Annotated in this window: 51 protein-coding genes and 1 pseudogene; 23 read left to right on the forward strand and 29 right to left on the reverse strand. The window is 41.6% G+C overall.

The genetic code is table 11. The features are described 5' to 3' along the window. Positions 1–80 precede the first annotated feature (80 nt). From V7783_RS19140 to V7783_RS19150, 3 genes are read right to left on the reverse strand one after another with little or no spacing between them, the layout of a single operon-like run. A complete protein-coding gene (locus V7783_RS19140) occupies positions 81–1070 on the reverse strand; it encodes a COX15/CtaA family protein (RefSeq protein ID WP_335680094.1) in 990 nt (329 codons plus the stop codon). 17 nt (positions 1071–1087) lie between these two features. Next, complete coding sequence (locus V7783_RS19145) at positions 1088–1582, reverse strand: transmembrane cytochrome oxidase associated protein (protein ID WP_335680095.1); 495 nt, start codon at positions 1580–1582, stop codon at positions 1088–1090. A gap of 1 nt (position 1583) precedes the next feature. Then, entirely contained in the window at positions 1584–2324 is a 741-nt protein-coding gene (locus tag V7783_RS19150; protein WP_335680096.1) for an SURF1 family protein, read from the reverse strand. Here V7783_RS19150 and V7783_RS19155 point away from each other — a divergent pair. Further along, positions 2278–2640 carry a DUF2909 domain-containing protein gene (locus V7783_RS19155; protein ID WP_335680097.1) on the forward strand — a complete coding sequence of 121 codons (363 nt, stop codon included), beginning with the start codon at positions 2278–2280 and terminating at the stop codon, positions 2638–2640. The genes V7783_RS19150 and V7783_RS19155 overlap by 47 nt on opposite strands. Here V7783_RS19155 and V7783_RS19160 read toward each other — a convergent pair. From V7783_RS19160 to lexA, 5 genes are all read right to left on the reverse strand, one after another. Beyond that, positions 2540–3415 (reverse strand): cytochrome c oxidase subunit 3, encoded by an 876-nt coding sequence (locus tag V7783_RS19160; RefSeq protein ID WP_335680098.1) that lies wholly within the window; start codon positions 3413–3415, stop codon positions 2540–2542. The two genes, V7783_RS19155 and V7783_RS19160, sit on opposite strands and share 101 nt — an antisense overlap. Positions 3416–3426: 11 nt before the next feature. Then, positions 3427–3954: a cytochrome c oxidase assembly protein gene (locus tag V7783_RS19165; RefSeq protein WP_335680099.1), complete on the reverse strand. Its 528-nt coding sequence runs from the start codon at positions 3952–3954 to the stop codon at positions 3427–3429. Next, on the reverse strand, positions 3954–5555 hold the full coding sequence (ctaD, locus tag V7783_RS19170) for a cytochrome c oxidase subunit I (RefSeq protein WP_064667723.1): 1602 nt from the start codon (positions 5553–5555) through the stop codon (positions 3954–3956). The genes V7783_RS19165 and ctaD overlap by 1 nt, the downstream gene beginning before the upstream one ends. After that, positions 5555–6697: a cytochrome c oxidase subunit II gene (coxB, locus tag V7783_RS19175; protein WP_335680100.1), complete on the reverse strand. Its 1143-nt coding sequence runs from the start codon at positions 6695–6697 to the stop codon at positions 5555–5557. Before coxB ends, ctaD begins: the two co-directional genes overlap by 1 nt. Positions 6698–7112: 415 nt before the next feature. Beyond that, positions 7113–7730: a transcriptional repressor LexA gene (lexA, locus tag V7783_RS19180; RefSeq protein WP_064667721.1), complete on the reverse strand. Its 618-nt coding sequence runs from the start codon at positions 7728–7730 to the stop codon at positions 7113–7115. A 233-nt stretch (positions 7731–7963) separates the two neighbouring features. Here lexA and V7783_RS19185 point away from each other — a divergent pair, with 233 nt between their 5' ends. After that, the gene (locus V7783_RS19185) at positions 7964–9457 is read left to right on the forward strand and encodes a pre-peptidase C-terminal domain-containing protein (RefSeq protein WP_335680101.1); all 1494 of its coding nucleotides are present in this window, start codon (positions 7964–7966) and stop codon (positions 9455–9457) included. A gap of 50 nt (positions 9458–9507) precedes the next feature. On the opposite strand, the gene V7783_RS19190 is transcribed toward V7783_RS19185, so the two are convergent. Continuing rightward, positions 9508–10305: a hypothetical protein gene (locus tag V7783_RS19190; RefSeq protein ID WP_335680102.1), complete on the reverse strand. Its 798-nt coding sequence runs from the start codon at positions 10303–10305 to the stop codon at positions 9508–9510. Between the two features lie 121 nt (positions 10306–10426). Between V7783_RS19190 and V7783_RS19195 the strand changes: the two genes are divergently transcribed. Next, a complete protein-coding gene (locus V7783_RS19195) occupies positions 10427–10870 on the forward strand; it encodes a PaaI family thioesterase (protein ID WP_335680103.1) in 444 nt (147 codons plus the stop codon). Here V7783_RS19195 and V7783_RS19200 read toward each other — a convergent pair. Further along, on the reverse strand, positions 10867–11247 hold the full coding sequence (locus tag V7783_RS19200) for a hypothetical protein (protein ID WP_029216163.1): 381 nt from the start codon (positions 11245–11247) through the stop codon (positions 10867–10869). The genes V7783_RS19195 and V7783_RS19200 overlap by 4 nt on opposite strands. A 163-nt stretch (positions 11248–11410) precedes the next feature. On the opposite strand from V7783_RS19200, the gene V7783_RS19205 reads away from it, so the two are divergent. Both V7783_RS19205 and V7783_RS19210 read left to right on the forward strand, forming a co-directional pair. Beyond that, positions 11411–12112 carry a hypothetical protein gene (locus V7783_RS19205; protein WP_335680104.1) on the forward strand — a complete coding sequence of 234 codons (702 nt, stop codon included), beginning with the start codon at positions 11411–11413 and terminating at the stop codon, positions 12110–12112. 135 nt (positions 12113–12247) lie between these two features. After that, positions 12248–12901, forward strand: coding sequence for an endonuclease (locus V7783_RS19210; RefSeq protein ID WP_335680105.1), 654 nt, complete (start codon positions 12248–12250; stop codon positions 12899–12901). Positions 12902–12967: 66 nt separating this feature from the next. On the opposite strand, the gene hmpA is transcribed toward V7783_RS19210, so the two are convergent. Then, entirely contained in the window at positions 12968–14149 is a 1182-nt protein-coding gene (gene hmpA, locus V7783_RS19215) for an NO-inducible flavohemoprotein (RefSeq protein ID WP_335680106.1), read from the reverse strand. A 10-nt stretch (positions 14150–14159) separates the two neighbouring features. Then, a complete protein-coding gene (locus V7783_RS19220; protein WP_335680107.1) occupies positions 14160–15392 on the reverse strand; it encodes an NnrS family protein in 1233 nt (410 codons plus the stop codon). Between the two features lie 166 nt (positions 15393–15558). On the opposite strand from V7783_RS19220, the gene norR reads away from it, so the two are divergent. Together norR and rsgA are read left to right on the forward strand one after the other, a co-directional pair. Next, positions 15559–17142 carry a nitric oxide reductase transcriptional regulator NorR gene (gene norR, locus V7783_RS19225; protein ID WP_335680108.1) on the forward strand — a complete coding sequence of 528 codons (1584 nt, stop codon included), beginning with the start codon at positions 15559–15561 and terminating at the stop codon, positions 17140–17142. 221 nt (positions 17143–17363) lie between these two features. Beyond that, positions 17364–18413 carry a ribosome small subunit-dependent GTPase A gene (gene rsgA / locus V7783_RS19230; RefSeq protein WP_335680109.1) on the forward strand — a complete coding sequence of 350 codons (1050 nt, stop codon included), beginning with the start codon at positions 17364–17366 and terminating at the stop codon, positions 18411–18413. Here the strand turns inward: rsgA and V7783_RS19235 are convergent. Together V7783_RS19235 and V7783_RS19240 are read right to left on the reverse strand one after the other, a co-directional pair. Further along, a complete protein-coding gene (locus V7783_RS19235; RefSeq protein WP_335680110.1) occupies positions 18399–18596 on the reverse strand; it encodes a hypothetical protein in 198 nt (65 codons plus the stop codon). The genes rsgA and V7783_RS19235 overlap by 15 nt on opposite strands. 29 nt (positions 18597–18625) lie before the next feature. Beyond that, entirely contained in the window at positions 18626–19522 is an 897-nt protein-coding gene (locus tag V7783_RS19240) for a LysR family transcriptional regulator (protein ID WP_335680111.1), read from the reverse strand. Between the two features lie 126 nt (positions 19523–19648). Between V7783_RS19240 and V7783_RS19245 the strand changes: the two genes are divergently transcribed. Then, on the forward strand, positions 19649–20218 hold the full coding sequence (locus V7783_RS19245; RefSeq protein ID WP_335680112.1) for an NADPH-dependent FMN reductase: 570 nt from the start codon (positions 19649–19651) through the stop codon (positions 20216–20218). Between the two features lie 5 nt (positions 20219–20223). Here the strand turns inward: V7783_RS19245 and V7783_RS19250 are convergent, their stop codons facing one another. Next, positions 20224–20670 carry a tellurite resistance TerB family protein gene (locus V7783_RS19250; protein ID WP_335680113.1) on the reverse strand — a complete coding sequence of 149 codons (447 nt, stop codon included), beginning with the start codon at positions 20668–20670 and terminating at the stop codon, positions 20224–20226. 95 nt (positions 20671–20765) lie between these two features. Between V7783_RS19250 and V7783_RS19255 the strand changes: the two genes are divergently transcribed. After that, on the forward strand, positions 20766–21137 hold the full coding sequence (locus tag V7783_RS19255; RefSeq protein WP_442961397.1) for a hypothetical protein: 372 nt from the start codon (positions 20766–20768) through the stop codon (positions 21135–21137). Positions 21138–21148: 11 nt separating this feature from the next. Here the strand turns inward: V7783_RS19255 and V7783_RS19260 are convergent, their stop codons facing one another. The 7 genes from V7783_RS19260 to fabR form a co-directional block, all read right to left on the reverse strand. After that, the gene (locus tag V7783_RS19260; protein WP_335680114.1) at positions 21149–21742 is read right to left on the reverse strand and encodes a hypothetical protein; all 594 of its coding nucleotides are present in this window, start codon (positions 21740–21742) and stop codon (positions 21149–21151) included. Between the two features lie 124 nt (positions 21743–21866). Further along, positions 21867–22832 carry a hypothetical protein gene (locus tag V7783_RS19265; protein ID WP_335680115.1) on the reverse strand — a complete coding sequence of 322 codons (966 nt, stop codon included), beginning with the start codon at positions 22830–22832 and terminating at the stop codon, positions 21867–21869. A gap of 116 nt (positions 22833–22948) precedes the next feature. Further along, entirely contained in the window at positions 22949–23548 is a 600-nt protein-coding gene (gene leuD, locus V7783_RS19270) for a 3-isopropylmalate dehydratase small subunit (RefSeq protein ID WP_335680116.1), read from the reverse strand. Next, positions 23545–24948 (reverse strand): 3-isopropylmalate dehydratase large subunit, encoded by a 1404-nt coding sequence (gene leuC / locus V7783_RS19275; RefSeq protein ID WP_335680117.1) that lies wholly within the window; start codon positions 24946–24948, stop codon positions 23545–23547. The genes leuD and leuC overlap by 4 nt, the downstream gene beginning before the upstream one ends. Positions 24949–25022: 74 nt before the next feature. Continuing rightward, a complete protein-coding gene (leuB, locus tag V7783_RS19280; RefSeq protein ID WP_335680118.1) occupies positions 25023–26099 on the reverse strand; it encodes a 3-isopropylmalate dehydrogenase in 1077 nt (358 codons plus the stop codon). After that, on the reverse strand, positions 26096–27649 hold the full coding sequence (gene leuA / locus V7783_RS19285; RefSeq protein ID WP_335680119.1) for a 2-isopropylmalate synthase: 1554 nt from the start codon (positions 27647–27649) through the stop codon (positions 26096–26098). The genes leuB and leuA overlap by 4 nt, the downstream gene beginning before the upstream one ends. Before the next feature lie 384 nt (positions 27650–28033). After that, a complete protein-coding gene (gene fabR / locus V7783_RS19290) occupies positions 28034–28651 on the reverse strand; it encodes an HTH-type transcriptional repressor FabR (RefSeq protein ID WP_064667700.1) in 618 nt (205 codons plus the stop codon). 127 nt (positions 28652–28778) lie between these two features. On the opposite strand from fabR, the gene V7783_RS19295 reads away from it, so the two are divergent. Both V7783_RS19295 and sthA read left to right on the forward strand, forming a co-directional pair. Further along, on the forward strand, positions 28779–29912 hold the full coding sequence (locus V7783_RS19295) for an acyl-CoA desaturase (RefSeq protein WP_192540592.1): 1134 nt from the start codon (positions 28779–28781) through the stop codon (positions 29910–29912). A 13-nt stretch (positions 29913–29925) separates the two neighbouring features. Further along, the gene (gene sthA / locus V7783_RS19300) at positions 29926–31353 is read left to right on the forward strand and encodes a Si-specific NAD(P)(+) transhydrogenase (RefSeq protein WP_192540591.1); all 1428 of its coding nucleotides are present in this window, start codon (positions 29926–29928) and stop codon (positions 31351–31353) included. A gap of 90 nt (positions 31354–31443) precedes the next feature. Here the strand turns inward: sthA and hemE are convergent, their stop codons facing one another. Beyond that, positions 31444–32508, reverse strand: coding sequence for a uroporphyrinogen decarboxylase (hemE, locus tag V7783_RS19305; protein ID WP_064667697.1), 1065 nt, complete (start codon positions 32506–32508; stop codon positions 31444–31446). Positions 32509–32992: 484 nt separating this feature from the next. Between hemE and V7783_RS19310 the strand changes: the two genes are divergently transcribed. Then, positions 32993–33460 carry an Rsd/AlgQ family anti-sigma factor gene (locus V7783_RS19310; RefSeq protein WP_064667696.1) on the forward strand — a complete coding sequence of 156 codons (468 nt, stop codon included), beginning with the start codon at positions 32993–32995 and terminating at the stop codon, positions 33458–33460. Positions 33461–33624: 164 nt separating this feature from the next. Beyond that, a complete protein-coding gene (locus tag V7783_RS19315) occupies positions 33625–34674 on the forward strand; it encodes a S66 peptidase family protein (protein ID WP_192540590.1) in 1050 nt (349 codons plus the stop codon). Positions 34675–34729: 55 nt separating this feature from the next. Here V7783_RS19315 and fkpA read toward each other — a convergent pair whose 3' ends face one another. Continuing rightward, a complete protein-coding gene (gene fkpA, locus V7783_RS19320) occupies positions 34730–35482 on the reverse strand; it encodes an FKBP-type peptidyl-prolyl cis-trans isomerase (RefSeq protein ID WP_192540589.1) in 753 nt (250 codons plus the stop codon). Positions 35483–35683: 201 nt separating this feature from the next. Between fkpA and V7783_RS19325 the strand changes: the two genes are divergently transcribed. Both V7783_RS19325 and V7783_RS19330 read left to right on the forward strand, forming a co-directional pair. Then, a complete protein-coding gene (locus V7783_RS19325) occupies positions 35684–36682 on the forward strand; it encodes a WD40 repeat domain-containing protein (protein ID WP_335680120.1) in 999 nt (332 codons plus the stop codon). Next, complete coding sequence (locus V7783_RS19330; protein ID WP_064667692.1) at positions 36669–36884, forward strand: SlyX family protein; 216 nt, start codon at positions 36669–36671, stop codon at positions 36882–36884. The genes V7783_RS19325 and V7783_RS19330 overlap by 14 nt, the downstream gene beginning before the upstream one ends. A gap of 12 nt (positions 36885–36896) precedes the next feature. Here V7783_RS19330 and V7783_RS19335 read toward each other — a convergent pair whose 3' ends face one another. Further along, positions 36897–37100: a YheV family putative zinc ribbon protein gene (locus V7783_RS19335; RefSeq protein ID WP_029216159.1), complete on the reverse strand. Its 204-nt coding sequence runs from the start codon at positions 37098–37100 to the stop codon at positions 36897–36899. 143 nt (positions 37101–37243) lie between these two features. Between V7783_RS19335 and V7783_RS19340 the strand changes: the two genes are divergently transcribed. Beyond that, positions 37244–39166, forward strand: coding sequence for an ATP-binding cassette domain-containing protein (locus V7783_RS19340; RefSeq protein ID WP_335680121.1), 1923 nt, complete (start codon positions 37244–37246; stop codon positions 39164–39166). Further along, complete coding sequence (locus tag V7783_RS19345) at positions 39153–39566, forward strand: TIGR02444 family protein (RefSeq protein ID WP_335680122.1); 414 nt, start codon at positions 39153–39155, stop codon at positions 39564–39566. Before V7783_RS19340 ends, V7783_RS19345 begins: the two co-directional genes overlap by 14 nt. 413 nt (positions 39567–39979) lie before the next feature. Here V7783_RS19345 and V7783_RS19350 read toward each other — a convergent pair whose 3' ends face one another. From V7783_RS19350 to V7783_RS19360, 3 genes are all read right to left on the reverse strand, one after another. Further along, positions 39980–40327: a hypothetical protein gene (locus V7783_RS19350; RefSeq protein WP_335680123.1), complete on the reverse strand. Its 348-nt coding sequence runs from the start codon at positions 40325–40327 to the stop codon at positions 39980–39982. A gap of 450 nt (positions 40328–40777) precedes the next feature. Beyond that, the gene (locus V7783_RS19355) at positions 40778–40999 is read right to left on the reverse strand and encodes a helix-turn-helix transcriptional regulator (protein ID WP_335680132.1); all 222 of its coding nucleotides are present in this window, start codon (positions 40997–40999) and stop codon (positions 40778–40780) included. Next, positions 40992–41492, reverse strand: a complete 501-nt coding sequence (locus tag V7783_RS19360; protein WP_335680124.1) for a hypothetical protein — start codon at positions 41490–41492, stop codon at positions 40992–40994. The genes V7783_RS19355 and V7783_RS19360 overlap by 8 nt, the downstream gene beginning before the upstream one ends. Before the next feature lie 515 nt (positions 41493–42007). Here V7783_RS19360 and V7783_RS19365 point away from each other — a divergent pair. The 6 genes from V7783_RS19365 (at position 42008) to V7783_RS19390 (ending at position 47671) form a co-directional block, all read left to right on the forward strand. After that, positions 42008–42988 carry a hydrolase gene (locus V7783_RS19365; protein WP_335680125.1) on the forward strand — a complete coding sequence of 327 codons (981 nt, stop codon included), beginning with the start codon at positions 42008–42010 and terminating at the stop codon, positions 42986–42988. Next, positions 42985–43242 carry a YheU family protein gene (locus V7783_RS19370; protein WP_335680126.1) on the forward strand — a complete coding sequence of 86 codons (258 nt, stop codon included), beginning with the start codon at positions 42985–42987 and terminating at the stop codon, positions 43240–43242. Before V7783_RS19365 ends, V7783_RS19370 begins: the two co-directional genes overlap by 4 nt. A 59-nt stretch (positions 43243–43301) precedes the next feature. Continuing rightward, positions 43302–44495: a dipeptidase gene (locus tag V7783_RS19375; RefSeq protein WP_335680127.1), complete on the forward strand. Its 1194-nt coding sequence runs from the start codon at positions 43302–43304 to the stop codon at positions 44493–44495. Positions 44496–44639: 144 nt separating this feature from the next. Further along, positions 44640–45563 (forward strand): hypothetical protein, encoded by a 924-nt coding sequence (locus V7783_RS19380; RefSeq protein ID WP_335680128.1) that lies wholly within the window; start codon positions 44640–44642, stop codon positions 45561–45563. Between the two features lie 157 nt (positions 45564–45720). Continuing rightward, complete coding sequence (locus tag V7783_RS19385) at positions 45721–46623, forward strand: hypothetical protein (RefSeq protein ID WP_335680129.1); 903 nt, start codon at positions 45721–45723, stop codon at positions 46621–46623. Between the two features lie 124 nt (positions 46624–46747). Continuing rightward, complete coding sequence (locus V7783_RS19390) at positions 46748–47671, forward strand: alpha/beta fold hydrolase (protein WP_335680130.1); 924 nt, start codon at positions 46748–46750, stop codon at positions 47669–47671. Here the strand turns inward: V7783_RS19390 and V7783_RS19395 are convergent. Further along, positions 47625–47814: pseudogene (locus tag V7783_RS19395) on the reverse strand (hypothetical protein); the annotation flags it as partial. The gene V7783_RS19390 and the pseudogene V7783_RS19395 sit on opposite strands and share 47 nt — an antisense overlap.

Genomic DNA, 47814 nt, shown 5'->3' on the forward strand with positions numbered 1-47814 from the left:
CGTGACCAAGGTGATTATTATGCCTTGATCTGATCACTACATATTCTATAAGTTCAATTTATAATGATCTTGCCGTGCCCCTAAGTACGTGCTTTTAAGTAAAAACATAAACGAACTACCGTTAACAATAGTATGGCAGCCATTAAATTATGCGCCAGTGCTACGCCTAGCGGAAAATGCCAATGCACAACCGCTAAGCCTAAACAAATTTGGCACAGTAATGCCACCAATACTAAGACGCAGCACTGTTTAATTTTTCGTGAAATTGCGCGGCTATAAATACGCCACATGATCAGCGCTAACACCACACAAGTAACTAACGCCCAAATACGATGCAGTAAATGAATCGACATTCTGGCTTGTTGCGATAACACTCCATATTCATACGTGCTGTGCTCTAACGGCAATTGAAACACGCTGCTCAGTGAAAACGGCTGACCGTAGCTACACAGTGGTAATCCATTGCAATGTGGTGCCGCATAGTTAGCTGCAAGCCAACCTCCAAGCGCAATTTGCATCACCAATACTGCTAAAGCTACTAAGCTAAGTTTAAAATAGCGCCGCGCGGGGGCATCACCACTATAAATAGGTTTAGCCGTTAGCCGCAAATACAGTAATGTAATCAATGATAAAATACTGAACCCACCTAGTAAGTGGCCCATTACGATTAATGGCTGCAAGTTCATAGTGACCGTCCACATCCCTAGCGCAGCTTGAAAAATAACTAAGGCAAGTAACAAAAACGGTAATTTAACCGGCATTACTGGATGCTGACGCTTTATAAAAGCAAAAATAAATAGCGCCAGAATAAGTAAGCCGAGTGTGCCTGCGAAGTAGCGATGGATCATTTCTTTCCACGCTTTGGCAGTTTCAAACATCATATCGGGGTAACTTTGCTCTACATGAGCTAAATCAGCCGCATGTTTTGGTACGGTTAAAAATCCATAACAACCGGGCCAATCAGGACAGCCTAAGCCTGCATCACTTAAGCGCGTATAGGCGCCTAAGCCAACAACCAAAATCGATAACAGAAAAGTGGCTAAAACTAAGTGCTTATAATTTTTATACATAGTTAACACTCCTTTGATCAGCTAGAACGCGAATAGTTAAGTAATTTTTTTAAATCTTGCAGTAGACCTTTTTGCGTTAAGCGATTTTGTTGTGGCTCATCATGATAGGGGTATTGCAATACCACTAACCCCATATGGTCGATTAAATATAAGCTGGCAGGTGTTAGCTCTTCAATACTCGCTAGCTGCGGCCAAGCAGAAACTGTTTGTCCAGCGGCTCCTAAAATAACCATATCAACCTTGCCTTGGTTTTTACCAAGCGCAACATATAAGTTATCAAGCGCTTGCAACTGCTCAGCACATGCTTGTTGACATTGCTCAGGATGGTTTAAAGCAATAGTCCATTGCTTATGCTCGGTATTTTTCCAGTCTTTGATTTTTACTTCGGTTGTTAAAAATTCACCATTATTGGTGGCTGCAGAGGGTATCCAGTCTAACTTTAATGCTAAATAAGCCAGCACTAAAGGCACTAAACAGCAACCGATAAAAATGACCATGGGTTTATTTTTCATTTTAATTCCTTCTTTTACTAGCAAAAACAGCGACTACAACACATGCCAAGGCAATTAATAGCCATTGCACAGCATAGCCATAATGTTTTTGTGGACTCATCACCACAGCTTGATAATGCGGTATACCTAGCTCATCACCTGCACCTTGGCGGTAGCCAATAAAATCAATCATCGCTAGCTCTGTTTGGTGAGTGAATAACTGTAAATCGATGGTTTGCACCCGCTTGGGCCAACTGTCATCCTCGAGCTTGTTTAATGAGGTGTTATCTAGGGTGAAACCACTGAGTTTACCCTGCTTGAGTTGTACATCGATTGTAATGGGTTTATTCGGTAGTTCGATAGAAGGTAACTGCTCGCGTGAAATCGGAGCTTTAACCCAACCGAGATTAATTAACAGCGGTTTATTGCTGGTTGCAGGTTTAAACAGTGTTAACACATCGTAACCAACCTGCCCTTGATAAACTTGATTATCTAACAACCAGTAGTGATCAGTGTCTATCGTGCCCGTTAAAGTCGCCTGAACGCCGGTTTTATTCCAATCACTAGGCAGTGCCTGCACTTGCGGCCATTGCATTACACCTTGCGCTTGCACACTGGCGATATGGGCAAGTTGCTGTGTTTTAGCTTCAGCTCGTTGCACTTGCCAATAACCTAAACGTAAACACACCAATACCACAACAATCACCACGCAAACGATGAAAATTGAGCTAAGCTTTTGTTTACGCCATAAAATTAACTGCATAAAGGTGAACCCAGTGATTATTAAAATTATTATTGTACTGTTGTTAGTGTTTATACTTTTTAACTTATTTAGAGCATTATTTATTATGGTTTCAGGTCGAGATAATGGGCGGCCAATGTCACACTATTTAGGCCGCCGCGTGTTGTTTTCTGTAGTGGTGCTCGTTGTTGTTATTGCGGCGCTGAAGTTAGGATACATCTCCCCTAATGCCAACCCTACAACACATATACAAACACAAATAAACACAACCACACCACATCAACAAAGTGCCAATACCAAGCCGCTGCTTGAAAAGCAAAATGTTTATCAGGGCTAAAATGACCTTTTAAAATTCTAAAAAATACTACCAGTAAAATAATAGTACCGAGGGTCACGTGCATGCCGTGAAAACCAGTTAATAAGAAGAACGTATTGCCATAAACACCGGCATCTAAAGTCAATCCTAAGTCTTGATAGGCGTGAATATACTCAGCTACTTGCAACCCTAAAAATACAACGCCAAGTAAAATAGTGAAGCCTAAAAACACTTTTAGTGGGCCACGTTTATTGTTTTCCATTGCCACATGGGCAAAGTGCAACGTCACCGAGGAAGTAAGTAAAATTAATGTATTTATTAATGGTAACCCCTGCCAACCCATAGCTTGTGTCGTGCCACCAGCAGGTGTTGTTACTAGCGGCCACATTGCTTCAAAGGTTGGCCATAACACCTCATTGGTCATGGCGTTATTACCCGCGCCACCGAGCCAAGGCACCGAGATCATTCGTGCATAAAACAAGGCGCCAAAAAAGGCCATAAAAAACATCACCTCTGAAAAAATAAACCAGCTCATTCCTTGGCGAAACGAGCGGTCCATTTGTGCTGAGTACAAACCTTGATGTGATTCTTCAATAACATTCTTAAACCAGCTAAACAGCATATAGAGCAAAATTGCTATTCCGCCGTAGAGAATATAATGGCCATTGCCACCTTCAGAACTTGCCTGCATAACCGTTAGTGCAGCGCCTACGGCAATTAAAAACATCGCCACAGCACCGACAATAGGCCACGGGCTTTGTGCAGGTACATAGTATTTATCGTAATTTTGATTCATCTCACTTGCTCCTAATTACTAGCCACTAACTGACTACTAATATCAAACACGGTATACGATAAGGTGAGCTCTTCTACATCATCTGGCAATTCTGTATCGACGTAAAAAAGTAATTTGAACTCCACCTCTTCACCGGCTTTCAATGGCTGTTGATCAAAACAAAAACAGGCCATTTTATGTAAATATTTGGCTGCTTTTCCTGGCGATACCGAAGGTACCGCCTGCATTACTTTATCTTCATTACTGAGGTTTTTTGCTTTAAACAATACCTCGCGCATTGCACCTGGCTGCACTACAACACTGTATTCAGCAGATTGCACCGCAAATGGTGCACCACTTTGTGCATGTGTGGTAAAGCTTACATCCACCTCACGTGTTTCATTAATGCTGGTACTTTGCTTTGCTTGCTCTAGTGATGGTTTACCATTGAGTCCTGTTACATCACAAAAAACGTCATATAACGGCACCAAAGCGAAGGCAAAAGCAAACATACCTAGGCATATCAACACTAATCGCTTAAGCAGTGGTGCGTGACTCATTACTTGATCTCCGGCGGTGTTTCAAAGGTGTGATATGGCGCAGGCGAATCCACTTCCCACTCTAAACCTTCAGCTCCATCCCAAACCTTCGCGGGGACTTTGTCGCCACCTCTTGCGCACTTAAATACCACCACTACAAATAGTAATTGCGATAAGCCAAAGGCAAACCCGCCAAGACTAATAATGGCGTTAAAGTCAGCAAATTGTAGAGCGTAGTCAGGAATTCGTCGTGGCATACCAGCAAGGCCAACAAAGTGCATCGGAAAGAACAATACGTTCACACTCACTAACGACAACCAAAAATGCCATTTAGCTAAGGTGATATTAAACATATTCCCCGTCCATTTTGGCAGCCAATAATAGGCCCCAGCCATGATTGAGAATACCGCACCGGTGACTAATACATAATGAAAGTGCGCTACCACAAAGTAGGTATCGTGATACTGAAAATCAGCAGGGGTGATCGCCAACATCAAGCCGGAAAAGCCGCCCAAAGTAAACAGTACAATAAACGCAATACTGAATAACATCGGTACTTCAAAACTAATTGAACCGCGCCACATAGTGGCTACCCAGTTAAATACTTTTACCCCCGTTGGCACCGATATCAGCATAGTTGCGTACATAAAAAACAACTCAGCAGCTACAGGCATACCCGTAGTAAACATGTGATGCGCCCAAACAATAAAGCTGAGTAAAGCAATCGAGGAAGTGGCATATACCATGGAGGCATAACCAAATAATTTCTTCCGAGAAAAGGTCGGCACTATGGTTGAGATAATACCAAAGGCAGGCAAAATCATAATATATACTTCAGGATGACCAAAGAACCAAAAGATATGTTGGAACATCACTGGATCACCACCACCTGCAGCATCAAAAAAGCTAGTAGCAAAGTATTTATCTGTGAGCACCATAGTCACCGCACCAGCGAGCACCGGCATTACCGCAATTAATAAGAATGCGGTGATTAGCCAAGTCCAAACAAATAACGGCAGTTTCATCCACGTCATACCTGGTGCGCGCATATTCACTATGGTCACAATCACATTAATTGCGCCCATAATTGAGCTGATACCCATAATGTGCACAGCAAACACAAATAACGCAGTGTTATCATTACTGTAAGTGGTAGAAAGCGGAGCATAGAATGTCCAGCCAAATGCAGGACCGCCACCAGGCATAAACAATGATGCTAATAGAATTAAAAATGCGAACGGTAAAATCCAAAAGCTCCAATTATTCATTCGTGGCAATGCCATATCTGGCGCACCAATCATCAACGGCACCATCCAGTTAGCAAGCCCAGTAAAGGCCGGCATAACCGCACCAAACACCATTATTAAACCATGTACTGTGGTCATTTGATTAAAAAAGTGCGGGTCGACTAATTGCAGTCCTGGCTGGAACAATTCAGCACGGATCACCATGGCCATTGCACCACCAATTAAAAACATAGTGAGCGAAAAGATTAAATATAAACTACCTATGTCTTTATGGTTGGTTGTATACAACCAGCGCTTAAACCCCTTTGCTGGGTGATGATGCCCATCATCATGATGTGCAGCTGTATTATCATGTTGCTGTGTTACGCTACTCATTATTTAGCCTCCGATGTTGCATCAAGCTCAGCTTGGATCTGACTCGGTTGAATAACATCGCCGGTATCGTTACCCCACGCATTTCGTTTATAGGTAATAACTGCTGCTAATTGCTTAATTGATAATTGCTTAGCAAACGCCTGCATCGCAGTGCCTGGACGGCCATGTAGAACAACATCGATATGATCTTTAATATCTCCAAGCACTACCGGATTACCTTTAAGTGCAGGGAACACACCGGGTAACCCCATGCCTGTTGGTTGATGGCAAGCAGCACAACTTGCCATATAGACTTGCTCACCCAGCGTCATTAATTCTTCTTTGGGTAGTGTTTGATCGAGTAACGCGGCATCCGCAGCAGCGGCTTTTTGTTTTGCTTGTTTAGCATCAGCCAGCCATGTAGCAAACTCTTGCTCAGATTTAGCTTCCACCACCACTGGCATAAAGCCGTGATCTTTGCCACATAGCTCTGCACATTGGCCGCGATAAATCCCTTCTTCATTAATTTTTGTCCAAGTTTCATTAATAAAACCAGGATTGGCATCTTTTTTAACCGCAAAATCTGGTACCCACCAAGAGTGGATCACATCATCTGAGGTCATTAAAAAGCGGACTTTTTTATTGATCGGTAAAACTAAAGGTTTGTCTACTTCGAGTAGGTAAGTATTTGTTTTATCAGCTTGATTAGTTATTTGTTCTTGCGGGGTCGATAAAATCGAGTAAAAAGCAACATCTTCGCCCATATACTCATAGTGCCATTTCCATTGCGAGCCTGTAATTTTAATTGTCAGATCCGCTTTACTGGCATCCTCCATCGCAATGAGCGTTTTGGTCGCCGGCACAGCCATAGCAATAAGAATAACAAATGGAATAGCAGTCCAAAGTATTTCAACTTTAGTGCTTTCGTGGAATTGAGCTGGAACAGCCCCTTTTGATTTACGGTGATGTATTAATGCCCAAAACATAACGGCAAATACAATCACTCCAATCACACAACAAATAATGAATATAGTCATGTGCAGTTGATAAACATTATTACTTATATCAGTTACACCTTCGCGCATATTAAATTGGCTATTAGCCAACAATTGCTGCGGAAGCATTAGTAATATAAGCCACAAGGTAGAGCTCAGTTTACCCATGTGACGGCTCCTTTTGATGCTATTGCAAAACGCAAAGCGAAAAGGCGGCACTGCTTTTTTCACGCCAATTCGTTATTTTTTTATTGTAACTGGTAATTAACTCTGTCTCTGGAAAGTGTGTTTGCGCAAAACATCGCAACTTTTAAAGACAGTTGTTAACACAGTGTATTAACCAATTAGTTAAAAAACGAACAATTAGCAAGTTTTAGGAGTAATTTATTTCTCTTTTGGTGCATAAATAATAACTAAAAATCAGCGCGTTATTTTGTTATGAGCGGTAGTTTCGGTGCAGTGAAAGTAACGTAAAAGTAGAGTTTACGAGGGCTCGAGAGGCATAGCTAAGTATGAAATTTAGCCATTAAAGGGGTAAAAAAAATCAAAGCACCAAACTTCACCAGTTTGGTGCAAAATAGGTTTACATCCAGTCTGCGTTGCGGATCACCCCAACCGCCAACCCTTCAATATTGAAAGACTCATGCTCAAGATCGACTTCAATAGGTGCAAATTCATCATTTTCAGCATGTAAAAAAACTTTTTTACCTGCTTTTTCAAGGCGCTTTACTGTTACATCATCATCAACACGGGCAACAACCACTTGGCCATTTTCAGCAACTTGCGTGCTGTGTACTGCCAGTAAATCACCATCCATAATGCCAATATCTTTCATACTCATGCCTTGCACTCGTAATAAAAAGTCGGCTGCGGGTTTAAATAATAAGGGGTCAACTTGACAATGGCTCTCAACATGCTGCTCTGCCAAAATTGGCTCTCCAGCAGCAACCCGACCAATTAGCGGTAAACCAAGTTGCTCAGGCTCTTCTTCTTCAACCAATTGGATACCACGGCTAGCGCCAGGCTTCATTTTAATTACGCCTTTTTTAGCTAATGCTTTTAAATGTTCTTCCGCTGCATTAGCACTTTTAAAACCTAACGTTTGCGCAATCTCAGCACGGGTTGGCGGCATACCGGTATCTTTAATAAAAACTTTTATAAGTTCGAGAATTTGAGCTTGGCGATTCGTTAATGGGCGCATACAACTGGTTTTCCATACAGTACATTTAACTGTGAGTATATACAGTTATCTGAAAATCGCAAATATAAATACTGAAAAGTGAACCAGAATTATTAAGTCCATTTTTTCTTGTAATCACTCTGTGGCTAACACTTACAAAATTAAATGTCGGCTGTTAACTATTAGTGTTGATTACATAAATTCGTTTTTTGTAGTCAAGTTTTTACAAAACCAGTGCAATCGATGAGTTTTAAATGAAAAAAATGACGCCACTATTTATGAGTTTGTTGTTTAGCGGTTATAGCTATGCTCAGGTGCCCCTCTTTGAAGCGCAGCAAAGCAACTTTGTGCAATTAAAAAGCGCACAAGCAGTCGCCCAAACTCAATTCGGGCAACCACTTTTTGAACTTAACACTGATACCGCTAGCTTCTTTTTACCTGTGCAAGGCAACGATATCGAGTTTATTAAAAGCACTGCAAGCACATCATCAACGGGTAATCTGATCTGGGTTGGTAAAAGCTTAGATGGTGATGAGATCACCTTGATAAAATCAACAAAAGGCACCTCTGGCACAGTTAAGGTAGATTCTCGTGTATATAAATTACAACCTAACAAACGCGCCGGTCATAACTTCATTGAACTTGATCCTGCTAACCAGCCCGACGAACATGCACCAGGATATCAACCGTCAAGCCCAAGTTTGTCAGTGAGTGAGCAAATATTAACAGCACAAAACTATCAAACGGCACTGGCTACAAATGCACAAAGTAATATTACTCTATTAGTTTTGTACACCGCGGCAGCTGCACAAAAATCAGCGGATATTAATAGCTTAATAGACCTTGCGATCGTTGAAACCAATCAAGGCTACCAAAACTCTGACGTAAACGCTGTAGTGAGCTTAGCGCATGTCGCCCAAGTGAATTACACTGAGGCAGCAAACTCAGCAACGGACTTAAATCGTTTAGCCGCAAAAAATGATGGTTATATGGATGAAGCACATACTTTGCGCGATCAATATGGTGCTGACGTGGTTATCTTAGTCAATGATGTAAATGGCTATTGCGGTCAAGCAAATGCAATTGGTGCAAATGCAAGCACTGCATTTGCGATGGTCGATTATGACTGTGCAACAGGTTATTACTCTTTTGGTCATGAGATTGGTCATTTACAAGGTGCTCGCCATAATCCAGAGAACGATCCCTCAACCTCCCCTTATGCGTTTGGCCACGGTTATCAGCATCCGCAATCGCAGTGGCGCTCAGTTATGGCGTATAATTGCAATAGCAACTGCACACGTATAAATTATTGGTCAAACCCAAACAAATCATACAATGGCGCGGTGATGGGCACGGCATCGCAGCATGATAATGCTCGCGTATTGAACTTAACCAACCCAACCATCGCGAACTTCAGATCAGGAACTACCACCCCACCGCCAAGTGGTAATGAGCTACAAAATAATCAACCGGTCACTGTCAACGGTGCAAAAAATAGCGAGCAGCTATTTACCTTTACAGCGCCAAGCGGTACTCAGCAAGTGACGATTACAACCTCTGGTGGGACCGGCGATTTAGATTTATATGTGAAGTATAATGGTACAGCCTCAAGCAACGACTATGATTGTCGCCCTTATAGAAATGGCAATAGCGAAAGCTGTAGTGATAACCGCGCTGGTGACTATTCTATTATGGTGAAAGGTTACAGTGCTTTTAGTAATGTAAGCCTCACTGCTAGCTACCAGTAAGCTCACTTCAGGTAAGCACAGCTGTGCTTACCTGCTGCAGATTAGTTAGCTTATAAACGCATTGTTAATAACAAGCTCATACTATTTAAATCACTTCCAGAATCAAGCCCTGAGCCTAAACCAAATTTTAATGCAACATGTTGATTAAACCAATATTGAGTTTGCAGCTCATAGTTGTCACTGAGGTTATCAGTGTTACGAATATTGGCGATAAGGCCTACTGACCAAGCTTGATTTACATAATAAACTGCCCGTCCTTGCACATAGCGATAACGTCCGGCCAATTGTTTTAATTCCAAGTCCCAACCTTGGTTATTATCAATATCAGTCCAGCGTATATACGGCGCATAAGTCCACTCTACTGACACATGTTCAGTGCTGTGCTCCCCGTTAATATTACTGCTTTCAGCGCGACTGTAATAAGCGTTAAAACCAAGTTGGAGATTCTCATTCATCTGCTTACCAAGCGCTGCACTGGCTAAATAATTGGTATCTCGCCAGTATTTGTAATCATCGGAGATCCTTTGCAGGCTGGCCTGCATAACTAACCCTTCAGGGCCATAAACAGCAGCATCAATATTTAAATAGCTAAAATCACCATTTGAAAACCCGCCTGCAGCATAGTTATTTATGCGATTTAAGTGGGCTTTAAGTTCATACGGCCCATTTTTAGACTCAAGATCTTCAGCAAAGTAACGATAACGAGCTCCTAAAAATGACTCATCTAAACCACCAAGATCCGCAAAACCAATATCGAGTTGATGCTGTGTAGTAGCTACAACGGGAGCCGGAGCAAGTAAACTGACAAGCAAGAATACTGCACTAAACCCAAATACGCCTAACCTCATTCTGTTAGCCTATTAACAAATACATAATAAAGGTACATTTTAGCTATTTTTATGATCTTAACTGTAGAAAAATGTTTAAAAGTGTAGACTGATTTAAGAATTAATTTTATGAGGCACAGTAATGAGTATTTGGTATCAACCGATCACCCTAGCGCAGTGTAAAGCACTCGATGAAGGGATTAATGGGCAAGGCACATTAATGAAAACTATGGGCATTGAGATTAGTGAAATTGGCGATGACTATTTAGCAGCAACTATGCCTGCAATCCCAGCACACCATAATCCTATGGGCATGGTGCATGGCGGTGCAAATGTTGTGCTCGCAGAAACAGTAGCTAGCTATGCAGCAAACTTTGTAGTTGATTTTACGAAGTTTTATTGTGTTGGCCAGGAGATAAACGCGAATCATTTAAAAGCGTCACGCAACGGCACCTTAACGGCGATTGCAAGGCCACTGCACTTAGGCAAGCGAACGTCGGTATGGGAAGTAAAAATTACTAATAGTCGCGCAGAGCTGTGCTGCGTATCCAGAATGACCGCAGCTGTTGTCGAGCGTAAAGGCTAGCTTGCAAGTGGGTATATTGTAATTTCAATACCCGCACCAATCGCAGAAATACGCAATAACGTATCGGCACTGAGCGCTTGATTAAAGCATTTTGGCGAAGTGCCAGATTCAAAGCCAATATCAAAGGTACGTCTTGAGCATGATAACCACTGTTTTAAAGCATTACGCGAACAAGACTCGATCAGCTCACATAAATGGTTAATGGCTTTATCTGGCGAGGTAACGTCTTCTTTAGACTCAATACGTGCAAGTTGACGGTACTCATCTTTATCATAATGCAAAACTACAGCACTCTTTTTTAAGTCCGCAACTAGCAGACTAATATCTTGCTTTGATTCCAGTTCTAGATCTACATTTAAAAATTGAATTTCCGACATTGTTTCATTTTTACCCTGCGTTAATAACAACGCAAACTTTAACCTAATTTTACATTTATACCAAATCAACTGTGGATTTTATTATCTGCGACAATTTGCCACATTGGCAAACTCGATATAATTTATACAATAGCGCACTAATAATAATAAACAGGTAGTAGTAATGAATAAACGCATTTTCAAACATGCGCGTAAACTCCACAAGTGGCTAGGTTACCTACTAGCACTGCAAATTTTCGCATGGTTGCTTGGCGGCTTAGTCATGAGCGCAATACCACTTGAAAAAGTACACGGAAAGCATTTGGCTGCACGTCAATTAGATAATCCATTTAAACAACAAGACTACTCAGCTTCACTAGATAGCATTGTTGCGCAACTAAGTGATCCGGTGCAGATCAGCTATCGTCATTTTTTAACTACCCCAATTATTGTTGTGACTACAGCTCAAGGAGAGTCGAGCTATAATGGCCTCACAGGTCAGCTACTAGCTGCGCCAACACAGCAAAATATCATTGCTAATGCTAAAGCCCACCTGCTAATTGATGCAACTGTAATACACGTCATGCAACTTGACATTGGCCCCAGAGAAGTGGGCTACAAAGGAAATTTATGGCAAGTGCAATTTGATGATTTGTGGAGCACAACTTTGTATTTATCTGCACTTAATGGCCAAGTTATTACCGTCCGCAGCACTATATGGCGCATATTCGACTTTTTCTGGATGTTACATATTATGGATTACGATGAGCGTGAAGACTTTAACAATCCTTTACTGATCAGTTTTTCAGCGACTAGCGTACTGTTTTGCATCACTGGCATGCTACTTTTACTACAAAATGTACGCCTACGCCGCCGTAAGCTTTAAATTGTAGCCAGGCATTATAAGTGCCTTGCCTGTTGTATCATTGCATTTTTCTCAACATACTCCATTCAACTGATTTACCCGTTTGAATAATCACTCTAAAATAGCGCTTCCTGTAGTTCACTAAAGTGATTGGATATGCCGCATTTTCTTCTTGCGCTCGCTTTTTTTTGCCTGAGTTTTAACCTTTACGCAGAGCAATTTACGAGTTTCTCAAGCGCCAAAAAACATCTGATAAAAACCTTACCCAACGATGCTAAAAGTATTTACTGTGGTTGTGATATAAAACGCCAAGGTAAAAAGCTAATACCCGATCCAAATGCGTGCGGTTATATACCACGCAATGCCGTAACACGCTCAGGTAAACCCAATGCTCGTGCCGTTCGGATTGAATGGGAACACATAGTTCCAGCTTGGGAATTTGGCCACCAGCTGCAATGCTGGCAAAATGGAGGCCGTAAAAACTGCGTTAAAACCAGTGAGCAGTTTCGTAAAATGGAAGCCGATATTAATAATTTGGCGCCAGCAATAGGTGAGATAAACGCCGATAGATCTAACTATCGGTTTGGTATGATTACAGGTGATGCGAACCAATATGGCCGCTGCCAAGTAAAAGTCGACTTTAAGCAACGCCTAGTAGAACCGCCATTTCATGCCCGAAAACGTATCGCTGATGCCTACTTTTATATGCAAAAAACCTATGGTTTAAAAATATCTGATAAACAGCAAAAGCTATTTACCGCATGGCAAAATCAAGCGTTGGCGGCGAAAGGCAGTAATACTGTACTTTAAATAGCCAAAAAGTATAAAAAGGCGCATTGCGCGCCTGTTACTTAAAATCTGTATTTAATTTTGTTATTAAATATCTTGGTGTGGACCAAACACCTCATAATGAATACGTGCGGTATCCACGCCAAGGGCGAGTAGTTGCTGTTTAATGGCAGCCATAAAACCAGTTGGACCACAAATATAAAAATCACCTTGTGTGAGCGGTAATTGTTCTGCAACAACGCTAACATCCATCAAACCAGTAAAGTCACCGCCCTCACCACCTTGATTCAACCAAGTATAATGATTTAATCGAGTATGCGCCGCGGCTTGCTCCGCCAAAAACTGACTAAATGAATGTTGCTGGGTATTTTCACACGCATGTAAATAAGTGACCGCTTGATTCGATGTATCGCTTAATAATGTTTGTAGCATTGCCAGCATCGGTGTTTGGCCAACGCCCGCAGAAATTAATACCGCAGGTTTATTATTTGCGCGCAAAAAGAAATCTCCTGCTGGCGGGTAAAGCTCCACAACACGACCCTCATCAAGTGAATGCAAGTAATTAGATACAATCCCTGCAGCTGGCAATAACTCTTTTTTCACGCTAATGCGGTAGTTCTCACCATTGCTTTGTTGGGAAATTGAATACTGACGAATTTCACTGTATTGCGCATCATCGGGTTTCACTTTAATGCCTAAATATTGACCTGGTTTATGCGCTATTACGGCTTTGCCATCAACTGGAGCTAATGTAAAACTGGTTACTAACTCTGATTCACTGTGTTTGTTAGCAATCACAAACTCACGAGTCCCCGCCCAACCACCGTGGTTATTTTTACTGTGCTCATATAGAGCCGCCTCTTCGGTGATACAAATATCAGCAAGTAGTGCGTATGCCTCACGCCATGCGTATTCAACTTCAGCTGTAAATTGTTCAGGAAGCAGCTCTTTTAAAGTACCTATTAAATGACCACCTACAATCGGATAATGCTCAGGTAAAATATGCATGCTGGCATGTTTATGGTTAATACGCGCCAGCGCTTCTTTTAATACGGCTAAATTATCAATATTTTGTGCATAAGCGGCCAATGCATTAAACAATGCAAATTGCTGACGGCCACTGCGCTGATTAGTCATATTAAAAATATCCTGCAACTCAGGATTATGGCTAAACAATCGGCTATAAAAATGCTCAGTAACGACCGTACCCGCCTCAGCTAATAACGGCACGGTACTTTTAACTATTTCAATGGTTTTATCAGATAACATACAACTTCCTTTAACCACGACGCCCATCAACACGACGCCGCGTTAATATTGGAAGACAGTGGAGTAAGAACAACGAAAATGCCACAATCCACAGTACAGCACTCAGCTGCCATGCGATGTGTGGCCCAATAATAAAAGGTAATAACGAACGAACAATGGCAGCCACAAGCACGAGTGCAAATGCCACAGCCATAAAATGAGGAATAGTTAAAGGACGCCCGGTATGACCATGAGATACGCGTGTCATCATGGCTAAAATCATCAACCCAATCGTGCCTATGGTGATCATATGCAATGCGTCTTTAAACAAAATAACAGAGCTGTAAAAACTCAGTGCAACCAATGCTAGTCCAAGCCCAAGTGCTAGATACGAAAAGTGCAACGACCATAGCAGGGGAACGTTGAACATTTTATAATTCCACCACAGCAATGAGCGGCTTAAATGCAATACAGCAACAACAGCTAAAGCCCACCCCGGATTAATACTAGATATGAATAACTGGCTAATAAAATAAAGCACGACAGCAAACAACGAGCTGTAAAGCAGTATTTTATCTAAACGCGGAGTACGCACTTGCTCAGCTAAACCTAAACCGCGAGCAGTAAAAAAGGGTAACACTCTGCCTGCAACCACACCTACAAGTAGGGTCATTACTAGTACAGCGGTATCAACAACAGCAAGCGCCAACAATATATTTTGTTCAATAGACAACCATAAATAAATAATATTTAACGCACACAACGCACTTAAAATCGGCAGAAATTGATAGTTATTCTTGTTGTTTGCTTTAAGCAACATATTAGCCAAGGCCGTAATTGCTCCTAACCACCAAAATAACTGACAAAAGATCACCGCATATAAATTAAAGTTTTCTATGCCAGTACCAGTTATAAAAAAGGCACCTCGCGCCGCTAACCACACCACACTTAGCCATAGCAATTTATTACCACTAATACTCGCAACCCCAGTCCAAGTTTGTGCAGCCGTTAGTAAAAACCCCACCGCAACAACGCCTGCGAAACCAAACATCATTTCATGCGCATGCCAAAGCATTGCTGGCATATTTAGGCTCCAGCTTGCATGGCCAGTTAAGATCATTAACCAATAGCCAATCGACAATACAGCTAATAATCCTGCGGCTAAAAAATAGGGTCTAAACGCCAACAGCCATAACGGCCATTGACTCACATGATATAAGCGTATTTTTTCTGGTAGTGGTTCGGTTAAATTGATTGGTTGCATTCGCTTAATTAACTCACCTATTGAATCGAATAACTAGCTATTGCACAGACCAAGCCAACATTTAAAAACTATAAAATTCAACACATTAACCATTTAACGTTTGACAAATAAGTCTTTATGACTCAAATTATAAAAAGACAAATAAACACGTTTGAGTCATTTTGACATGATAGAGAATCAAAGCTTATTAAATGCTGCTGTCACGCTTGCCCAAGTGCATACTCAAGAAGAGCCTTTTCAGCAACTTATAGATTGCATTCAACAGCTGATCCCAAGTGACGCGATTGCATTGCTGACCCTGCAGGGAGATGTACTGAAACCGCAAGCAATTCATGGTCTGATGCCCGACACTTTAGGCCGGCGCTTTGTGATTAATGAGCACCCACGTTTACACGCTATTTGTAATGCCAAACAACCGCTACAGTTTGCCCACGACTGCCCTATTCCCGATCCTTATGATGGCCTACTATCAAGCAAAACCGGGGACATTCCTGTTCATGCTTGCCTAGGAATACCGCTGCTAAACGATGCTAATGCCTTACTTGGGGTTATCACCCTAGATAGCCTTGATGCCAAGGCCTTTGACGATTTAAATCTAGCTGATTTAGCGCAACTAGGGGCGTTGTGTGCTGCACATTTACAAACCACACTGCAATTACAGCAATATCAAAATCATGCCCAACATAGCAGTGCCTTAGTACAAGAGCTGAACCGTGAAGCACTAACCCGTGATGGCATAGAAATTATCGGCCAAAGCCCTGCAATGCAAACCCTTAAAAACGACATCAAACTCGTTGCTGCTTCTGAGTTTAGCGTGTTGATACAAGGTGATACAGGAGTGGGGAAAGAGCTGGTTGCACGCAACATCCACCTTCACTCCAAACGGAGTGAACAGCCGCTAATTCACTTAAACTGTGCGTCATTACCAGAGAACCTCGCTGAAAGTGAATTTTTTGGCCACGCCAAAGGAGCCTTCACAGGTGCACAGAGCGCTCGCCAAGGAAAGTTTCAACTTGCCGATGGCGGCACGCTGTTTTTAGATGAAATAGGCGAACTTCCGCTTACCATGCAAAGCAAGCTATTACGCGTATTACAAAGTGGTGAAATTCAAACCGTAGGTGAAGATGACATAAAGTACGTTGATGTACGGGTGATTGCGGCCACTAACCGCAACTTAAAAAATGAAGTCGCCGAAGGACGCTTTCGCGCCGATTTATATCATCGTCTCAGTGTTTACCCACTCACAGTTGCACCGCTTAGTGAGCGCGAAAATGATGCTATTTTACTGGCAGGCTATTTTGTTGAACAAACTGCTCGCAAGCTCGCTATAAAACAACTTAAACTCAGTGTTGAGACGCAATTGCTGCTGACTCAGTACAGTTGGCCAGGTAATGTTCGCGAGCTTGAGCACGTTATAAGCCGCGCAGCTCTAAAAGCGAAACAACAACAATGGCAACAAGCGATTATTACAATTACCCCTGAGCATTGTGACTTAACGGCAACCGCTGTATCAAATGCTCATTTGGGCGCACACGATAAAGCTGAGCATACAGCTTATGTATTCAATCAAGAACGTAATAATTTATCGCTAAAACAAGCGTGCGATACTTTTACTCAGCATTTAATTAGTCAACAGCTTGAACAGCATCAGTTTAATTGGGCTGCAACGGCGCGCACTTTACAGCTTGATAGAGCAAACCTAGTCAGGCTCGCTAAGCGCCTGGGGATTGCAGTCAAAAAGTCATTTTAATGCTTAGTTTAGCTGCATTTTAGCTGAATTAGCATATACTGGCGTATAGCTAATTATAGATAACAACTAACTGGAGATATTTGATGATTGTAATAAACACCCTTGCTGGGCATGTTAACTCTTAATAATTAAGACTTGCCCGGCCATTAGCCGGGGCAGCTGTTTTACACAACATTAAACAGCGAACCCCTCTTTTTTTACTCTTTGGAGTATGGGGTTTTATGAATACTCACTTAAATTTAAGCCAACTAGGTTGGCGAGCTTTTTTTCAACAACAAGTAACATTAGACGAACTAGAAACGACCTTAATTGCCCGCGTTATAGCATATCATCGCGACCATTTTATAGTACAAGCTGAAAATGGTTGTCATACGGTGCAACATCATCCAACCCAAAGTCCGCTTACGGTAGGTGATTGGTTACTGCTAAAACAACACGAGCAACACTGGCTGTACTATCGGCTGCTTGAGCGACTAACAGTTATCACCCGCAAGGGAGCAGGTAGTAAATTAGCACAGCAGTTAATTGCTGCAAATATTGATACTTTGTTTATTGTCAGTTCTCATAACAAAGACTTTAATTTAAGTCGTTTTGAGCGTTATTTAGCACTGGCGCATCAAAGTGGTTGTGCACCTGTAGTAGTACTGACTAAACGCGATCAGTGCGAACAACCTGAGCAATATTTAGCAAAGTTAGCTGAACTAGATCGGCATTTAATTGTGCTATCTGTTAACGCGCTAGATAGCCTAAGTATTGAGGAGTTACGTCCTTGGTGTAATTCAGGTCAAACGGTTGCATTTGTTGGCTCCTCCGGTGTGGGTAAATCAAGTTTAGTAAATGGTTTATCTGAACTACCAGTGGCTACAACCGCAAGGATCCGTGAAGACGATAGCAAAGGGCGTCATACCACCACGTACAGGGCACTGCATGTACTTGAAAGTGGCGCATTGTTGCTGGATACGCCAGGTGTTCGCGAGTTGCAACTTGCAGATTGTCAGCACGGCGTTGAGTTAACTTTTAGTGAAATTAATGAACTTGCTGAGCAATGCCGTTTTGCCAATTGCGGCCACCAGCAGGAGCCAGGCTGCAACGTACAACAGGCATTGCAACATGGAACATTGACGCAGCGACGATTAGATAACTACCACAAACTGCTCAAAGAGCAACAGCATAATTCTCGCAGTCTAGCTCAGTTACGTAGTCACGATAGAAACCGAGGAAAGTTTTATCGTGGTGTGCAAAAACAGATGCGCGACTTAAAGGGCCGTTAAATCTTGTTGTTTTGGCGCTAAACACGGGCTGGCTAAATATTGTTTAGCCAGCTTTTTTGCTGTTGGTGGAAAATACACGATGACCTCACAATACAAGTCATTTTTAGTAACATAGCGCACAAGTAGCGACATATTATCATCTGCGCTTTGCTTTATTTGCTCAAGCTGTGAACCTGCCAACATCGCATCTCCAAGATTTTTGTAATGCCACATCAGCCTAATTTACGCTCTTGAAAATACGCTTTTAATAACTGGCTAAATGCCTGCACTTTCGCCGTGCGGTGCACTAAATGGTGCGTCACTAACCATAAGTCAGTTGGCCAACTAAGTTCATTAGCCAATACAGGAATAAGATCTGGATATTGCGCCGCAACATCATGCTGCAAACCACCAATCCCCAAACCTTTAACGATTGCTCTAGTTGCTTCTGAAGTTTCAGAGACCCGCAGCTTCACTTGTTCAGCGGGAATATTTTCATCTACCCAGGCAAAATATGGCACTTTGCCATTGTAGCCCGCCACCCCAGATACAAAATTATGCAGCGGCAGTTGCTTGAGGGTTTTTGGCATACCATGCTTATCTATATACCGCTTAGAGGCATAAAACCCAGATGATAAATGCGCTAAGTGCTGAGCGATATAATCACCTTCATCAGGACGAGGGCCAGCTCGCACCGCAATATGGGCTTGACCATGGTCGAGACGTAAACGATTTTGATCGAGTATCACTTCCAGCTGAACTTGCGGATGCAGGCTTTGAAATTGCTCGCATACGTCACTTAACACATCAATAAAACCACTGACTGTTGTGAGTAATAAACTGCCACGCAAGGTACTGTCAGCAGCAATTATATCGTTATGTAACCGCTCAAGTTCGCTATTGATAGATTGCGCGGCGGTGAATAACTTAGCACCGATCTCCGTTACTTTATAACCCCGGGCATGGCGATGAAATAAACGTGCATTTAAACTTTGTTCAAGATTATTAATTCGTCTAAGTACGGTACTGTGATGGACGTTGAGTTTTTCAGCTGCGGCTGTGAGTGTGCCCAGTCGCGCTACTTCATAAGCTACTTTTACGTCTTGCCAGTCATCAAATTGGATTGCCATACTCGCCCTTAACTTTTAATTGTGCGTATATGCACATAAGTTTTGCGTTTATTTGGCTTTTCTGCAAGTAAATATTTGCTAAAGTAACTAACAGACAAACTAAATTAATTAATTAAGGCGAACACCATGACTGCACCAAAAATTATTGCCTTAGCAGGCAGCTTACGTAAAGACAGCTTTAACCAAAAATTGATCAATGAAGCAGCCCGTTTTGCATTAGAAAGCGGTGCAGAAGTTGAAGTGATCAAACTTGGCGATTTAAACTTACCTATGTTTGACGAAGATATAGAAGCGCAAGGCACGCCAACAGGCGCACAGCTTTTAAAAGACAAACTTCGCGCTGCCGATGGTATTTTACTTGCCAGCCCTGAGTACAACGGTTCAATTACCGCTGTACTTAAAAATGCCATTGATTGGGCATCCCGCACAGAGCAAGGCGCGGTACCTGCATTTCGTAACAAGGTAACGGCATTATATGCCTCATCACCTGGTGGGTTAGGCGGCCTACGCGGCTTGAATCACGTTCGCGATATTTTATCAGGCATTGGCAGCCTAGTACTTGCCGACCAATTAGCAGTACCAGCAATTCATACCGTGCTGGATGAAACAGGCCGCATTAGCGACCCTGTGACAGCGGAACGTGTTGCAGGTCTTGCCCAGCAATTAGTCAGCGTAGCCAGCAAATTAAATAAATAAACCGCTTATGAAAGTTTTGTCGCTGCCAATTTGGCGGCGATAAAGTCTTCATGGGTTACATACAATAAACTAGCAACGCGACGAATGACATATTCTTCTTGCGGATCAAGTTCACCATCTGCATAGGCTAAACGCCACAGCAATTCAATTATTTCAATGCGCTGCTCGGCACTACATTGAGCATTGATTTGTTTAGAGAACTGAAAATAATCAATCGCTTCATCTAAACTTTCGCCGGCCTGCTCTGTTAATTGTGCAACGTCTTCATCGCTTAAATTAAAATACTTTTTTAAAGTTAATGCTAACGTTTGGAGTTCATCTGCTTGCTGCTCACTATCAGCACGCATCACCTCAATCAATAGTGCTGCTATCGCCGTTTTCAGATCATGCTCTTGCATCGTTGATGGTTGTTCACTAAATGACGAAAAAAGCTGTTTAATTTGTTTGAACATCACATTTTCCCTTTTTGGGTGTTAGACTTAAATCATAACTGAGGCACCACTTTAGTTAAATCAAGGGTGCAATACAATAATGGAGTTCAAGGTTTATGAAAGGAAAAATGCTAAATAGCCTAACAATTATCACCATACTCGCGCTGCTTGTAGGTTGTAATGTTGCATTAGCTGAAAAAGGCGAGACCGAAAAACTCTATGATTTCGATGAAAAAGTACATTATTACCAAACTAAAATTGACGATAATAACTATCATCTAGAAATTCAGTCTGACGACTATCAGCATTTTAAAAACCAAAGCGTGTTTTTACTGCGCCATGCTGATCGTTTATGTCGCGGAAATCCGTTTATGCTAAAAGTGACTGATGGTGTACAAGAGTATGATCGTTTCCCAACCAAACCCCGCAAATATCAGCCACCTTTAACAGTATTACTACAATGTGAGACTGAACCGACAAAAGACTAGCCTTTGCTTTTTTAGTCTTTATAGCCCCAAGGTGAAGCTGGCGGTGTAATTGGTTTAGTTAAATCAAAATCAACGCGAAACTCGCGACCTTGGCGAATTAAACGGTAAGTGAATTTTTCTGGGTAGATATACATTTGCCACGTATTACCAATCGACTGTGGAATACCTTGGCTAACAAACAATTCTTTTGAATACTGATCGGCAGGGAAAGACTGCACACTCTTAAAGCCCGCATCAATTGTATGGCCGCCATACATAGTCGATATATCATCAGTGCCGTCTTTATGACGATGATCGTGCTTTAAGCTCAAGCCACTGCCAGTTTTAGTAATGATCCAGGTACGCGATGCATCTTCACCGACATGAAACGGCACTTGTAACTCGCTATCAGTGCATTTACGAACATGCATAACTAATTTTTTACCGGCAAACGAACTTGGTCCTGTGGCATTATCAACCGTTACAGTTCCTTCATACGCCTTACCGCAGTGAGCAGCAATATTATCAAAAAAGCCATCATGGCTTGGAATAGATACCAAAGGCGCAGGGCGTGCAAAAGCCGCCGTAGACGCAAGTAATAAAGTCGCAGCAGTTAATAATTTCATAGCATGTTCCTAAAAGTATAAAATTGCAGCTTAGCCTGTTAATAAATACAAAGGAAGTAATCGCGGTGAATGGGAATTCAGTTATAAGTAATCTAAAGAAAGTTAGCCACCTAAAACAAATAACTCAAACAACTTTTTCTGCTCTGTTTTTTATCATTTTTAATAATGAGTTATGAAAATCTTGAAAAATAAACTCCCCCCATAAGCGAGAGTAAATAGTAAAGTTGGTATTATCTTCAACCGTTGTTTTTAAAGTTAACATAGTTTGTCCATTAGCTGTTGCTGTTAAATAATACCCTCCATAGAGAGGTGAAAAATATTCCCCTCCTAGCTTTACATGTTTGTCTAGTGCGTTGTCCGGAATCAAATCAGGATCGATATCAAACTGGTAGAGCATTTGTTTTCTTGGCTGCCAATCCGTTATAACCTCTTTAAATACAACACCACCTTGCCATTTACTGGTTCTCACGGCTCCTACACCTTGTGAATCCATATCCGCCTGCAAAGGCCGAGGAATACCAATTAATTGTGAAAATGACATTGGGAACTCTTCGTCTGCAATGTAACTCACACTCGCCAATTGCCGCCAAACAACATCTATTGGCGCATTGATAACAATTGAGTTTTTAACTTCATATGTTTGCGATAACTTTAAAAAATTCACCTCTAGAGGTGATAACATCAAGGGGAGCAGCACTATCGACATTGCTGCTTTTTTACTTTTTTGTACCAAGGTTCTATGTACAAAACCGGCCAATAAACCACCAATACTTGCAAATAACATAAATGCAGGTAGCGCCATGGCGACGCAGATACTCCCCTCTAAAAGAGTGATTATACTTACCAATAAAAACACAAAAATAGGCTGCCAGGCCTTAACGGCCATTTGCTTATAGGTTAACAATGTCTCTGATGTGCATTCAAAATAAACTCGAATATAGCCAATCGCAACAGGGACTAAAAACATAAAAGAAATAGTGACTAAACTGCCGAAGTTAAACTTATCACTGAACTCTAGGAATAACCGCATAGATATTCCATAAAGCACACCTAAAATAATGCCTATGTATTTTGGAGAAAGCGTTCGCATAAATAGTTCTTATAATATTTAATTGCCAATAACGTTCCGAAGTTAACAACTATTTTTAACTGCGGCAATAAAAAACGCGGCCTTAGCCGCGTTTCATTCACTTATTGAGTAAACCTTTACTGCCAAGGACGCTCGGCGTTAAGCTTTGCTTCAAACGCATCAATTTGTGGATTCAGCGTTTCGGTTACACCGATAAAGTCTAAGCCGCTTAATAAACGCTCTTTTACGTCTTTACGGATATCAAAACTGATTGGGGCAAACTTATTGCTGGTAAGCACCTGATTTTCAAGATCGATGTCGATATGAATATCGTCGTGCTGTTCACTCAGTACAAATAAGTCTTCCAATGTTTTTGCTGGAAATGCAATCGCAAGCATTTGGTTATTACCGCAGTTGTTAAAGAAAATATCTGCAAAGCTTTCTGCCAAAATCACTTCAAAACCGTATTGTTTAAGTGCCCACGGTGCATGCTCACGTGATGAGCCACAGCCAAAGTTATCACGAGTTAATAATATTTGTGCACCTTGGTAACAAGGGCGATTTAAAATAAACTCAGGGTTTGGCTCGCCGTTATCTAAATAACGCCAATCGTAAAACAAGGCTGCATCAAAGCCGTCACGGCTGGTTGAGGTTAAAAACTGCTTAGGAATAATTTGGTCGGTATCGACGTTGTTTTTATCAAGTGGGGCCATTAAGCCGCTAAAATAGATGCTCATTTGGCTTCTCCTCTAATATCAACAAAGCGACCATGAATTGCTGCAGCAGCAGCCATCGCAGGGCTGACTAAATGTGTACGACCACCTCGGCCTTGGCGACCTTCGAAGTTACGGTTAGACGTAGATGCACAGCGCTTGCCTGCGCCTAAACGGTCATCGTTCATCGCTAAGCACATTGAGCAACCCGGTTCACGCCACTCAAAACCAGCAGCTTTGAAAATATCGGCTAAGCCTTCATCTTCTGCTTGCTTTTTAACCAAGCCAGAGCCTGGTACAATTAACGCTTCAACACCGGCGGCTACTTGTTTGCCTTCAACAATCTGGGCGGCAGCGCGTAAATCTTCAATACGGCTATTGGTACATGAACCAATAAATACCGTATCTACCGTCGCTGACGATAACTTATCACCAGCTGTTAAACCCATGTATTTAAGGGCACTACGGATCGCATCAGCTTTGATCAAATCAGGCTCTTTATCTGGATCAGGAATACACTCATCAACACCAATAACTTGCTCAGGGCTGGTGCCCCAAGTAATTTGCGGCTGAATGCTGCTCGCTTCTAGCTCAACAACTAGATCAAACTGTGCGCCTTCGTCAGTTTTTAGCGTTTCCCAGTAGGCAATTGCGGCATCAAAATCTGTGCCTTTCGGTGCAAACGGGCGACCTTTTAAGTAATCATAAGTAATTTGATCCGGTGCGATTAAACCTGCTTTTGCGCCCATTTCAATACTCATGTTACACAATGTCATACGCGCTTCCATTGACAGTGCTTCAATGCCTTCACCACAAAACTCAGCTACATAACCAGTTCCACCGGCGGTACCTAGTTTACCAATCACCGCCATGATCAAATCTTTGGCCGTCACAGTTGGTCGTAATACACCATTAATTTGAATTTTTAATGACTTAGCTTTTTTCTGTTGTAGCGTTTGCGTTGCTAGTACGTGCTCAACCTCTGACGTGCCAATACCGTGAGCAAGTGCACCAAATGCACCGTGCGTTGAAGTATGGCTATCGCCACAGACTATGGTTGTGCCCGGTAAAGTGATCCCTTGCTCAGGCCCCATGACATGTACTATGCCTTGGTTAATTGAGTTTAAATCATAAAGCGTAATGCCAAATTCTTTACAGTTGGCATCAAGCGCCATTAATTGATTTTTTGATACTTCACTGGCGGCATCTAATGAGCGACTTTTGGTCGATACATTATGATCCATGGTTGCGATGGTTTTTTCAGGACAACGTACTGTACGGTTTTTTTCACGTAGGCCTGCAAACGCTTGCGGCGATGTCACTTCATGTACTAAATGACGGTCAATATAAAGTAAGTCGGTTTGCTCATTAATACTGGCAACGACATGTGCTTGCCAAATTTTATCGTATAAGGTTTGGGCCACTTGCTGATCCCCTAATTGGTTTGACCCGCTGCGTGACGGTGCAGCGAGCGAATAATTGTTTAAATCCTGCTGTTTTATATTCTCTCGACAATCGCAGCAGCAACATCTTGGGTGGTATAACCCGCATTTGGGTAAATATCTGGTGTACCAACACCTGCTTCGACCGCTTCAGCAACGGCTTTTTCAATGCTACGTGCGGCTTCATCTTGGCCAAGTGAATAACGTAGCATTAACGCTGCACTTAAAATTTGCGCAATAGGATTAGCAATCCCTTTACCCGCGATATCTGGCGCAGAGCCACCAGCAGGTTCGTACAAGCCAAAGCCTGATTGATTTAAGCTAGCTGATGGTAATAAGCCCATAGAACCTGTGATCATGGCGCATTCATCTGACAAAATATCACCAAATAGGTTATCGCACAGTAGCACGTCAAACTGACTTGGTTGTTTTACTAGTTGCATTGCAGCGTTATCAACGTAAATATAATCTAGGCTCACTTCTGGGTAGTCTTTGCTTACCTCTGTAACCACTTCGCGCCATAATACGCTTGATGCGAGTACGTTGGCTTTATCAACTGAGGTAACATGATTGTTGCGTAATTTTGCTGCTTCAAAGGCAAAACGTGCGATACGTTCAATTTCTTTACGCGAATAAGTTTGCGTATCAAAAGCGGCTTCATCAGCCCCTTCACCACTGCGGCCTTTTTCACCAAAGTAAATGCCACCGGTAAGTTCACGTACACATAAAATATCAAAGCCCTGCGCGCTAATATCTGCACGCAATGGCGATGCCGCGCTTAGTGCTGGCAATAATTGTGCTGGGCGCAAATTACAAAACAAACCAAAATGTTTACGCAGTGGTAAAAGTGATGCACGCTCAGGTTGTTCGTTTGGCGGTAAGTTTTCCCACTTAGGGCCACCCACAGAGCCAAACAAAATTGCATCGGCGCTTTCACATGCCGCTAAGGTAGTATCAGGTAATGCTTTACCAAATTCATCGATAGCAGCACCACCAATCGCATGTGGGTGGCGAGTCAAAGTAAAACCAAATTTACTGCTTACAGCATCCAATACTTGCTCTGCTGCTGCCATTACCTCTGGGCCGATACCGTCGCCTGCTAAAACGGCAACGCTATAATTTGATTGACTCATCCTGCTTTCCTTTGTTGTTTTAAATCTGACACTTTTTGTGCGCGATAAATTAAGTTATAAACACGGATCATGGCGCGTACTGACGCCTCAACCACATCCGCCGCGATACCTGCACCGTGATAAGGGCGGCCATCGTATTTCGCTATAATATTGACTTGGCCAAGTGAACTGGCACCTTCACCGGTCGCCTCTAAATTAAATTCAATCATCTCAACAGCCATGCCTGTTAAGCGCTCAATCGCTAAGAATGACGCTTCTACAGGGCCATTACCGGTAGCCGCTTCTTGCTTTGACTCTCCGCCAATCGTCATCCCAATCGTTGAGCTGGCAACCGACTGCGAGTTAGACGTTGAGTTAACAAATTCTAACTGGTACTTTTCGTCTTTATCACTGATTTGGTTAAAATAAATCATCGCTTCTAGATCATAGTCGTACACAGTACCTTTTTGATCGGCAAGGGTTAAGAAGCTTTCATATAGGCTGTCCATATCATAATCAGACTTTTGATAGCCTAATTCTTCAAGGCGATGCTCAATAACATGGCGTCCTGAACGTGAAGTCATGTTTAATTGATTGTTTGGCACACCAACACTTTCTGGCGACATAATCTCATAGGTGTTTTGCGCTTTTAATACGCCATCTTGGTGAATACCCGAACTGTGAGCAAAGGCGTTCTCACCAACAATGGCTTTATTCGGCTGCACAGGCATATTACAAATTTTTGCCACTTGGCGTGAGGCGCGATAGATTTCTTCACTGCGAATATCGGTATACACTTTTAAGTGGTCTTGGCGCATCTTCATGATCATCGCCACTTCTTCAAGCGAGCAGTTACCTGCACGTTCTCCAATACCATTAATGGTACATTCTATCTGCCTTGCACCGGCTTGTACCGCAGCAATTGAATTGGCAACGGCTAAACCTAAATCGTTATGGCAATGTACACTTAACCGTGCTTTATCAATGTTTGGCACGTTATTCATTAAATGGCGGATCATTGCAGCGTATTCGTCTGGTGTTACAAAACCAACGGTATCCGGTAAGTTAATCGTTGATGCACCGGCATTAATGGCCTGCTCAACGATTCTGCATAAATCCCAATGTGGAGTACGGCCTGCGTCTTCGCATGAAAACTCCACATCATCGGTATAATTACGGGCAAGCTTAATTGATTTAACTGCCATAGCAGTGGCGTCATCTAAGCTCATGCGTAGTTTGTGTTCTAAATGCAACGGGCTAGTAGCAATAAAAGTATGAATTCGACTTTGCTGTGCGCTGCGAAGTGCCTCACCACAAGCTTCAATGTCTTTAGCAACAGCGCGTGCTAAACCGCAAATAATCGGGCCTTTTACTTCTGTGGCAATACGTTGTACTGAACGAAAATCGGCGGGGCTCGAAACCGGAAAACCAACTTCCATCACATCCACATTTAGGCGGCTAATAGTATGCGCCAGCTGGATTTTATCTTCTTCAGTTAGGCTCGCTTTCAGCGCTTGCTCACCATCACGTAAGGTGGTGTCGAAAATCCATACTTTATCTTGTTCTTGCATAATCTACCCTTAATTCTCAGCTGCCCTGGTTGCGAGATAAAAAAAACCCCGCATATTGCGGGGTTTTTTGTGTTTACTTAATGCAAATACACTAATCCCCGCTCACGTGCGCTAGCAGTAAGAGGTTTAGTTTTAATGTAATTAAATGAGTATTTTGCATCGTCTTTACTAAATGTGTGTGTTCAGTGAAGCCTATTTTTAACACTTCAAAACAATACAAGCAAGCATAATATTTCCAAGAAAAGGAATTTAACACCACATAAAAAGAAATAATAATCCAAAAAATTAAATTTAAAGCATAAAAAAACACAAAAAAAACAAAAATAAAAGTCTATTAAACTAATCAGCTTACAGCCTTCGCCTAGATTAACTCTTTGTTATTTTTTACTCTTTATTCCCATCTCGTACATAATTGCTAGCGCCACGAGTAATGTAGCGTAATTGCCAAATTAAGCGCTCGACTAACTCTTCTCGTTGTTGGCCTTCAATATCAAGGGCTTCAGCACCGGCATTAAATACTAGCGTTACCATAGCCTCTGCTTGAATATACGCATGAGTTGCATCACAGGGAGTTTCGCTTTCAAGGTAGTGGGCAAGCTCTAAAATAAAGTGTTTAATTTCACGGGCTACAGCGGCTCTAAACGCTTTAGAAGTGCCGGAACGTTCCCGTAGTAGTAGCCTAAATTGGTTACTAGAATTATCGATAAACTCCATAAATGTTACCACTGAGGTGGTAATAATACTGCCGCCACTGGCTATACGTCGGCGTGCTTGGCGCATTAATTGGCGCAGTGTTAGACCAGCTTCATCCACCATGGTTAAACCCAGTTCATTCATGTCTTTAAAGTGGCGGTAAAATGAGGTTGGCGCGATACCGGCTTCACGAGCTACTTCACGTAAACTGAGGTTAGAAAAACTATGATCAGCACTTAATTGATTAAATGCCGCCTCAATTAAAGCTTGTCGTGTTTTTTGTTTCTGTTGCGCGCGAACACCCGACATGAACTACTCCTTGATTTAATTTAAATCAATTTATGGTGATTTTTATCTTAATTCCCCAGTCTAATACTTGACGGCAGGAGAATGAAATATTATTTTAGCTTACAAGTGTACGCTCAGATTTGAACAGATGAAAAAACCACCGATTATTTGGACCAACGTCCTATTTTTTAGCATTACCTTTTTGGCAGCCGCCATCTTAGTACCTTGGTATGGAATTACCTACGGGTTTACTAGCGCGCATTGGATTGCCTTCGTTGCTTGTATGTTTTATGCCGGTATGTCGATTACCGCTGGCTACCATCGCTTGTGGGCCCATAAAACTTACGACGCCCACCCTTTTGTTGAAGCTTTTTTTGCTTTAGGTGGTGCTTTTGCACTGCAAAATAGTGCTCTGCACTGGAGTAGTGACCATCGCGTTCATCATGGCCAAGTTGATGACCCTGTAAAAGACCCTTATGCTGCAACTAATGGCTTTTGGTATAGCCACATCGGCTGGATGCTTCGTGATTACCAAGGCGACAGCTATGGTGATTACAGTAATTGTCGTGATTTACAACGCAATAAAATAGTGATGTGGCAACACCGCCATTATATGAAATTAGTGCTAGCGACTAATATTGGCATTCCACTGTTACTGGGGTTAGTAATTGGTGATGTAATTGGCATGCTATTATTAGCAGGATTATTGCGCTTAGTACTGAGCCAGCACTTTACCTTTTTTATTAATTCAATAGCACATATTTGGGGCTCTCGTCCTTACACTGAAAAAAATACCGCCCGTGATAACGGCTTTTTAGCCTTATTTACTTATGGTGAGGGTTACCATAATTTTCATCATATTTTTGCCAGTGACTATCGCAATGGCATAAAATGGTTTCATTATGATCCAACAAAATGGATGATCCGCGCTTTTGCGGCTGTTGGTCTTGCTAAAAAATTAAAACGTACGCCGGTTGAACGCATCGAAAAAGCTAAAGCCGAAACGTTAATGAATAGAACGCAAAACCGTTTAGCTAAATTGCCTTTAGCGCAAGATAAGCTTACATTATTGCAGCAAGAGTACGATTTATTGCTGAAAAAGCTACAGCACTATTGCGCACTAAAAAAGCAGGTATTAGAAGTTAAAAAGAATAACATGCTGCAACAATGCGAAAAATCAGCTTTAATGACACAATATCATGAGTTGGAAGCGGCCTGGGAAAACCAAAAACAGGCGTGGCTTGCACTCAATGCGAGGTTATTAAAAGCCTCTTTTAGCTAATGTAGGAGTGGCTGTGGCCAAACAACAAGTAAAGCAAGAACAACCATCATTTCAGTATGATGCAATTATTATAGGCACAGGTCCTGGCGGTGAAGGTACCGCCATGAACCTGTCTAAAAGCAACAAAAAAGTGGCCGTTATCGAACGCCAAGCTGCCGTTGGTGGTGGTTGCGTACATTGGGGTACTATCCCTTCAAAAGCACTACGTCACTCTGTTAGCCGCTACATAGAATACAAAGCAAACCCATTGTTTAATGTCGGTGAGCGCCCTAGTCGGTTAACGTTTCCTGATATTTTGCGCCACGCCAGCTCGGTTATTTCTAAGCAATCAAATTTACGCAGTAGCTTTTACGACCGTAACCGCATTCATATGTTTCAAGGTGATGCCAGCTTTGTTGATAAGCACACGATTGAAATTAAACGTCTTGATGGTTCAACCGAACGACTAACTGCTAAAACCATTGTTATTGCTACAGGTTCTCGCCCTTATCGTCCACCTGAAGTCGACTTTACCCATTCACGTATTTACGACAGCGATACTATTTTAGGGCTAGAGCATGACCCTCATCGCGTTTTAATTTATGGCGCTGGGGTAATTGGCTGTGAATACGCTTCGATCTTTAAGGGTTTAGGCGCAAAGGTAGATTTAGTAAATACTCGCGACCGCTTACTCGCTTTTATGGATGCTGAAATCTCAGATGCGTTAAGCTATCACTTTTGGAATAGCGGCATTGTAATTCGTCATAACGAAGAGTTTGACCGCATTGAAACCCGTGATGATTGCGTTGTTATGCATTTAAAATCAGGCAAACGCGTTAAAGCTGACTGTATTTTATTTGCCAATGGTCGCACCGGCAACACTGACGGACTTAACCTTGCAGCGGTTGATTTAAAAGCCGATGGCCGCGGGCAGTTAAAAGTTAATGAAACTTACCAAACTGAGGTCGATAACATTTATGCAGTCGGTGATGTCATTGGCTACCCTAGCCTTGCCAGTGCGGCGTTTGATCAAGGCCGCATTGCAGCCGATGCGATTGCCTGTGGCAACTGCGATGAAAAACTCATTATTGATATTCCGGCAGGTATTTATACCATTCCTGAAATGAGCTCTGTGGGTAAAACCGAGCAACAGCTTACTGCTGCTAAAATCCCCTATGAAGTGGGTCGTGCGCAGTTTAAACACTTAGCGCGAGCACAGATTGCCGGTACCGAAGTAGGTAGTTTAAAAATATTATTCCACACTGAAACCAAAGAAGTACTAGGTGTGCATTGTTTTGGCGAGCGTGCTTCTGAAATCGTGCACATTGGCCAAGCCATTATGGAACAAAAAAATGGCGGCAATAATATTGATTACTTTGTAAATACCACTTTTAACTACCCAACCATGGCTGAGGCCTACCGTGTTGCGGCGTTAAATGGTTTGAATCGCTTGTTTAAATAACCATTGATAACGACTAACAAAAAGCCCGCTTAATGTAAGCGGGCTTTTTTAATGACAAAAATAACTAATTACTCGTTACTTAACATATTATTACTTATGGTATTGCGCGCTAAATTCATGCACTGCGTTTATGAATACACCTGCATTTTCAGGATCTACATCTGGGGTAATACCGTGGCCTAAATTAAATACATGACCATTACCGGTACCAAAATCCTTAAGAATTGTTGCTACTTCTTCGCGAATACGTTCTGGTGTGCCATGAAGCATTGACGGGTCCATATTACCCTGTAGCGCCACTTTATCGCCAACACGTCGTTTGGCATCGCCAATATTTATAGTCCAATCAAGGCCTACGGCATCACAGCCAGTTGCAGCAATTGCTTCTATCCATTGGCCGCCATTTTTAGTAAACAGCGTTACAGGCACTTTACGGCCATCGTATTCACGAATTAAGCCATCAACAATCTTATGCATATATTGTAATGAAAACTCGTTGTAATCACGTGGGCTTAAAACGCCACCCCATGAGTCAAATACCATGAGTGACTGTGCACCCGCTTTAATTTGCGCATTTAGGTAATCGATCACAGAGTCGGCTAGCTTATCAAGCAATAAGTGCAGTGTTTGTGGCTCTGCAAATGCCATTTTTTTTATTTTACCGAAGACCTTGCTGCTACCACCTTCAACCATGTAAGTCGCAAGAGTCCAAGGCGAACCTGAAAAACCAATTAACGGCACTTCACCTTTCAACTCACGGCGAATAGTGCTCACCGCATTCATTACATAACCAAGTTCATCAGTTGGGTCTAACTTTGGAATCTTTTTAACATCAGCTAATGATGAAATCGGGCGCTCAAACTTAGGGCCTTCACCCGTTTCAAAGTACAAGCCTAAACCCATTGCATCAGGGATAGTTAAAATGTCACTAAATAAAATAGCGGCATCTAATGGGTAGCGTCGCAGTGGCTGAAGTGTCACTTCGCACGCTAGCTCAGCATTTTTACACAGGCTCATAAAATCGCCCGCTTGTGCACGTGTTGCGCGGTATTCAGGTAAATAACGCCCTGCTTGGCGCATCATCCATACCGGAGTTACATCAACTGGTTGTTTTTGTAATGCACGTAAATAACGGTCGTTTTTTAATTCGCTCATGCGTAAGTGATCCTAAAGCTTTTATGAAATTGCGCAGATTGTATCACCATATCGCACAGCGCTCTATCGCTATAACAGCAAAACGCACTTGGATAGATATAGATCATGGGTTTTATTTTTCGCTTAAAAACCGAGCAACACGCAGTAACATTTGAAATTTTTTATTAATATGTTTGCAACATTGTAAAAAGCTTGGTATAACTTGTTCCGCGTTAACAATAAAAACAATAAAAATTTAATAACAACAAAAATAAAAATCTTCCCATAACAATAAGAAAGCTTGTTTTAACAGGTCATGGAAAAAGAAATTAAACCACCATTTATGGTGGTTTTTTCTTGCCTGAAACAATTGCAAAGTAGTAATAATAACTACATAAATATCAATACATTAAGCTTTTATTACTAAATTATTTAAAAAATGTGTTGATCTTTACTGCATATTTCATTGTTATAGAAGAAACCAACCCAGCTAAGGAGAATGATAATGCTGACGCGTTTGGAAAAAGCTCAACAAAAATGGGGTGGTAGCCACACCGTTATCGATAAATGGCTTACAGAACGTCAAGAGCTGTTAGTTTTATATTGTCGTATTGCTGGCTTTTCACCGTATGATCAAAAAGACCACGCTTTACCAGATCAATTACAGATCCAAAATTTTTGTCAAATTTTGATGGATTACTTATCTGCTGGGCATTTTGAAGTGTATGACGACATTGCCAAAGCATGCGAGCAAAAAGGCCCGAGTAGCCAGCAGCTTGCAAGTGAACTTTATCCGCGAATTTCAGAAACCACCGATATTGCACTTGATTTTAATGATAAATATGCGGAAGTGGATAAAGAAGATTTACTCAAAGATTTTGATGATGACTTATCAAAACTAGGCGAAGCACTTGAGCTGCGCTTTGAGTTAGAAGATGAATTAATCGATAATTTATATTCTAATCACACCTAAATAACACACAATTATGATGCAGCAAGGAGTCCAGCTCCTTGTTTTTTTCACTGTAGCCCAACCAATAAAAAATTAAATATTCCAAACCACCCCAAATAATTGAAATTTATATTTTCATAATGTAATGATAGCGCCATTGTGTATAAAAATAACAAAGGCTCACTATGAATAAACGTACATTTTTAAAGTCTGTATCACTCATCAGTGCAGGATTACTCGCTAGCAATAGCGTTCAAGCAGCTAACCTATCAAGCCAAACTACGCTAAGTTTAAAAAAGCCGAACGCCTTGCCAAGAAGAGGCACAATTGGTGTAGCTAGCCCATCAGCGGCAACAGCAAATCAAAAAGATATTATTTTAGCTAAGCAAGTTATAGAGGCACTCGGTTACCAAGCTAAGTTAGCTCCCAATATTATGGCCAGACGTGGGCACCTTGCAGGTACTGATACACAGCGTGCAGATGATCTTAATGCACTGTTTAGCGACAGCAGTGTTGATGCTATTTTTTGCTTACGAGGTGGCTCAGGGGCTGCGCGTATTTTACCGTTACTCGATTACGCCATGATCCGCGCTAACGCTAAACCATTGATGGGCTACTCAGATATTACGGCACTTCACAATGCGTTGCTGGCTAAGGCGGGGATTGTTAGCTTTCATGGTCCCAATGCATCAAGTAACTGGAACCCGTTTCATGTGAAGCAGTTTAAACAAATGTTTGAACAACAAACACGCATGCATTTTAGCAACTTACCTAAAGCCGAAGACGAACTAGTTAATAGCCAATACCTCACCCAAACCATCACACCTGGTAAAGCAACTGGGCAACTAATTGGTGGTAACTTAACTGTACTTACGGCCTTGGCGGGCTCAGCTTATTTACCTGATTTTGACGGTGCAATTTTATTTTTAGAAGATATTGATGAAGCACCTTATCGCATTGACCGTATGCTTAGCACTTTAAAGCTCATGGGCGCGCTGGATAAAATAGCCGGTTTTGTATTTGGTGATTGTAATGACTGTAAGCCTGGTAGAGGCTATGGCTCATTAACCCTTGATGAAATTTTTGCAGATTACATTAAACCACTAGGTATTCCTGCTTATCGTGGCGCGATGATTGGCCATATTAAACGACAGTTTATTTTACCAGTCGGTACGCAAATTGAGCTTAATGCTGATGCAGGTACGTTGACCATGAAAGAAGCCGCTTTCAGCTAAAATTTTAGCAATAAAAAAGGGGCTAATTAGCCCCTTCTCAATACAGAATAACTCATTACTCTGCAGCAGCTGCCTGCTCTTCGTCTTGAATTTCAAGTAGTTCTACTTCAAAAACAAGCGTTGAGTTAGCTGGAATTTTACCTAAGTCACGGTCGCCGTAAGCAAGCTCAGCAGGAATAGTGAACTTGTACTTAGAGCCAACTGGCATAAGTTGCAAACCTTCAGTCCAACCAGCGATTACGCGGTTAAGAGGGAAAGTTGTTGGTTCGTTACGTGAATAAGAGCTGTCAAATTCAGTGCCGTCTAATAAAGTACCTTTGTAATGTACTTTTACTACATCAGTAGCAACTGGTTTTTCGCCATCACCTTGAGTGATCACTTCATACTGTAGGCCAGACTCAGTAACTGTAACGCCTTCTTTGTTAGCGTTATCTGCTAGGTATTTAACGCCTGCAGCTTGGCTCTTTTCAGCTTCAACTTTAGCCTGTGCTTCTTGTTTAGTACGCACTGATGTATCTAATGCAGTTAATACTTCACGAATTTTTTCTTCGTCAATTTTTGCATCGCCAGCAAGGGCGTCTTCAAAACCACGAATTAGTAGTGTTTGATCAAGCTCAATACCTAGCTCTTTTTTGTCAGCTAAATCTTTATTTAAGAAGTTACCAACAGATGCACCGATGCCGTATGCTTGTTGTTGTGCTTCAGTATCTAGTTTAACAGGTGCTTGCTCTTGTTTTGCTTCTTGATTACAAGCTGTTAGCGCAAAAACTGACGCTGCAATCAATGACAATTTAATCGTCTTTTTCATTTTAAATCTCCGACACACTTTGCAGATGTCATTTATTGTATTATTACTAGTTAATGATTAACGGCCCATGATAGGCTACTTATCTAATTGCTGATTGCAAGCTACCGCTCACTTTCAAGTTATTAGATAAACAACCTTGGCCTTTAACGTGCCCTAGTCTAACCTCTCAATCACTAAGAGTTAAGGGGAAATACCTGTAATATGTCGATATTTCGTACTTTTTTGTATCTTCTGTGCTGCACCTTACTAATTGCCTGCTCAGAACAAAAAGACCAAGCGACTGCAAGCTATGAGCATGCAGCTAGAGGTGCGTTTGCCTCAGCGGTATCCCATGATGGCAAATACAGCCTGATCTCATCCATACACCATGGGGTCGCCCTGTGGGATAATCAACAGCAAGTACTAAAATACCAATGGTTTCAGCAGCGAGCTCAAGATAGCTTAGTCCACACTGTCGCCATTGCGTATGACAATAGCCATGCTGTCACCGCAGAAAAAACCACTTTTGCAGTTTGGGATATTGCTAGCGGTAAAAATACCGGCTATTACAAAATCAAAACCGCCACCATTCGAGATATCGCTATTAGCAACCAAGGTCGCAGCGTTTTATACGGCCGTAGCGATGGCGTGGTCGTTTACCTCGAGTTAGAGACCGGTAGACGCATAGAGTTCCTTGGCCACCAAGAAAAAATTAACGCGGTGGATTTATCCCCTAATGGACATTTTGCCCTCAGTGGCTCTAACGACTACGTCGCCTACTTTTGGGACACTCGTTCAGGGCAAGTGATCCATCGCTTTAATCACCCAACCAGAGTGACTCAAGTGGCCCTTGATCCACAAGGTCGCTATGCATTTACCGCAGACAGTATGGCACAAGCACATGTATGGCAGCTGACAACAGGTGATCTTGTTAGTAAACTGGCGTATATTGCCCGACAGAAAATTTTCACTGCGGTACGCTTTAATGACGCAGGCACCTTACTTGCTACCGGCTCGCCTAATCGCTTAGTTGAGTTATGGCAATTAGATACCGGTGAAAAAATTCAAAGTTGGCATGTCACCCCGCGCGAAGGCAGCAGACCTAAATCGGCGGTGGTGCTTGATGTTGCTTTTACTGACAACGATACCAAGTTGTTAACCGAAAGCTCCAGTGGAATAGCTGAGCGCTTTATTAGACGAGATAAAAATGAACACAATTGAACATCGCTTAACAGAACTTGAAGCTAAAATAGCCTTTCAAGATGAAACGATTGAAATTTTAAATGACGAAATTAAGGTTCACCAGCAGCTGTTAGCGAAAATGAAACGCCAAACAGAGCTACTGGCTGAAAAAATTAAAGAGTCGCAATCATCACCGTCGATGATGTCAAATATGCCAGAGCCACCACCACCGCATTATTGATTGCAGCGCGGCTTAGTCGCCTGGTTTAAACACGCCAATAACTTGTTCAAATTGGCGTGTTGATGCTTGTACTGCCTGTTCTGGCTGAGCCATTTTATGGCCGCATTGCATGCATTCAACTTTTTCTACGTCATGCTCTTTATAAAGCATCATCATATCCATTGTTTTACATTCTGGGCAGGTTGCTCCAGCAATAAATCGTTTTTTCTGCTTCACTACGCTTACTCACAGTTAGAAAAGAAACTCGCCGCATTTTAACCCAATAACTGTTCAGTTGATACGCTAGCAATTGAAATATAGCCCAGCTTCCGTGCTATGATAGCGCCAAGTTCACACAGGCACAGTAAAGCGCATAATACATGATCCAGATCTCAGAAATTGAATTACTACGCGGCGGTAAAGCACTGCTTAAAGATGCATCGGCAACGTTATTTCCAGAGCACAAAGTCGGCCTCGTTGGTGCAAATGGTTGCGGTAAGTCGACGCTGTTTAGCTTATTAAAATCTGAGCTACAGCTTGATGCCGGTAATTGCAGCATTCCTAAAGATTGGTCGATTGCCTCGGTAAAGCAAGAAACCCCTGCACTTGAAATAAGCGCCATAGATTATGTATTACAAGGCCACCCAGACTATTACGCCTTGCGTATTGCCCTGCGTGAAGCTGAAAAAAATAACGATGGCGACACCCAAGCCAAGGTTCATATTCAGTTAGAAAACATCAAAGGCTACAGCATTGAAGCAAAAGCCGGCGAACTGCTGCATGGTTTAGGTTTTGCCAATAACCAAATCGAAAACCCAGTGAGTGATTTTTCCGGTGGCTGGCGGATGCGCTTAAACCTTGCGCAAGCACTGATTCGCGATGCTGATTTATTATTGCTGGATGAACCAACCAATCACTTAGATTTAGATGCCGTGTATTGGCTCGAACGCTTTTTACGCGCTTACACAGGCACCTTAGTATTAATATCACATGACCGTGAGTTCTTAGACGCCGTGGTTGATCAAATTTGGCATATTGATAAGCAGTTGATCAATGTATACAAAGGTAATTACTCGCAGTTTGAACGCCAAAAAGCCGAGCGTTTATTACAGCACCAAGCCATGTTTGAAAAACAACAAGAGCAAATTGCCCACCTTGAGCAGTTTATTACTCGCTTTAAAGCAAAGGCAAGTAAAGCTAAGCAAGCACAAAGCCGTGTTAAAGCGCTTGAGCGCATGGAAAAACTAGCCCCCGCTCACGCCGACTCACCGTTTGACTTTGAGTTTGCCGAGCCAATCGCGCTGCCAAACCCTTTGATGACCCTAGATAAAGCGCAAGCAGGTTATGGCGACACCACCATATTGCACAGCATTAAACTTAACTTAGTACCGGGTAGTCGTATCGCCCTACTTGGTCGTAATGGCGCGGGTAAATCTACGTTAATCAAATTGCTATCAGGTGAGTTACAACCGCAAGCCGGTGAAGTGTTCCAACATCAGGGTTTAAACATTGGTTACTTTGCTCAGCATCAGTTAGAGTCACTGGATTTAAAAGCCAGCGCAGTCACTCATTTACAGCGCCTAAACCCAAAAGCCAGCGAGCAATCGCTACGCGACTTTTTAGGTGGTTTTGCCTTTATTGGTGATAAAGCTCTGGAGCCTGTGGCACCGTTTTCTGGTGGTGAAAAAGCCCGCCTAGTTTTAGCCATGCTGGTTTATCAAAAACCGAACCTACTGCTACTGGATGAGCCTACTAACCACCTTGATTTAGAGATGCGTCATGCCTTGGTTATGGCACTGCAAGGCTTTGAAGGCGCGATGGTAACGGTATCTCATGATCGTCACATGCTAAAAAACACCGCCGACGAATACTACTTAGTCGATAACGGTGAAGTAACCCAATTTGGCTACGACTTAGACGAATACTATCAATGGCTACTCAACGCCAACAAAGAAGCGGCAAAAGCCACTCAAGCTGACGATGAACCAAAAGCAAATTCACAAGTAAATCGTAAAGAGCAAAAGCGCCTAGAAGCCGAGTTTAGAAAAGCTGTTCAACCACTTAAGAAGCAAATTGAAAAGCTTGAAAAACAACTTGATAAACACTCAGCAGAACTTAGCGAAGTGGAAGTTGCACTTGGCGATAACGAGCTTTATAACGATGACAACAAAGCGAAATTAAAAGAGTTAATTAGCAAACAAGCGACATTAACACCCAAAGTAAACGACATCGAAGAAGAGCTACTTATGGCCCTTGAAGAGATGGAAGAAAAAGAACAGGCCTTTGCCGATGAACTTGCTTAACAGCAACGATTTTTGGCAATTTGCATGTCAGCTTTATAGCGAAGATGGCATGCAAGCACGCCTGTTGGATTATCAAAACCAGCAAGGTAAAAACGTTAACCTGTGCTTGTTACTGTATTATTTAGACTCTCTCAATCTAGCAATTAGCCAAGCACAGCTAAGCAAACTTGAACAATGTATTAGTGCATTTGATCAACAGGTTTTAAAGCCCCTGCGTGCTACCCGCGCCTATTTAAAAGCAAACCAAACCGAGATTACAGATTACACTGTAATTCGTAAAGAACTGCTCAGCGCAGAGCTAAAGCTAGAAAAACAGCAGCAGAAGATGTTGATAACCACAATTAATAACTTTGCTCTAACACCTTGCAGCGCGCCACATAACACATCGTTATATTTGTAAAAGCTCTCATGTAGGTCGTGCTTTAGCGCGACAATCCTACTAACAAAAATAATTCATGGCTAAAGCCATTTCCCACGAGCAATCAAATTTTTCATTCCCCCTCATTTACTTCTCATTCTCTTCTCTTTGTGCAAAAAGATCTTAAAGTGATTTATTCACAAAGAGGTCAAGAGACGCTTCGCTTAAGAGTAAAGCAAAGCCGTGATTTAGCTTATCAAACTTACTGCAAAAGTTGTCGCTATAAATGACGCCCTACAATAATTCATTACTTTGTAACTACTTCTTTATTATTAACTCAGTAAAGAGATCAAACTTGAAAAAGCAACAACAGCAGGGTTGGTGGAAAAAGTTAACACATTAACATTAGAGCCTGATTCCAAGACCATTAATGTAATACTATATATTGGTGAGCTTTAAGCGCTCGTTTTTCTTTGCAATTTCAACCCTGTCAGGGTTGCTAAAATAATAACTAACAATGAAACGGGCAACTCGATAATGGAAGTTTTTGAGAAAAAGTAAAACTCTTGCAAGATCAATGAGACAGTTATTGCACCAAGAAAAAAGCCTAAAAAACAAACATAAAATGCATATCGCCAAGCATAATTATCACTGCGATATGCCATTACACCATCTAGTAAAAAAGATAAGACACTAGAAGGGATGATTGCAATAAGAATGTAATCGCCAAGCCTCGATGATGCATAGCGCTCAAAACCAACAACAATATTGAGTAATGTCGATAAAGCAATTTGCAGCAGCATAATCACTAAAGTGTATTTAACTATCCGTGTAATTTTCAATGTCTACCACCATTATTACTAGGTATAAAAAATAAAGTTGAAATTATAAGCCCAAACAGATGCTATTTCTAACAAGCTTGCCAGAGCCAACTTTACTGCAATCAAATTTTTCATTCCCTCTCATTTACTTCTCATTCCCTTCTCTTTGTGCAAAAAGATCTTAAAGTGATTTATTCACAAAGAAGTCAAGAGACGCTTCGCTTAAGAGTAAAGCAAAGCCGTGATTTAGCTTATCACTTTACTTCAAAAAAATTATCGCCATAAATGACGACCTACAGAAATTTATTACCTTGTAACTACTTTTCTATCATTAACTCAGCGCCGTCGAACTCAGATAAAGTAGACACTGTACTTTATAGAAGAGCCAGTAAACCCCTATCATTACACCCCACTTTAATATCGTATATCATGCTACGTATTGGTCGCCCGATATTGAAATACCTCCTCTAAAGGTAACTTAAAGACGGCGGCAATTTTAAAGGCGACTTCTAATGACGGTGAGTACTTATTTGCCTCAATCGCCATCACAGTCTGACGCGTTACCCCAATAGCATCGGCGAGTTGCTTTTGGGTCATTTCATTGTATAAAAACCGTAATGTCCGAATAGAGTTATTGATTGCATATTCACTCATAGATATCACCCGTTCTACCTTTATATAACTGCGCTATGTAGTTCGTTATTTCAGCAATTAAAAAAGCACCTACCATCACATGCATAGGTAAATAAGGAATGTTGTATTCAATAGTAGGCCCCCAACCATTCGCTTCAATTTGATATTGAAAAATAGCAATACAAATACCCACTTGTAAAATTACCGCTTTATACTTATAACCAATTAAATTTATTTGTTTTTCCCTAACATCAAGTGGCTGCTTTAACTCGTTATCACTAATGAATGCGAGCAATAAATAGCTCAATACCATAAGTACCACAGAGTAAGTTAATACCTGTAGCAGTAACCCTGACAGCCAAGAGACCGAAGCGAGCTGCTCTGTAGTTGCGTTAATTAAGCTGTCTACATAAAAAAACGAAATATATACGCTGACCAATAAATCGATACTAAGCGTAAGCTCTCTGAAGCTTATACTTTGTAAAAGCTCTTTCAACTTTTCTGAACGAGTCATATATAATTAACTCCAAGTAAAATATTTTTGACACCAACTAAGTTAAGGCTGTTTTTTGAACATGTCAAACTTTTTTTACTTCAAGTTTGTTTTACTTTACTTTATCTAACCCCTCCTTACCGGTCATTCCGCCACTTGACTTAACTTTATTGATCCAAATCAACTTCTCAATCACGCTTTTTATAATCAACAAAGTAGCTTGATCTGGATCATATCAGCCTCTGCCAACTCGCACTATGATGAACCCATAGACATTAGGAGGCATTTATGGACGTATTCTTCAGAGACTTTTTTAGTGACCCAGTACTATTTTTATCATTTGGTTTTCTGGGAGTCGTGATCAGTTTATGCCTTTTCTTTGTGTACTTTTTTATCAAGAAAGTGCATGACGACCAAACACCCAATTAGAATTAAGCACGACGCGCAAAGCCCCTTATCAAGTTGTTTGATTAGGGGCTTTTTATTGCCAAAAATTTGTTACACTAATACTTCAATTAGCTGGGTAGTTATAAATAATGCTTACAAATTTCAAGCCTGCGTGGTGGATGAGTAACCGTCACGTACAAACAATTATGCCGCGTTTCTTTCGTCCTTTTCATAATACGCGTTATCAATTAGAGCTGCTTGATACCCCTGACGGTGATTTTTTAGAGCTTGCCTGGTCACTACCAAAAAATGACGATGCCCCGCTGGCTATTGTATTACATGGCCTTGAAGGCAACATAAATAGCTTTTATGCCAAGGGTATGATGAAAGCATTAAAAAAGCAGGGCTTTAGCGTTGTATTAATGCACTTTCGTAATTGTTCGACTGAAGCTAACCGCCTGCCCCGTGCTTATCACAGTGGTGAAACTGGCGACCTTGATTTTTTAATAAAACAGCTCAAACAGCAGTTTCCAGATCGACCTTTGCTGGCAGTTGGTTTTTCACTCGGTGGTAACGTACTGGCAAAATATTTAGGTGAACAAGGGTCGCAATGTTTACTTAATGGCGCTGCGGTTGTGTCTGCACCTTATGATTTGTCAGCATCATGCCAAGTTATACGTAAAAGCTTAGCAAAAATTTATCAGAAGTATTTGCTCGACCGCATGAAAAAATCGATGCAGCGAAAGCTACCGCAAATTGAGCAGCAAATTAATTTAACACCTGAGCAATTACTGGCCATTGATGATTTATGGCTGTTTGATGAGCAACTCACCGCACCGTTGCATGGTTTTAACGGCGCTGAAGATTATTACCAACAAGCCAGTGCCAAGGCCTATTTAAAACACATCACCACACCGACTTTAATTATTCACGCCAAAGATGACCCTATGCTATCGATTAAAGCAGTACCTAGTAGGCAAGATGTGAGTGAGCATGTTACGCTGCGTATCTCAGAAAAAGGCGGCCATGTTGGTTTTATAACGGGTAATAACCCATTAAAACCGGTTTACTGGTTAGAGCAAATCGTGCCTGAGTACTTCAATCAGGTAGTTAAAAAAGAGCCACTATGATCATTCCACACCAACAACTCGATAAAGACACACTCTACAATTTAATCGAAAGCTATGTTTTGCGTGAAGGCACAGATTACGGCGAGCAAGAATTCAGCATTGAAAGTAAAGTGGCACAAGTTAACCAGCAATTAACCACTGGTGAAGCTATGGTATTCTTCTCTGAGCTACACGAGTCGGTCACCATTATTTCAAAAAACGAATTCAAAGCCATGCAAAGTGAAGAGCAATTTAACCAATCATTCGACGAGTAAACTTGTAACCAAGGTTGCAAAAATAGACAATGGCTTTTTTCCTTAAAGAGCCATTAAAAATGATAAAACTAAGCTCAATGGTTGTTGCTATTTCTCTAGCTCTTAGCAGCCATGTAAATGCAGATACAATTACCCCCTCAGATAAAGCAATTAAACTCACGCAAGATACCATTTTGATCGATACCCACATTGATGTGCCGTACCGTATTCATGCAAAATGGGCCGATGTAACTAAAGCCACTGATGACGGTGATTTTGACTACCCACGTGCTGTTAAAGGTGGTTTAAACGCGCCGTTTATGTCGATTTATATTCCTGCTCATTTAGAGTTTGAAGGAAAAGGCAAAAGCTACCAATTAGCGAATCAACTCATTGATAGCATGGAAGCGATTGCACAACGTGCGCCAGACAAATTTGCTATTGCAAGCTCCACCGCTGATATTAAAGCGCAATTTAAACAAGGCAAAATGTCCCTTGCAATGGGCATGGAAAATGGCTCGCCCATTGAAGGCGATATGAAAAACCTACAGCACTTTTTTGACCGCGGCGTGCGCTACATCACGCTTGCCCATTCACAAAGCAACCATATTTCTGATTCATCGTATGATATTCGCCGTAAATGGAAAGGCTTGAGCCCATTTGGTAAAAAACTAGTCACCGAAATGAACAACATTGGTATGCTGATTGACGTGTCGCACATTTCCGACGATGCGTTTTACCAAGTAATTGAGCTATCTAACACACCTGTAATTGCCTCACATTCGTCACTACGTAAATATACGCCTGGTTTTGAGCGTAATATGAATGACGAAATGCTACTCGCATTGAAAAAGAACGGCGGGGTTATTCAAATTAACTTTGGTTCAAGCTTTGTCACAGCAAGCTCTCGTACTTGGTATGATCAACTCAATAGCAAAAAAGACTCGGCGAAAAAACAAGGCACTAAATTAAGTAAAGATTTTGATGCAGCATATCGCGCTAAAAACCCATTTCCGTTTGCCAGCCTTGAGCAAGTGCTTGACCATATAGATCATGTTGTTGAGCTAATTGGTATCGATTATGTTGGTATTGGCTCTGATTATGATGGTGTTGGCGACTCTTTACCAGTTGGCTTAAAAGATGTGTCTAGCTACCCTAACCTTGTGCAAGGCTTAATGGATAGAGGCTACAGCGACACTGATATCAAAAAAATATTAAGTGGTAATGTATTACGCGTATGGCAGCAAGCCGAAGAGTATGCGAAAAAGCACTAATCCGTAAATTTTAAGCTCCGGGCAACTGGAGCTTACACAAAGCCACTGAAAAACTCATTTTTGTACCTGCCTTTCTACATCTTTTAACAGAACTTTTTCGCCAAAAGAGGTAAATTAGCGTTTTATCTTTGGAGCACATTTTTAATGCCTATCAATAAGGGCTCTGTAGCAATTGTTATCGCCACAATTGCCATTGCTATATCGTGTTACGGTACTTTTTTCGCAGAACATGTAGTAACCCCACATACAAAACAAAACGCTATACACCAAAATGGCTCGGAAATTGTGGTCACTAACATCCCATTAAATAGCGATTATAATGAGCTATCAATTGATGTATTAAATAAAAAGATTACCGCGTTAGAGTTACAACTCGCTAATCTAAAAATGCAAAACCCAGCATTTCAAGAGACAGCTAATAACGACGATTTTAAAGAACTGGTAATTGCGGTACTCAACGAAAAAGAACAGCAAGAAGCCGAAAAAATGCGTAAAAGTAACCCTTTATATGACTTTTATGCTGGTTTACCAGAAGATTATGACTTACGTTTAAAGTCAGAACCGGCCTATGCTGAAAATATGGCGGTACAACTACGCCAGCAAATTCTTGACCAAAATGCCAGTGATATTGATAGATTAGCAGCGCTCGCTCAATTACAGATGAATCTATATATTTTAAATCAAGCCAACATACCTGAGTATGATTATGAAGTTTTTAAAAATGTATTAGATCTGGCCGATAACAGTCGTGACGATAAGTTTAAAATTCAAGCCATAGAAATTACAACTCAATCGCCAGTGCTTGATTATCGTTTAGCTGAACGCTTTACAGCACTGCTAGAGCAAGATTCTAACGATTATATTCGTCGCTTAGCTGGCCAAGGTTTAGTTACTCAATTCTATCAAGCTCAGAGCGAGAGAAGCGACTATAGCCAACAGATTGCACAACACATTCTATCGCTATATCAAGACTCTGCCGACGATAACGTCTATTCGGTATTAAACGAAATGATTGGCAATGAAAACATGCTTGCTGAGCTGCAAAAATACGCAGAGGGCGGCAGTTAAAAATCGTTCGATTAGCAACACGAGTATGTTAACTAATTCATTAGGCTGCGTGGACTTGAGCTAAACGCAGCCAACATCGCATCGAAAATTACATCTTGTAACAGACTTTTATACCTAATATAGATAAATTGGCATTTTACACAAGGAATGTATGCTTATGTTTATCAATAAAAGCTCGGTTACTATTATGCTAGCCGCAGGCGCAATGGCGATTTCAACTTATAATCTCGTTATCATTACAAAATTAACGGCGAATGATACAAATGTTGTGCAAAAGTCGCAATCCATGAGCGCCGACGCACCCGCTGATGATGAGTTAATTAATCAATTACAGCAGAATGTTATGAAATTACAGCAGCAAGTTATGGAGTTAAAACAGCAGCGACTTACGGTTTCTAATGACATAGACAAGCAAGCCGACTTGAAACAACTCGTATTAGCTGTACTTGCTGAAAAAGAGCAACAAGTGCAAGCTAAAATGCGAGCGAGTAACCCTTATCATGCATTTTACTCTGAATTACCTGATGACTATGAACTACGTATAAAATCAGATCCGCACTATGCTCAAAAAATGGCAACTCAGTTAAGAGAGCAAATTCTCAACCCAAATGTAAGTGATGAAGAACGCTTAGCTGCACTAAATCAACTGCAGTTAAGTATGAATATCTTGAATAAACAGAGCATGCCAGAATATGACTTTGCAATTGTTGATAGTGTTTTTAATTTAGCTATCAATAGTACTGATGGTAATTTTAAAATACAAGCAATCGAGTCAGTAGCACAAACACCAGTGCTCGATTACCGGATTGTCGAAAAGTTTACGCAATTATTAGAAACTGATAACAATGACTATGTGCGTCGCTTAGCTGTACAAGGTTTAGTGATGCAGTACTATCAAGCGCAAAATGGGCAAAGTAATTACAGTCAACAAGTAGCGCAGCATCTTTTAACTTTATATCAAAATCCCACTGATAATGACGTAAAAACGTTACTAGATGAGGTATTCGGCAATCAAAAAATGCTAGAAAAACTGCAGGGCCATGCAAGCGGCGGTAGTTAAAAGCAAATAGTTGCAAAGCAGAAGCCTTTGAATATAAAAAATTCATACTAATAAACATGGAGCTACTCGTTGTTCTGGCTATACTTTGCATAATTAATTAGCTGCATTAGATCCATAATCGACTATGCGCACTATCAAAACGAGCAGCGGTATCAACATTAGCTATCAAGATAGCGGAGAGCTTGCTGCTCCCGTTATTATTTTGATAATGGGACTCGGTGCACAATTAACAGTATGGCCTGACGAACTGTATTATGGCTTAGTTAATAATGGTTTTCGGGTGATCCGGTTTGATAACCGCGATACCGGGCTTTCGAGCCAACTTGAGCAGCTAGGCAACCCAAACCTATTTAAAATATGGTTAAGCAAACGCCTACCCGTAGCATCTCATATCCCATACACTTTAGATGATATGGCAAATGATGTCATCGAGTTGATGGCTGCGCTAAAAATTAAAAAAGCGCACCTAGTCGGTGCATCTATGGGAGGCATGATTGCGCAACTTATTGCCGCACAAAATAAAAAGAAGGTTTTGAGTTTAACCTCAATTATGTCGAGCTCAACTAACCCAAAACTATCAGCATCGAGTTTAAAGTTATTTTTGCGACTCGCTAAACACCGCCCGATACGAGCAAATCGCGATAGCGCTATTCATTACAATATAAAACTCAATCAATTAATTGGTAGCCCCGCCTATCCTCAAGATGAGCAAACGCTACGTAAGCAAGCAACATTAGGAGTTGATAGAGCACACAATCCGCAAGGTTTTAACCGACAACTCGCAGCCATTGCCGCCAGTGATTGTCGTCAGCATTTAATGCCGAAAATAAAAGCCCCTACATTAGTTATTCACGGCAGTTTAGACCCTGTCATGCCTGTGGCCGCAGGAAAGCAAACCGCACAGCAGATACGCAAAGCAAAATTAAAGATAGTAAAGGGTATGGGCCACGACTTCCCGCCAGCATTAATGGTAAAAATGACCAAGTGGATCAGCAAACACGTTAAAAAAGCAGAACAAAAGCGCGTACAGAAAAAGAATAAGCGGTAAGCGGTAAGCGGTAAGCGGTAAGCAGTAAGCGGTAAGCGGTAAGCAGTAAGCGGTAAGCGGTAAGCAGTAAGCGGTAAGCGGTAAGCGGTAAGCGGTAAGCGGTAAGCGGTAAGCGGTAAGCGGTAAGCGGTAAGCGGTAAGCG

Source organism: Pseudoalteromonas sp. (genome assembly GCF_036960685.1).
Lineage (GTDB): Bacteria > Pseudomonadota > Gammaproteobacteria > Enterobacterales > Alteromonadaceae > Pseudoalteromonas.

Coding starts and splice junctions, on each gene's coding strand:
- V7783_RS19220 (WP_335680107.1), bottom strand. CDS start 15,392: ATGCAACCAATCAATTTAACCGAACCACTACCAGAAAAAATACGCTTA.
- ctaD (WP_064667723.1), bottom strand. CDS start 5,555: ATGAGTAGCGTAACACAGCAACATGATAATACAGCTGCACATCATGAT.
- V7783_RS19325 (WP_335680120.1), top strand. CDS start 35,684: ATGTCGATATTTCGTACTTTTTTGTATCTTCTGTGCTGCACCTTACTA.
- V7783_RS19380 (WP_335680128.1), top strand. CDS start 44,640: ATGCCTATCAATAAGGGCTCTGTAGCAATTGTTATCGCCACAATTGCC.
- V7783_RS19250 (WP_335680113.1), bottom strand. CDS start 20,670: ATGTTCAAACAAATTAAACAGCTTTTTTCGTCATTTAGTGAACAACCA.
- V7783_RS19200 (WP_029216163.1), bottom strand. CDS start 11,247: ATGTCGGAAATTCAATTTTTAAATGTAGATCTAGAACTGGAATCAAAG.
- leuA (WP_335680119.1), bottom strand. CDS start 27,649: ATGCAAGAACAAGATAAAGTATGGATTTTCGACACCACCTTACGTGAT.
- V7783_RS19375 (WP_335680127.1), top strand. CDS start 43,302: ATGATAAAACTAAGCTCAATGGTTGTTGCTATTTCTCTAGCTCTTAGC.
- V7783_RS19195 (WP_335680103.1), top strand. CDS start 10,427: ATGAGTATTTGGTATCAACCGATCACCCTAGCGCAGTGTAAAGCACTC.
- fabR (WP_064667700.1), bottom strand. CDS start 28,651: ATGTCGGGTGTTCGCGCGCAACAGAAACAAAAAACACGACAAGCTTTA.
- rsgA (WP_335680109.1), top strand. CDS start 17,364: ATGAATACTCACTTAAATTTAAGCCAACTAGGTTGGCGAGCTTTTTTT.
- norR (WP_335680108.1), top strand. CDS start 15,559: ATGATAGAGAATCAAAGCTTATTAAATGCTGCTGTCACGCTTGCCCAA.
- V7783_RS19330 (WP_064667692.1), top strand. CDS start 36,669: ATGAACACAATTGAACATCGCTTAACAGAACTTGAAGCTAAAATAGCC.
- V7783_RS19210 (WP_335680105.1), top strand. CDS start 12,248: ATGCCGCATTTTCTTCTTGCGCTCGCTTTTTTTTGCCTGAGTTTTAAC.
- V7783_RS19235 (WP_335680110.1), bottom strand. CDS start 18,596: ATGTTGGCAGGTTCACAGCTTGAGCAAATAAAGCAAAGCGCAGATGAT.
- V7783_RS19165 (WP_335680099.1), bottom strand. CDS start 3,954: ATGAGTCACGCACCACTGCTTAAGCGATTAGTGTTGATATGCCTAGGT.
- V7783_RS19190 (WP_335680102.1), bottom strand. CDS start 10,305: ATGAGGTTAGGCGTATTTGGGTTTAGTGCAGTATTCTTGCTTGTCAGT.
- V7783_RS19205 (WP_335680104.1), top strand. CDS start 11,411: ATGAATAAACGCATTTTCAAACATGCGCGTAAACTCCACAAGTGGCTA.
- V7783_RS19240 (WP_335680111.1), bottom strand. CDS start 19,522: ATGGCAATCCAATTTGATGACTGGCAAGACGTAAAAGTAGCTTATGAA.
- V7783_RS19365 (WP_335680125.1), top strand. CDS start 42,008: ATGCTTACAAATTTCAAGCCTGCGTGGTGGATGAGTAACCGTCACGTA.
- coxB (WP_335680100.1), bottom strand. CDS start 6,697: ATGGGTAAACTGAGCTCTACCTTGTGGCTTATATTACTAATGCTTCCG.
- V7783_RS19150 (WP_335680096.1), bottom strand. CDS start 2,324: ATGCAGTTAATTTTATGGCGTAAACAAAAGCTTAGCTCAATTTTCATC.
- hmpA (WP_335680106.1), bottom strand. CDS start 14,149: ATGTTATCTGATAAAACCATTGAAATAGTTAAAAGTACCGTGCCGTTA.
- V7783_RS19160 (WP_335680098.1), bottom strand. CDS start 3,415: ATGAATCAAAATTACGATAAATACTATGTACCTGCACAAAGCCCGTGG.
- V7783_RS19245 (WP_335680112.1), top strand. CDS start 19,649: ATGACTGCACCAAAAATTATTGCCTTAGCAGGCAGCTTACGTAAAGAC.
- V7783_RS19260 (WP_335680114.1), bottom strand. CDS start 21,742: ATGAAATTATTAACTGCTGCGACTTTATTACTTGCGTCTACGGCGGCT.
- V7783_RS19265 (WP_335680115.1), bottom strand. CDS start 22,832: ATGCGAACGCTTTCTCCAAAATACATAGGCATTATTTTAGGTGTGCTT.
- V7783_RS19345 (WP_335680122.1), top strand. CDS start 39,153: ATGAACTTGCTTAACAGCAACGATTTTTGGCAATTTGCATGTCAGCTT.
- V7783_RS19140 (WP_335680094.1), bottom strand. CDS start 1,070: ATGTATAAAAATTATAAGCACTTAGTTTTAGCCACTTTTCTGTTATCG.
- V7783_RS19390 (WP_335680130.1), top strand. CDS start 46,748: ATGCGCACTATCAAAACGAGCAGCGGTATCAACATTAGCTATCAAGAT.
- V7783_RS19185 (WP_335680101.1), top strand. CDS start 7,964: ATGAAAAAAATGACGCCACTATTTATGAGTTTGTTGTTTAGCGGTTAT.
- V7783_RS19145 (WP_335680095.1), bottom strand. CDS start 1,582: ATGAAAAATAAACCCATGGTCATTTTTATCGGTTGCTGTTTAGTGCCT.
- lexA (WP_064667721.1), bottom strand. CDS start 7,730: ATGCGCCCATTAACGAATCGCCAAGCTCAAATTCTCGAACTTATAAAA.
- leuD (WP_335680116.1), bottom strand. CDS start 23,548: ATGAGCATCTATTTTAGCGGCTTAATGGCCCCACTTGATAAAAACAAC.
- V7783_RS19360 (WP_335680124.1), bottom strand. CDS start 41,492: ATGACTCGTTCAGAAAAGTTGAAAGAGCTTTTACAAAGTATAAGCTTC.
- fkpA (WP_192540589.1), bottom strand. CDS start 35,482: ATGAAAAAGACGATTAAATTGTCATTGATTGCAGCGTCAGTTTTTGCG.
- V7783_RS19155 (WP_335680097.1), top strand. CDS start 2,278: ATGAAAATTGAGCTAAGCTTTTGTTTACGCCATAAAATTAACTGCATA.
- V7783_RS19340 (WP_335680121.1), top strand. CDS start 37,244: ATGATCCAGATCTCAGAAATTGAATTACTACGCGGCGGTAAAGCACTG.
- V7783_RS19355 (WP_335680132.1), bottom strand. CDS start 40,999: ATGAGTGAATATGCAATCAATAACTCTATTCGGACATTACGGTTTTTA.
- V7783_RS19295 (WP_192540592.1), top strand. CDS start 28,779: ATGAAAAAACCACCGATTATTTGGACCAACGTCCTATTTTTTAGCATT.
- V7783_RS19310 (WP_064667696.1), top strand. CDS start 32,993: ATGCTGACGCGTTTGGAAAAAGCTCAACAAAAATGGGGTGGTAGCCAC.
- V7783_RS19315 (WP_192540590.1), top strand. CDS start 33,625: ATGAATAAACGTACATTTTTAAAGTCTGTATCACTCATCAGTGCAGGA.
- V7783_RS19255 (WP_442961397.1), top strand. CDS start 20,766: ATGAAAGGAAAAATGCTAAATAGCCTAACAATTATCACCATACTCGCG.
- V7783_RS19350 (WP_335680123.1), bottom strand. CDS start 40,327: ATGCTGCTGCAAATTGCTTTATCGACATTACTCAATATTGTTGTTGGT.
- hemE (WP_064667697.1), bottom strand. CDS start 32,508: ATGAGCGAATTAAAAAACGACCGTTATTTACGTGCATTACAAAAACAA.
- V7783_RS19370 (WP_335680126.1), top strand. CDS start 42,985: ATGATCATTCCACACCAACAACTCGATAAAGACACACTCTACAATTTA.
- leuB (WP_335680118.1), bottom strand. CDS start 26,099: ATGAGTCAATCAAATTATAGCGTTGCCGTTTTAGCAGGCGACGGTATC.
- V7783_RS19385 (WP_335680129.1), top strand. CDS start 45,721: ATGTTTATCAATAAAAGCTCGGTTACTATTATGCTAGCCGCAGGCGCA.